At 59.0% G+C, this 57,434-nt stretch carries 55 protein-coding genes and 2 pseudogenes (2 of these 57 cut by a window edge); 25 read left to right on the top strand and 32 right to left on the bottom strand.

Features of this window, described 5'->3' with window-relative positions; all coding sequences use genetic code 11:
• The 7 genes from rlmN to FYJ43_RS10685 all read right to left on the bottom strand — a co-directional run.
• Positions 1–409, bottom strand: the beginning of a protein-coding gene (gene rlmN, locus FYJ43_RS10655) for a 23S rRNA (adenine(2503)-C(2))-methyltransferase RlmN (RefSeq protein ID WP_326833590.1). 812 nt of this gene lie to the left of the window's left edge; only the first 409 of its 1,221 coding nucleotides appear in the window; its start codon is at positions 407–409; the stop codon falls past the left edge of the window.
• A 210-nt stretch (positions 410–619) separates the two neighbouring features.
• Positions 620–1,483: a phosphatidate cytidylyltransferase gene (locus FYJ43_RS10660; RefSeq protein WP_326833591.1), complete on the bottom strand. Its 864-nt coding sequence runs from the start codon at positions 1,481–1,483 to the stop codon at positions 620–622.
• Positions 1,484–1,494: 11 nt separating this feature from the next.
• On the bottom strand, positions 1,495–2,049 hold the full coding sequence (gene frr, locus FYJ43_RS10665) for a ribosome recycling factor (RefSeq protein ID WP_326833592.1): 555 nt from the start codon (positions 2,047–2,049) through the stop codon (positions 1,495–1,497).
• A 32-nt stretch (positions 2,050–2,081) separates the two neighbouring features.
• Positions 2,082–2,798 (bottom strand): UMP kinase, encoded by a 717-nt coding sequence (gene pyrH / locus FYJ43_RS10670; RefSeq protein ID WP_154564700.1) that lies wholly within the window; start codon positions 2,796–2,798, stop codon positions 2,082–2,084.
• 174 nt (positions 2,799–2,972) lie between these two features.
• Positions 2,973–3,785, bottom strand: a complete 813-nt coding sequence (tsf, locus tag FYJ43_RS10675) for a translation elongation factor Ts (RefSeq protein WP_154564702.1) — start codon at positions 3,783–3,785, stop codon at positions 2,973–2,975.
• 34 nt (positions 3,786–3,819) lie between these two features.
• Positions 3,820–4,683: a 30S ribosomal protein S2 gene (gene rpsB, locus FYJ43_RS10680; protein ID WP_154564704.1), complete on the bottom strand. Its 864-nt coding sequence runs from the start codon at positions 4,681–4,683 to the stop codon at positions 3,820–3,822.
• 303 nt (positions 4,684–4,986) lie between these two features.
• The gene (locus tag FYJ43_RS10685; RefSeq protein ID WP_154564706.1) at positions 4,987–8,271 is read right to left on the bottom strand and encodes an endo-beta-N-acetylglucosaminidase; all 3,285 of its coding nucleotides are present in this window, start codon (positions 8,269–8,271) and stop codon (positions 4,987–4,989) included.
• Between the two features lie 262 nt (positions 8,272–8,533).
• Here FYJ43_RS10685 and FYJ43_RS10690 point away from each other — a divergent pair, with 262 nt between their 5' ends.
• The gene (locus FYJ43_RS10690; protein WP_154564708.1) at positions 8,534–9,484 is read left to right on the top strand and encodes a tyrosine recombinase XerC; all 951 of its coding nucleotides are present in this window, start codon (positions 8,534–8,536) and stop codon (positions 9,482–9,484) included.
• Here the strand turns inward: FYJ43_RS10690 and FYJ43_RS10695 are convergent.
• Positions 9,404–10,153 carry a peptidoglycan DD-metalloendopeptidase family protein gene (locus FYJ43_RS10695; RefSeq protein WP_154564710.1) on the bottom strand — a complete coding sequence of 250 codons (750 nt, stop codon included), beginning with the start codon at positions 10,151–10,153 and terminating at the stop codon, positions 9,404–9,406. The genes FYJ43_RS10690 and FYJ43_RS10695 overlap by 81 nt on opposite strands.
• A gap of 150 nt (positions 10,154–10,303) precedes the next feature.
• On the opposite strand from FYJ43_RS10695, the gene FYJ43_RS10700 reads away from it, so the two are divergent.
• Positions 10,304–11,380 carry a lactonase family protein gene (locus FYJ43_RS10700; RefSeq protein WP_154564712.1) on the top strand — a complete coding sequence of 359 codons (1,077 nt, stop codon included), beginning with the start codon at positions 10,304–10,306 and terminating at the stop codon, positions 11,378–11,380.
• A gap of 67 nt (positions 11,381–11,447) precedes the next feature.
• Positions 11,448–12,050, top strand: a complete 603-nt coding sequence (def, locus tag FYJ43_RS10705; protein ID WP_154564714.1) for a peptide deformylase — start codon at positions 11,448–11,450, stop codon at positions 12,048–12,050.
• Here def and FYJ43_RS10710 read toward each other — a convergent pair.
• Positions 12,008–12,862 (bottom strand): TrmH family RNA methyltransferase, encoded by an 855-nt coding sequence (locus FYJ43_RS10710; RefSeq protein WP_326833593.1) that lies wholly within the window; start codon positions 12,860–12,862, stop codon positions 12,008–12,010. The two genes, def and FYJ43_RS10710, sit on opposite strands and share 43 nt — an antisense overlap.
• Before the next feature lie 32 nt (positions 12,863–12,894).
• Here FYJ43_RS10710 and FYJ43_RS10715 point away from each other — a divergent pair, with 32 nt between their 5' ends.
• Entirely contained in the window at positions 12,895–13,881 is a 987-nt protein-coding gene (locus FYJ43_RS10715; protein ID WP_154564716.1) for a bile acid:sodium symporter family protein, read from the top strand.
• 193 nt (positions 13,882–14,074) lie between these two features.
• On the opposite strand, the gene FYJ43_RS10720 is transcribed toward FYJ43_RS10715, so the two are convergent.
• The 3 genes from FYJ43_RS10720 to FYJ43_RS10730 form a co-directional block, all read right to left on the bottom strand.
• The gene (locus tag FYJ43_RS10720; protein WP_229771739.1) at positions 14,075–15,334 is read right to left on the bottom strand and encodes an SPFH domain-containing protein; all 1,260 of its coding nucleotides are present in this window, start codon (positions 15,332–15,334) and stop codon (positions 14,075–14,077) included.
• 79 nt (positions 15,335–15,413) lie between these two features.
• On the bottom strand, positions 15,414–15,878 hold the full coding sequence (locus FYJ43_RS10725) for an NfeD family protein (RefSeq protein ID WP_154564718.1): 465 nt from the start codon (positions 15,876–15,878) through the stop codon (positions 15,414–15,416).
• Between the two features lie 28 nt (positions 15,879–15,906).
• A complete protein-coding gene (locus tag FYJ43_RS10730) occupies positions 15,907–16,692 on the bottom strand; it encodes an ABC transporter ATP-binding protein (RefSeq protein ID WP_195839979.1) in 786 nt (261 codons plus the stop codon).
• Positions 16,693–16,795: 103 nt separating this feature from the next.
• On the opposite strand from FYJ43_RS10730, the gene FYJ43_RS10735 reads away from it, so the two are divergent.
• A complete protein-coding gene (locus FYJ43_RS10735) occupies positions 16,796–17,533 on the top strand; it encodes a hypothetical protein (RefSeq protein WP_326833594.1) in 738 nt (245 codons plus the stop codon).
• Between the two features lie 9 nt (positions 17,534–17,542).
• On the opposite strand, the gene fabI is transcribed toward FYJ43_RS10735, so the two are convergent.
• Both fabI and fabG read right to left on the bottom strand, forming a co-directional pair.
• Positions 17,543–18,316: an enoyl-ACP reductase FabI gene (gene fabI, locus FYJ43_RS10740; RefSeq protein ID WP_326833595.1), complete on the bottom strand. Its 774-nt coding sequence runs from the start codon at positions 18,314–18,316 to the stop codon at positions 17,543–17,545.
• A gap of 55 nt (positions 18,317–18,371) precedes the next feature.
• Positions 18,372–19,091, bottom strand: coding sequence for a 3-oxoacyl-ACP reductase FabG (gene fabG, locus FYJ43_RS10745; RefSeq protein ID WP_154564722.1), 720 nt, complete (start codon positions 19,089–19,091; stop codon positions 18,372–18,374).
• A 136-nt stretch (positions 19,092–19,227) separates the two neighbouring features.
• Between fabG and FYJ43_RS10750 the strand changes: the two genes are divergently transcribed.
• From FYJ43_RS10750 to FYJ43_RS10760, 3 genes are all read left to right on the top strand, one after another.
• Positions 19,228–19,509: a DUF3099 domain-containing protein gene (locus tag FYJ43_RS10750; protein WP_326833611.1), complete on the top strand. Its 282-nt coding sequence runs from the start codon at positions 19,228–19,230 to the stop codon at positions 19,507–19,509.
• A 69-nt stretch (positions 19,510–19,578) separates the two neighbouring features.
• On the top strand, positions 19,579–20,400 hold the full coding sequence (locus tag FYJ43_RS10755) for an SURF1 family cytochrome oxidase biogenesis protein (protein WP_326833596.1): 822 nt from the start codon (positions 19,579–19,581) through the stop codon (positions 20,398–20,400).
• The gene (locus FYJ43_RS10760) at positions 20,397–21,218 is read left to right on the top strand and encodes a putative RNA methyltransferase (protein WP_326833597.1); all 822 of its coding nucleotides are present in this window, start codon (positions 20,397–20,399) and stop codon (positions 21,216–21,218) included. Before FYJ43_RS10755 ends, FYJ43_RS10760 begins: the two co-directional genes overlap by 4 nt.
• A 27-nt stretch (positions 21,219–21,245) precedes the next feature.
• Here the strand turns inward: FYJ43_RS10760 and FYJ43_RS10765 are convergent, their stop codons facing one another.
• From FYJ43_RS10765 to FYJ43_RS10775, 3 genes are all read right to left on the bottom strand, one after another.
• Positions 21,246–21,812 carry a helix-turn-helix domain-containing protein gene (locus FYJ43_RS10765; RefSeq protein WP_154564724.1) on the bottom strand — a complete coding sequence of 189 codons (567 nt, stop codon included), beginning with the start codon at positions 21,810–21,812 and terminating at the stop codon, positions 21,246–21,248.
• Positions 21,813–21,880: 68 nt separating this feature from the next.
• Positions 21,881–23,479, bottom strand: a complete 1,599-nt coding sequence (locus FYJ43_RS10770; protein ID WP_326833598.1) for an ABC-F family ATP-binding cassette domain-containing protein — start codon at positions 23,477–23,479, stop codon at positions 21,881–21,883.
• A 49-nt stretch (positions 23,480–23,528) separates the two neighbouring features.
• Positions 23,529–24,038, bottom strand: a complete 510-nt coding sequence (locus FYJ43_RS10775; RefSeq protein WP_154564728.1) for a GNAT family N-acetyltransferase — start codon at positions 24,036–24,038, stop codon at positions 23,529–23,531.
• Between the two features lie 18 nt (positions 24,039–24,056).
• On the opposite strand from FYJ43_RS10775, the gene FYJ43_RS10780 reads away from it, so the two are divergent.
• Positions 24,057–24,416, top strand: coding sequence for a hypothetical protein (locus FYJ43_RS10780; RefSeq protein WP_154564730.1), 360 nt, complete (start codon positions 24,057–24,059; stop codon positions 24,414–24,416).
• A gap of 45 nt (positions 24,417–24,461) precedes the next feature.
• Here the strand turns inward: FYJ43_RS10780 and FYJ43_RS10785 are convergent, their stop codons facing one another.
• From FYJ43_RS10785 to FYJ43_RS10825, 10 genes and pseudogenes are all read right to left on the bottom strand, one after another.
• The gene (locus FYJ43_RS10785; RefSeq protein ID WP_154564732.1) at positions 24,462–24,818 is read right to left on the bottom strand and encodes a metal-sulfur cluster assembly factor; all 357 of its coding nucleotides are present in this window, start codon (positions 24,816–24,818) and stop codon (positions 24,462–24,464) included.
• Positions 24,815–25,315: a Fe-S cluster assembly sulfur transfer protein SufU gene (gene sufU / locus FYJ43_RS10790; RefSeq protein ID WP_154564734.1), complete on the bottom strand. Its 501-nt coding sequence runs from the start codon at positions 25,313–25,315 to the stop codon at positions 24,815–24,817. The genes FYJ43_RS10785 and sufU overlap by 4 nt, the downstream gene beginning before the upstream one ends.
• Positions 25,312–26,553 (bottom strand): aminotransferase class V-fold PLP-dependent enzyme, encoded by a 1,242-nt coding sequence (locus FYJ43_RS10795; RefSeq protein ID WP_154564736.1) that lies wholly within the window; start codon positions 26,551–26,553, stop codon positions 25,312–25,314. Before FYJ43_RS10795 ends, sufU begins: the two co-directional genes overlap by 4 nt.
• Positions 26,554–26,555: 2 nt before the next feature.
• Entirely contained in the window at positions 26,556–27,317 is a 762-nt protein-coding gene (gene sufC, locus FYJ43_RS10800) for a Fe-S cluster assembly ATPase SufC (protein ID WP_154564738.1), read from the bottom strand.
• A 6-nt stretch (positions 27,318–27,323) separates the two neighbouring features.
• On the bottom strand, positions 27,324–27,647 hold the full coding sequence (locus FYJ43_RS10805; RefSeq protein WP_154564740.1) for a non-heme iron oxygenase ferredoxin subunit: 324 nt from the start codon (positions 27,645–27,647) through the stop codon (positions 27,324–27,326).
• The gene (sufD, locus tag FYJ43_RS10810) at positions 27,647–28,747 is read right to left on the bottom strand and encodes a Fe-S cluster assembly protein SufD (RefSeq protein WP_154564904.1); all 1,101 of its coding nucleotides are present in this window, start codon (positions 28,745–28,747) and stop codon (positions 27,647–27,649) included. The genes FYJ43_RS10805 and sufD overlap by 1 nt, the downstream gene beginning before the upstream one ends.
• A gap of 160 nt (positions 28,748–28,907) precedes the next feature.
• Positions 28,908–30,356: a Fe-S cluster assembly protein SufB gene (sufB, locus tag FYJ43_RS10815; protein WP_154564742.1), complete on the bottom strand. Its 1,449-nt coding sequence runs from the start codon at positions 30,354–30,356 to the stop codon at positions 28,908–28,910.
• Positions 30,353–31,117 (bottom strand): helix-turn-helix transcriptional regulator, encoded by a 765-nt coding sequence (locus FYJ43_RS10820; protein ID WP_326833599.1) that lies wholly within the window; start codon positions 31,115–31,117, stop codon positions 30,353–30,355. Before FYJ43_RS10820 ends, sufB begins: the two co-directional genes overlap by 4 nt.
• A 1,753-nt stretch (positions 31,118–32,870) precedes the next feature.
• Positions 32,871–33,035: pseudogene (locus tag FYJ43_RS12350) on the bottom strand (transcriptional regulator); the annotation flags it as partial.
• Entirely contained in the window at positions 33,032–33,472 is a 441-nt protein-coding gene (locus FYJ43_RS10825; RefSeq protein WP_154564744.1) for a hypothetical protein, read from the bottom strand. The gene FYJ43_RS10825 and the pseudogene FYJ43_RS12350, both read right to left, overlap by 4 nt.
• Before the next feature lie 181 nt (positions 33,473–33,653).
• Here FYJ43_RS10825 and FYJ43_RS10830 point away from each other — a divergent pair, with 181 nt between their 5' ends.
• Complete coding sequence (locus tag FYJ43_RS10830) at positions 33,654–33,845, top strand: hypothetical protein (RefSeq protein ID WP_154564746.1); 192 nt, start codon at positions 33,654–33,656, stop codon at positions 33,843–33,845.
• 184 nt (positions 33,846–34,029) lie between these two features.
• Here FYJ43_RS10830 and FYJ43_RS10835 read toward each other — a convergent pair whose 3' ends face one another.
• Positions 34,030–34,743 carry a hypothetical protein gene (locus FYJ43_RS10835; protein WP_154564748.1) on the bottom strand — a complete coding sequence of 238 codons (714 nt, stop codon included), beginning with the start codon at positions 34,741–34,743 and terminating at the stop codon, positions 34,030–34,032.
• A 319-nt stretch (positions 34,744–35,062) separates the two neighbouring features.
• Positions 35,063–35,370, bottom strand: a pseudogene (locus FYJ43_RS12500) (hypothetical protein); the annotation flags it as partial.
• Between FYJ43_RS12500 and FYJ43_RS10840 the strand changes: the two are divergent.
• The 8 genes from FYJ43_RS10840 (at position 35,354) to FYJ43_RS10875 (ending at position 45,229) form a co-directional block, all read left to right on the top strand.
• The gene (locus FYJ43_RS10840) at positions 35,354–36,460 is read left to right on the top strand and encodes a sugar ABC transporter substrate-binding protein (RefSeq protein WP_326833600.1); all 1,107 of its coding nucleotides are present in this window, start codon (positions 35,354–35,356) and stop codon (positions 36,458–36,460) included. The pseudogene FYJ43_RS12500 and the gene FYJ43_RS10840 sit on opposite strands and share 17 nt — an antisense overlap.
• A gap of 99 nt (positions 36,461–36,559) precedes the next feature.
• Complete coding sequence (locus FYJ43_RS10845; RefSeq protein ID WP_154564752.1) at positions 36,560–38,164, top strand: ABC transporter permease subunit; 1,605 nt, start codon at positions 36,560–36,562, stop codon at positions 38,162–38,164.
• Positions 38,164–39,069 (top strand): sugar ABC transporter permease, encoded by a 906-nt coding sequence (locus FYJ43_RS10850; protein WP_154564754.1) that lies wholly within the window; start codon positions 38,164–38,166, stop codon positions 39,067–39,069. Before FYJ43_RS10845 ends, FYJ43_RS10850 begins: the two co-directional genes overlap by 1 nt.
• 27 nt (positions 39,070–39,096) lie before the next feature.
• Positions 39,097–40,116, top strand: a complete 1,020-nt coding sequence (locus tag FYJ43_RS10855; protein ID WP_154564755.1) for a LacI family DNA-binding transcriptional regulator — start codon at positions 39,097–39,099, stop codon at positions 40,114–40,116.
• Between the two features lie 207 nt (positions 40,117–40,323).
• Positions 40,324–42,807 carry a sodium-translocating pyrophosphatase gene (locus FYJ43_RS10860; RefSeq protein WP_154564906.1) on the top strand — a complete coding sequence of 828 codons (2,484 nt, stop codon included), beginning with the start codon at positions 40,324–40,326 and terminating at the stop codon, positions 42,805–42,807.
• A 43-nt stretch (positions 42,808–42,850) separates the two neighbouring features.
• The gene (locus tag FYJ43_RS10865) at positions 42,851–43,585 is read left to right on the top strand and encodes an ABC transporter ATP-binding protein (RefSeq protein ID WP_154564908.1); all 735 of its coding nucleotides are present in this window, start codon (positions 42,851–42,853) and stop codon (positions 43,583–43,585) included.
• Positions 43,560–44,351, top strand: a complete 792-nt coding sequence (locus tag FYJ43_RS10870) for an ABC transporter permease (protein ID WP_326833601.1) — start codon at positions 43,560–43,562, stop codon at positions 44,349–44,351. Before FYJ43_RS10865 ends, FYJ43_RS10870 begins: the two co-directional genes overlap by 26 nt.
• On the top strand, positions 44,348–45,229 hold the full coding sequence (locus FYJ43_RS10875; RefSeq protein ID WP_154564910.1) for a COX15/CtaA family protein: 882 nt from the start codon (positions 44,348–44,350) through the stop codon (positions 45,227–45,229). The genes FYJ43_RS10870 and FYJ43_RS10875 overlap by 4 nt, the downstream gene beginning before the upstream one ends.
• Before the next feature lie 61 nt (positions 45,230–45,290).
• Here FYJ43_RS10875 and FYJ43_RS10880 read toward each other — a convergent pair whose 3' ends face one another.
• On the bottom strand, positions 45,291–46,586 hold the full coding sequence (locus FYJ43_RS10880) for a cytochrome P450 (RefSeq protein WP_154564759.1): 1,296 nt from the start codon (positions 46,584–46,586) through the stop codon (positions 45,291–45,293).
• A gap of 98 nt (positions 46,587–46,684) precedes the next feature.
• Positions 46,685–47,704: a heme o synthase gene (locus FYJ43_RS10885; RefSeq protein WP_229771752.1), complete on the bottom strand. Its 1,020-nt coding sequence runs from the start codon at positions 47,702–47,704 to the stop codon at positions 46,685–46,687.
• Positions 47,705–47,741: 37 nt separating this feature from the next.
• On the opposite strand from FYJ43_RS10885, the gene FYJ43_RS10890 reads away from it, so the two are divergent.
• The 7 genes from FYJ43_RS10890 (at position 47,742) to valS (ending at position 55,451) form a co-directional block, all read left to right on the top strand.
• A complete protein-coding gene (locus FYJ43_RS10890) occupies positions 47,742–47,951 on the top strand; it encodes a hypothetical protein (RefSeq protein ID WP_154564763.1) in 210 nt (69 codons plus the stop codon).
• The gene (gene zwf, locus FYJ43_RS10895) at positions 47,912–49,486 is read left to right on the top strand and encodes a glucose-6-phosphate dehydrogenase (protein WP_326833602.1); all 1,575 of its coding nucleotides are present in this window, start codon (positions 47,912–47,914) and stop codon (positions 49,484–49,486) included. The genes FYJ43_RS10890 and zwf overlap by 40 nt, the downstream gene beginning before the upstream one ends.
• Before the next feature lie 9 nt (positions 49,487–49,495).
• Complete coding sequence (locus tag FYJ43_RS10900) at positions 49,496–50,422, top strand: glucose-6-phosphate dehydrogenase assembly protein OpcA (RefSeq protein WP_154564765.1); 927 nt, start codon at positions 49,496–49,498, stop codon at positions 50,420–50,422.
• On the top strand, positions 50,419–51,153 hold the full coding sequence (pgl, locus tag FYJ43_RS10905; RefSeq protein WP_154564767.1) for a 6-phosphogluconolactonase: 735 nt from the start codon (positions 50,419–50,421) through the stop codon (positions 51,151–51,153). The genes FYJ43_RS10900 and pgl overlap by 4 nt, the downstream gene beginning before the upstream one ends.
• Before the next feature lie 165 nt (positions 51,154–51,318).
• Positions 51,319–51,822 carry a DoxX family protein gene (locus FYJ43_RS10910; RefSeq protein WP_154564769.1) on the top strand — a complete coding sequence of 168 codons (504 nt, stop codon included), beginning with the start codon at positions 51,319–51,321 and terminating at the stop codon, positions 51,820–51,822.
• Between the two features lie 85 nt (positions 51,823–51,907).
• Positions 51,908–52,705 (top strand): DsbA family protein, encoded by a 798-nt coding sequence (locus FYJ43_RS10915; protein WP_154564771.1) that lies wholly within the window; start codon positions 51,908–51,910, stop codon positions 52,703–52,705.
• 133 nt (positions 52,706–52,838) lie between these two features.
• Positions 52,839–55,451: a valine--tRNA ligase gene (gene valS, locus FYJ43_RS10920; RefSeq protein ID WP_154564773.1), complete on the top strand. Its 2,613-nt coding sequence runs from the start codon at positions 52,839–52,841 to the stop codon at positions 55,449–55,451.
• 113 nt (positions 55,452–55,564) lie between these two features.
• Here valS and FYJ43_RS10925 read toward each other — a convergent pair whose 3' ends face one another.
• Positions 55,565–57,434, bottom strand: partial view of a S41 family peptidase gene (locus FYJ43_RS10925; protein ID WP_154564775.1) — the 3' portion only. 1,397 nt of this gene lie beyond the right edge of the window; 1,870 of the gene's 3,267 nt are visible here — the last part of the coding sequence; the start codon falls outside the window, past its right edge — the gene reads right to left on this strand; the stop codon is at positions 55,565–55,567.

Below are 57,434 nucleotides of genomic sequence, written 5' to 3' on the forward strand. Positions count from 1 at the left end.
AGTACATGAGCACTGACTCCACTAATGCACCACCATGCAACCGCCAGAGAGTCTTGACCGTCGTGCCGTTATCACACGACTGCCGAGAGACCTCAGTTAACAAAACCGGAAACCAGGCGTCGGCGATGTCCTGCCGGGCGGCTTTGGGTAAGTCAGTCCACTGAGTCGGGTCGACTTCCCACCGCTCAAAGACGTGCGCGGAGATCTGCCGCGCCCGGAAGGCTGGCAGGCCGAGATCTTTAACGGCCTGCTCCCTTTCCTCGACGCTCAAGTCGATCCAGTGACGGGGAGGCTTCGCACGGCTGGGGGTATTGACGACGACTGGCATCTGCCTGCCCGGCTCGGCGAGCGGTGTGGCGGGCAAGACGAGGCCTGACGGGCTGACGGAACTTCCGGTCGATGACTTCACACTCCCATTATTGCCGAATGTCGCCGCCACGAACTGACCACGCGAACCGACCCGCGTAGCGGTTTCGTCGCGACGATCAGTCCTGCAGTATCAGGCCGGATCACCAGGCAGGAGAACGCGGGATCCCTCACCCAAGACGATCCGAGATTCGCCACCGCGGTGAGCGCAAACACGGCGGATACAGCATGGCCCCTGACGTCGGCACGACGGTCACAGCACAACGGACATGACCAGCCACGCAAAAGGTGCCGAGAATAGCACGGAATCGAGCCGATCCATCACCCCACCGTGGCCAGGCAGGAAATTCGACATGTCCTTAATACCGGCGTCGCGCTTAATCATCGACTCGACAAGGTCCCCCGCCGTGCCGGTAAACGCTAAAACAACACCAAGGACAATCCCGGCCCACCATGATGCCGACAGCAATCCCGCCAGACAGGCACATCCTATGAGAGCTGCAGTCACAACCGACCCAGCGAAACCCTCCCAGCTTTTCTTAGGGCTAATCCGCGGGGCCATTTTGTGTTTGCCGAAAAGAACCCCTACGGCGTATCCGCCAGTATCGGATGCGACGACACACAATATCCAGGTGGCAATGCGGCGACTCCCACCATCATCGCCCATCATGAGGGACACAAAACAGCCTAGTAGGGGCAAATATGCGATCGTGAAAAGGCTGGCAGCGACATCCTTGACGAAACCATCCGAACCGCGCGGTAATCGCCACGCTATCGCAGCGACTGTCGTCGCCCCTAGTGACGCCACGAGAAAGGTGTTGGGCAGGATGCGAAGGTTCAGAGTCGAAGCCGCATACGCCCCAATCACCATCACTGCGGTGCCAACGCAAATCGGCACAATAGCGGAGCTCATTCCTAGCCGGCCCATCGCCCGGTGAAGCTCGATCGCCCCGGCTAGGAGGGCCAAGGTCATCAATAACACGAAGCCCCAATGCCACCACCCAACGGTGCCAATAACTGCGCCACAAAGGATGACGCCCGTCGTGATGGCAGCAGGAAGATCACGGCCTGCACGCGGGGTCCGTGCGGCCGTGCTCTTCTTCTGGGACTCATCCACCTCGAATCTGCTCAGATCTCGAGGAGTTCGCTCTCCTTGGCTTTCAGCAGCTCGTCAATCTGCTCAACATACTTGCGAGTGACCTGATCGAGTTCCTTCTCTAGACGAGTCATGTCGTCCTCGGAGATCTCCTTGTCCTTCTCCTGCTTCTTGACGACGTCGTTGCTAGCCCGACGGACGTTCCGTACCGCGATACGCCCCTCCTCAGCCTTCGTCTTAGCCATCTTGATGTACTCTTTGCGGCGCTCCTCGGTCAAGGCCGGGAGGACGCAACGCACAACGTTGCCGTCATTAGACGGGTTAACTCCGAGGTCGGAATCCCGAATGGCTTTCTCGACGTCGTTGACGCAGCTCTTATCAAATGGCGCAATGAGAACGGTACGAGCCTCCGGAACCTGGAAGCTGGCGAGCTGCTGCAACGGGGTTGGGGTGCCGTAGTACTCAACCATGAGCTTGTTAAACATGGCAGGGTTAGCGCGCCCGGTGCGAATAGCTGCAAACTCCTCGCGGGCATGGTCGACCGCTGACCCCATCTTCTTCTCGGCGTCCTTGATGATGTCGCTCACTATGTTGTCCTTCCTGGGTATGTCTCGATGGTTCAGCGATGGACGGTGGTGCCGATATCCTCACCATTGACGACGCGGCCAATATTGCCTGGCACCTCGAGGTTGAAGAAGACCATCGTCAGGTCATTATCCCTGGCCATGGCCACGGCAGTGGCATCGGCGACCTTGAGATCACGCGACAAGAACTCATCGTAGGTCAGTTCATCAAACTTATGGGCATGGGCGTTCGTCTTGGGGTCGCAGTCGTAGACGCCGTCAACACCTTGCTTACCCATGAGGAGTGCCTCAGCGCCAATTTCCAGGGCTCGCTGGGCAGCAACAGTGTCCGTGGAGAAGTACGGCATTCCGGACCCAGCACCGAATATGACGACTCGCCCTTTCTCCATGTGCCGCTCGGCTTTGCGAGGGATATAGGGCTCGGCCACCTGCCCCATCGTGATGGCAGTCTGAACACGAGTATCGACGCCAGCCTTCTCACAGAAATCCTGCAAGGCAAGGCAGTTCATGACAGTGCCGAGCATGCCCATATAGTCGGCGCGATCACGCTGCATGCCGCGCTGCTGGAGTTCGGCCCCTCGAAAGAAGTTCCCTCCGCCGACAACAACGGCCACCTGAACTCCGCTATTGGCTATCTCAGCGATCTCACGGGCCTTGGCGGACACGACATCGGCGTCGACCCCGATTCCTCCCCCTCCGAAAACCTCACCGGACAGCTTGAGAAGGACACGGTTGTAGCGCTCTGGCATCATCTCTCCTGGTCGCCGATCATTGACGCGGGATGCGTCACCCCAGCTTAGCCTGACGACGACTACCATCGCAGTTCGCCATGGCCGTCACTGGCCTTCATCTCAGAAATACACGAGCGGCCCCACCATAGTTGGCGGGGCCGCTCGTGATCACAACGTCGTCATCTCGCGACGAGATCACTCTCCAGCAGAAAAGCGAACGAAACGTTTGATCGTCACACCAGAAGCTTCAAGGGTCTGGGCGACGGTTTTCTTGTCATCGGAAACGGCAGGTTGATCCAGCAGACAATTCTCCTTGAAGAAACCACCCAGACGACCCTCGACGATGCGGTCGATGATCTTCTCAGGCTTGCCCTCCTCGCGGGCGATGTCAGCAGCAACGGTGCGCTCATGCTCAACGATGTCAGCGGGGACCTCGTCACGGGACAGCCAGCGCGGGCTCATAGCCGCGATCTGCAAGCAGACTCCGTGGACAGCCTCAGCGTTGTCACCCTCATACTCGACCATGACGCCGACCTGCGGGGGCAGATCCTGGGACCGACGGTGCAAGTAGACGTGCGCGTGACCGTCAAAGTGAGCGGCGTTGGCGAGCTCAATTTTCTCACCAATCTTGGCAGCGAGGCTACCGAGTTTGTCACTAACGGTCGTGCCGTCAGCCAAGGGGGCGGCGTTAGCAGCCTCTTTGGAGTCAGCCCCAGCCTTCTCGACGGCCTCGGCAATCTCTTGAGCGGCAGCAATGAACTCGTCATTCTTGGCGACGAAGTCGGTCTCGGAGCCGATGTGTACCAGGGAAGATCCAGCGGAAGCAACCAGGCCGTTGCTGGCCTCGCGATCAGATCGCTTAGCAGCCTTAGCAGCGCCGGACACACGCAGGATGTCAACAGCCTTGTCGAAATCGCCATCGGCCTCGGTAAGGGCCTTCTTGGCGTCCATCATGCCGGCGCCGGTGGCGTCGCGCAGCTTCTTGACCTCAGCAGCAGTGATAGCCATAGATATCTCAGTCCTGTCTAGACGTGGGCGAACTTCAGTTGGACTTCTCGGCCTCGGAGGCCTCGTCAGCCTTCTTGGCCTCAGCCTTCGGCTTCTCAGCCTTGGCCTCAATCTTGTCGTCAGCCTTGGCGTCACCGCTCTCAAGGAGCTCGCGCTCCCAATCAGGCATCGGCTCAGCCTCGGCGGTCTGCTCACCGGACTTACCAGCCGAGCGAGCCATAAGCCCTTCGGCGGCGGCGTCAGCGACGATACGGGTTAGCAGAGACACCGAACGAATAGCGTCATCGTTGCCCGGGATAGCGTAGTCGACCTCGTCGGGATCACAGTTAGTGTCAAGGATGGCGACGACCGGAATCTTGAGCTTGCGAGCCTCGTCGATAGCGAGGTGCTCCTTCTTCGTGTCGACGACCCACACAGCCTGTGGAACCTTCGGCATGTCGCGGATACCGCCGAGGTCCTTCTCCAGCTTGTCCTTCTCACGGGAAAGCATGAGCAGCTCTTTCTTCGTGAGACCGGAGCCAGAAACCTTGTCGAAGTCCATAGCCTCGAGCTCCTTGAGCCGGGCAATACGCTTCGAGATGGTCTGGAAATTGGTGAGCATCCCACCAAGCCAACGCTGGTTGACATAAGGCATACCAACACGGGTGGCCTGCTCAACAATGGACTCTTGGGCCTGCTTTTTGGTGCCGACGAAAAGAATCTGGCCGCCCTTGGCGACGGTCTCCTTGACGAAGGTGTACGCCTTGTCGATGTAGGTCAGCGACTGATGCAAGTCGATAATGTAGATACCGTTGCGCTCGGTGAAGATGAAGCGCTTCATCTTCGGGTTCCAGCGACGGGTCTGGTGTCCGAAATGGACGCCGCTCTCGAGGAGCTGGCGAGTGGTGACGACGGCCATGCCGTGTCCTTCCCTCTCTGGGCACATCACACAGATGTGCCAAACGGTTGAGCGGTGACGCGGGATTGCGTCACCTCCTGATGCACCACCGTTCGCCCACCTGCGATAGCAGGACCGTGGACGCCCGGTCATCCATGACGTCGATGCATGCGAAGTCAGTCCGAAAAGACTGCATGGCCAGTTTATGACGTCGACTAAGGATTGGGCTAATTCGCGGCGACGCACTCCGTGAAACCAATGATGCTGGGTGATCGATACCGCCCCCAGCATCACCGCCGCGTTGCGGGCACCAAGCACCCGCCGTCAACAGCCTGTGTTGGGCATCGTGCGAGGGCGCTTCTTCACCGCAGTGTCACGCCACTGCGAACCTGTCGCCGACGGCGAACCCCCCGTAGCTGCTGTGTCGGCAGTCAAGATAGGAGTACGTGACGTCTCAGCAGACGTGCCCGTCGGCGTAGGTACTCCAGACGCAGGAGGGGCGACAACGGACTCCACGATAACCTCTTGACTAGCGGTGTTTCCGTACAAATCAGTTGCCTCGACGACGATCCTCTGTGTCCCAGAAGCGGTTGGACTACCCGATAACGTCCCGCTGAGAGGAGTCAGCCCATCACCAGACATGTCGCTACGCCACATCAGTCCCCTAGGTAGGGAGCCACGAATACGCCACGACAATGGCGCCGCCCCACGTGCCGTGATAGTCACCGGGTCAATGGCGTGCCCTGTAGTGACTCTCTGGGTGGCCTTTCCCCTCACTGTGAACGACGGCTTAGTAGTTGGCAACACCAGATCGTTACCCTTGATAGCGAACTTCTGAACTGTCGTGTTCCCGGCATAGTCGACGACAGTCGTCACGAGAGTTCCGTCGGCTGCAGGAAAACGATGAAAAGCCGTCGGATCGTCGGTGGTAGGACTGGCTCCCCAGCCACCGCGCACTGAACCTCCACGACGAATCTTGCTGATCTGGGACGATTTACCGTCCGCCCCCTGCCACGCCAAATCAAGTTGATACCAGTCGGGTGACGTGAGATTGCGCATATGAAACCCTGAACGGTCTTTTTGAATAACGATATCGTCGAGAGTCACCGGAGCAGCCCATGAATCGTGAGTCCGGCCTCTATACGACAGCCCTTGGCCGTCACCCGACCTGATCGTCAGGTCGTAGGGATACCCCTCGCGCACAGGAACCGGCACCGTAGCTGATCCCTTGGAGCAGGGAACTTGCAGGCTATATGGCTGGTTATCAATATCCCGAGGTGATATATCAACAAGGTTAACGTGAATGCGACATACTCCGGTAAGTCCCTTCGTGTCCCACGACACATTAAGATTGCCCGGATCAGCCGCTTCGGTGAGCAGTTTCGAGGCCGATGCAGATTCAGCCACCTTGACATGACGCGGCTGAGCCGAATAGTCAAAGACGACTCTCGTAGGCTTCGACACTTGGCCATCGTGACCGACAGCACGCACTGCAAAGGTGACCTTTCCGCTAGTGTCAGGGACATTCTTGACGTAGGCCAGATCGGTATATCCCGATGTCAGGTGGACGGTCTTGCCATCGGAACCAGTAGCGTCCACAACATACTCAGACACCTCCCCGAAGGGTTTGATCCGCCATGACACAACGGCCTGCCCGTCGTCATACACCTTGTCTAGTGTGACCTGACTAGGAGCTTCTGGCGCCTTGAGACCGTCACGTACTGACATCGAACCGATGTTCATCTGATAGCGAGATGCGGGGTCAAACTGAAGACCGATGGTGGTGATAGTGCGCCCTGCAAACCGCCTTAAATCAAGGGTGGACGTGTGCCAGCCTCCACGGGTAGCGCTCTGTGGCACTGTGACGGTGACGACCTGTCCGGGGTGATCCGCGAAGACGAGAGCAATCCTCATCGCCCCTCCACTCGTCGAACTTTTGCGGAAGGTAATTGGCATCGTAGTGTCGCCGCGCACCGCGAGGCGAGTTTTGAACAGCCTCAGTGTTGTTTGCCGATTTATGTCACCGTAAACGACGAGGGATGAGCCTCCTCTCCATCCCCCAACTTGTTGGTAGGGGGTCTTCATCGAGATACCGTTGACGCTTTTACGCTGTTCGGTTGGGCCGTAATCGAAATCAACAGATGGCCGGGAACCCTTAGTATCAATCCACCACTGCCAACTCGGCAGGATTGACTGGGCATCCATGTTGGTCCATGAGCGCGGGTTAGAGACCTCGCCATCTTGATACCACTGCATGCCGTGACCGGTATTGAAATCCGTGTGAAATCGTGACCCTGAAATGACCGATCTGGCCGGAGTAAAATCGGCAACTCCAACCCATGAGGAGGAGTCCTTGACACCAACCTCAGGCCGAGAATTCCCTGGGTGTGACCCGGTGTCCTGCGGATTAGACGTAACTCCCGAGAAGTACATCCGCTCACGCTCGGAAACCATCCATTGATAAGGGTCCCGCTGGAATAGAGGAATTGAATTATTGATATTCTTAGGTCTGATGTCATCCGCCAGTCCGCGCTGGTACATATCACTCGGGGTAAAGAGGGCAACCGACGCCTTTGGACTGTGATCCTTGACAGATTTATAGAGGCTTGGGAGCTGAGATGCTGACGGATGTTCCCCATCAAACCGAGCTTGATTAGCTTCAATTCCGAAAAAGAGCGATTTATGCGGATCATATCCACTAGCTTTAGCGGTGGCGACCGACTGATTCTGAGAACCTGGCCATGTATAATTCAGGAAAACTGAGTCCATGATCTTACCATGATCGAGGAGATTCGATTTCTCCACCGAGAAGTTACCCGAAGAGTTCGTGTACCACTGTGTGTATAGACCCTTGGAAGTAAGGTAACTCATGAAAGGTTTGAATCGAGGATCTCGAAGGTTCCCTTCTTCCTCATTAAGAAAGTACCCATCGAAGCCAAAGTAACGCGCCATTTCTACTAATTTCTCTGCAATAATATAACCTTCCGAATTCTTACCTTTATCAAAGGCTTCAGTAAAGGTAAGACCCGGACGGAAAGCCGGGTCGAAATAGATCGTCCCAATGGACTTCACACCGTTACGATGGGCAGCATTAGTGTATGCAGCATTCGGAATATCGACGATTCCAAACTCGAAATTACGGGTGCGCCAATCACTCCTGGCAGGATCATATAATACCTCCGGAGTCCGGGCAGTCGCAGAGCCATGCCAGGGGCTCCAGTAGTCCGTATACTGCCAGAAGTTAAGGACATTGTTAGCGAATCCCTCGTTGGCACGAAAATTCCCGAAAAAGGAGTTGCCATAATCACCCTGCATAAGCATAACCTCAGCCTTTCCGTCAAGGTTACGGCGAATTTGAGTGTCAGGATCATGGGCAATGCGCGGCTGCAGCGGAACCTGAGCTCGCAGGTAGGACGCGTATGGGTCAGTCTGTGGACTCCAGGTGCGGATGTCTTGCAGACGGTGGTCGGCATTTCGGGGCTGGGCAGACGCTAACGCTCGATCCCCCACCGGGGCGATGCTGTCGTCGGCTTGCGCGGTCGACCCGAAGCCAATAATCCCTCCGAATCCAACGATGATGGCCAGCCCAGCAGTGAATAGTCGCTTCATGACGGTCCTTTCAGCGGTGAAAGTAACACTAAACTAAATCGTATTAGTATGCTGCGTCAAGGATCTGCCAAGACCCGAGTAGCATGTCGGCGAACGGACTTCGTCGCCTCATGCAGTGGCGCGGCTAAATCACGTCCGATCCACGTCACGCGAACCAAGCCGTCTGCTTCCTCTACCTACTCGTCCGCTGATCGCCGTCGATCTACTCATGCCTCCGCGTGTCCACCTACCATGACCGCAATCACACGCCACAGTGGGTGTGATGACGAGAGACTCCTCCCCACCGCGACGTGGCAACGCGCGTCTACCCGCGTCACTGATCGTGCCCGTTGAGGACTTCTGCGATCACCTCTCGGCGATCCGGCGCTCACCCAACACGATCCGCGGGTATCGAGCCGATCTCATAGACCTCATGGAGCACGCCCACTCCCACGGCAACGATGCCCTCAGCAAGATCGGTACATCTCAGGTGCGAGGTTGGTTGGCCGACACCCGGCTTGCTGGCGCCTCACCCGCTACCATGCAGCGCCACTGGTCAGCTGCGCGAGTGTTTTTTCGCTGGGCAGCCAATGAGGGGCTCATTCGCTCTGATCCGACAGCGGGCCTGGCTTCGGCAAAAACACCCAAACGCCTGCCCGCGACACTCGGCGTCGATCAGGCTCGTCATATCCTCGATGAGGCGGTCGCCCAGGCTCGCAGCGATGAATCCCCCCAAGGCGCTCGCGACGCCGCCATCCTCGAAGTGCTCTACGGTGGCGGGCTGCGGGTAGGCGAGCTGTGTAGTCTCGACCTGGACGACGTCGACCGGTCTCGTCAAACTGTGACAGTTACGGGAAAGGGAGATAAGCAACGCACCGTACCCTTGGGGGCACCTGCGCTGCGTGCCATCGACATGTGGCTGCCTCGCCGTGAGGAATGGGTGGGACCAGGCTCCGGGCGGGCACTATTTTTGGGAGCGCGGGGCGGTCGAATCGACCAGCGCGTCGTTCGACGCGTCGTCCACGCCCACTTGCGTGCTGAGCCAGACTCCCCTGATCTTGGCCCTCATGGGTTACGCCACGCCATGGCAACTCATCTCTTGGAGGGCGGGGCAGACCTGCGCACCGTCCAGGACATATTAGGCCATGAGTCCTTAGCCACTACGCAGATTTACACCCACGTCTCCACAGAACGGCTGCGTACCGCTTTTCGTCAAGCCCATCCCCGCGCTTGAGCCATCTGAAATGACGTCGGCAATCACGTCGTCAACGGCTGCCGCGAACTCCTTTCCAGCTCCACGCCATGGAGGCATCACAGAGCCTGGTCTCTTCCCGCTGCTTCCCGGCAAGGTTACCGGCCGCATGAGTGGCCTTCGCCCCGACGTTGAGTGTGGCCGATCCTTCAAAGGCAACAGCCTCACCTGACGTTGCAGCAACGTCATGGGATTCTGATACTCATCGCCCTTCTTCAGCCCCCAGTGCAAGCAAATACGGGTGCATGGTGGCCCCATCCCGACAACCCCGATCACCTGACCAGGCACCACTACCTGGCCGACGGCAACGCTGGGCACAACAGGCATATGTGTTGTGCGACGACCGTCGGGAAGCATGACGCTCACCACCCCGGCTCCAGCAACTTGGCCAGCGAACACGACTACTCCAGCCGTCACAGTTGTCACTGGTTCTCCCACGGTTGCCGCGAACTCGATTCCCCTGCTACCAGGCAGCCATCTTTCGACGGGTGGAGCAAACCCCTTAATGACAGGGCCTGGAACCGGCGGGGTTGGACGATTCGTCACACTTCGCGCCGGAGGGGCGGCAACACTACGACTGGGCGCGGGCAAGACGAGCAAGCAGGTTCCCACCACGATAATTAATAGGCTGATGCAGGCAGATCTCCTCATACCTTCAGTTGTCGTCAGAAGTCATGATTTCCGCCAACAAATTCTCTCCCTGTGGATAACACAACTCATGAGGTGTTCTTCCCTGTGGACAACTATCCAACCTTCACCATTCCGCGTTGTGGACCACCGATCCTGGCTAGGCTTCTGGCCATGGCCATCACCCCAGTTCTCGCGTGTCACCGCACCACCGACACCGCAACCGGCGGCATTACAGCGTGGCAACTGACGACAGACCCCGATGGGACTCGTACCGACGTCATAGGCAGTTCCTCCTTGGGTGATGCGTCCTGGGTCACGCCGCTGCATAACGTCGTCGTTGTGCTGTGCGAGCGCGATGGCACCCTGTACGTAGTCCACCCAGCTGGCGGATTCCAGGTCGTCGGAACCGTGCAGCTCAAGGGTGAATGGCCTTGCCACAGCGCCGTCGACCCCACTGGGCATCTCATGGCCGTCGCCGATTACGCCTCAGGCCAAGTGGAATTCGTGGATCTAGCCGACCCCACCCAACCGATAGTCCGAAACATCCTCGACCTTGGCCAGGGCTGCGTATTTCCCGGACCAGTGGCAGACCGCCAAGAAGGCCCCCATGCCCACCAGGTGACGTGGCTGGATCGCGCCCATCTTGCCGTCACAGATCTAGGATCCGACCGCATCTACTTCTTACGCTGGAGCGAAGCCGGCCCCGAGATCATTGGCTCTCTCGAAACTCCTGCAGGGTGTGGCCCACGCCATCTCACCCTCACTGAAGACGGTCACAAGCAGATCTTGACGGTCAGCGGAGAGTTGTCAGGCACTGTGAGTACCTGGTCACGTCCGACTGGCCACGACATGTGGGCTCGCGAGTGGCGTTTCGTTCAGGAGACGGCATCATCGCGCTGGTCACGTACCGACACGCCTCACTCAACTCAAGCACCAAATGCGCCGTCAGCAATCGTCACGACTCCGAGTGGTCGCCATTTCGTCGCCAATAGGTTTGTCGGCAGTATTGGGGTATTAGAAGGACGATTTGGACGCCTCAATCTGGTGGACGAATTCGACACCACCGGAGCGAATCCGCGCGATATCACCGTCACCACTCAAAACGGCACGCGAGTGTGGGTAGCGCTACCCGAGGAAGGCCACATCGCCGTTCATGTACGCGACGAGGACACCGGCGACTGGCAGGTAGAGACAACCATCGATCAGCCCGGCGTCATGCGCGTCATCGTCGGCCCGACAATCGGATGATCCCAACTCGTCGGCCGTGCGTGACACAATCAGCTACAGATAGATTACCGACCCCAGGAGATCAGCCATGCGCAAGCACACCCCCAATGACAACCCCCGCTGGGAGGATCTGTTCACAGGTGGGGCTCTGCGTCGGGTGACTCGTTGGGGCGAACCCATCCTCCACGCCCAGACCCGTCCTGTCACAGATTTTGACGACGACCTGACTATCCTCATCCGTGACATGTTTGCGACGATGGACGCCGCCGATGGTGTCGGCCTAGCCGCCACCCAGGTCGGAGTCGACCTGTCTTTATTTGTCTACGTGTGCCCTGACGCCGACAACGTCGTCCACCACGGCGCCTTCTGCAATCCGGTGGTCACCCTGCCTCAGGGGCGAGACCGTCACTTAGAGGCAGCCGACGAGGGCTGTTTGTCCTGGCCAGGCGGATTCCAGTCCCTAGCTCGCCCGGATCTGGCTACATGTACCGGCCAGGATCCTTGGGGCGAGGACATCACCGTCACCGGGACCGGGTTTTTCGCCCGTTGCTTGCAACACGAGACCGACCACTGCAATGGCGTTGTCTTCGGCGACCGTCTATCTAAGCGCGGCCGTCGCAAGCTCGACGAACAGCACGACGCTGTGGCTCACTTGTACCCCGATGATTGGCCCCTCACTCCGAAAGGCTGATCCGCCTCCCGTAACTCATAGCAGGCGACCGCAGCCGCCGCCGCAACGTTGAGCGAGTCGACGCCGCCGGCCATCGGGATGCGAACTACGACGTCTGCCTGGCTGATCCAGTGGGCCGATAGACCTGTCCCCTCAGTACCCATGAGTAAGGCGACCTTCCGAGGGTTGTGCCTCAGGTCGGCAGCGAACTCGTCGAGGCTGACTGAATCGTCGCTCAATGCCATCGCCGCCACCGTGAAGCCGTAGTCGCGCAGTTCATGAAGGCCCCCTGCCCAATCGTCAAGACGAGCCCAGGGCAGCTGAAAAACGGTCCCCATAGAGGTCTTGATGGCGCGACGATAAAGCGGATCAGCCGCGCGTGGAGCCAACAAGACACCGTCCCATCCGATTCCGGCCGCGCAACGAATGATGGCCCCCACGTTGGTGTGATCGACGATGTCTTCACAGACCACCAGGCGCCGAGCCTCCATGAGATCAGCGGCGCTCCACCGAATCTGGCGGCACATTGAGGCCAACGCACCACGGTGAACATGAAAGCCGGTCACCTGCTCGGCGAGAGCCTCGGAGACGACAAAGACCTCGACGTCAAGGCCGTCAAACAGATCCCGCAAACCGTCGATCCAACGAGGAGCCAAGAGGAAAGAACGGGGCGGGTAGCCCGCCTCGCACGCACGCCGAATAACCTTTGCACCTTCCGCGATGAACAATCCATGCTCAGCCTCCAGAGATTTGCGCAGGTTGACGTCGCGCAGACTCACGTAGTCGGCCAGCCGTGGATCAGCTGGATCGCCGATATCGATGAACGTTGCCACCCTTCCAACCTACCGGTGGCTATCGTGGACAGATGAGCTCAGCCAAGCCACACCGCAAGCTACCTATCGACGGGTTCGTTATCGCCATCGTTGTGACGGCGGTGATCGGATCGGTTCTGCCTGCTAGTGGTCCGGCAATCCCCGTTGTCACGCATGGTGTAACCGTCCTCATCTTCATCCTTTTCTTCCTATACGGCGTCCGGCTGGAGCCTCGTGAAACCCTCGACGGACTCAAGAACTGGAAATTGCAAGGTGCGATTCTGGCATCCACTTTCGTCGTTTTCCCACTCATCGGATTGGCGATGCGCGGCCTCGTTCCGTGGGCAATACCCAGCACTCTGTACGTCGGCATGTTGTGGATTTGTCTGGTGCCATCCACGGTGCAGTCGTCAATTAATTTCACCTCGATCGCCCACGGCAACGTCGCTGGAGCCATCGTCGCAGCTACCACATCAAATCTCTTAGGGACGTTCCTCACGCCGCTCTTGGCCCTCTTCTTGATGTCGACGAGCGGCGGGCTCAAGATTCAACCATCGAGCTTTCTCGACGTCATTATCCAGTTGCTGTTGCCCTTCGTACTCGGCCAGCTGTCACGACGCTGGACGGCCGACTTCGTACACAAGCATCACAAGCAGCTGAAGTACGTCGACCAAGGATCGATCATTCTCGTCGTCTATTCGGCATTCTCAGAAGGTATGCATGAGCATATGTGGTCCCTCGTGTCACCGTCCTCGATGGCCGTCCTGACCCTCATATGCCTGGCACTATTGTTCTTCATGCTATGGCTGACGTGGGCAGGGGCCGGGTGGCTCAGTTTTGGCCGTGACGACCGCATCGCCATCCAGTTTTGCGGCACCAAAAAATCATTGGCAACCGGTCTACCGATGGCGACCGTTCTCTTTGCTGGCCAACCAGTCGGGCTCATCGTGCTACCCCTCATGATTTTCCATCTGGCCCAGCTCATCGCCTGCGGGGTGTTGGCAGGACGCTATGCCCGCCAGTGGGAAGCCATGCCATGACGCCACCATGTCGGCGTTGAGATGATGCTCAACGCCACGAGCCACGATGCAGTCTCGGCAACGCAACCAAGCATCACCTGCTGTGAAAGCACGAAAATCCCGTTCTCACAGATACGATACGCCACAGCCGAGTGGGCAGATCATCTCCCGATAGTCAAGGGCCGAGACCATCACGGTCCCGGCCCCGATTACTTCACTGACCTTGTGAAGGCCACTGCTGTCCAAAGTGCTGACCGGCGATGGGTTGATCAGCCTGACCGTCAGGTGCTGTCAGTTGCCCCTGATCAGCAGCGATCGACTCGGGCTGATCCTCAATCTGGGCACGCGCGGCAGGTTGAGCGCCAGGGACCTCGTCGCGCTCCTTATGGTGCTTGCCGGACAATCCGGGATTCTCCAACTTGGCGGCCTCTTGGATTGCCTGCTGGACGGTCGCCTCAGAGGCCTCTTTCTCCTGCACCTTCTGAGCCTCGATCTCGGCAAAAACATCAACCTTTTCGGGTGCGACAAACTGCGACGGATCAGCTGCCGCAAAACCGCCATTACTCGGCTCAGGCTCGCCCTTACCCGTCAGGGAACCAAGACCTTTCAGAGCATCGTTCAGCTCAGACGGCACCACCCACACCTTGTTAGAGTCGCCACGGGCGAGGGTAGGCAGCATCTGCATGTACTGGTAAGCCAGCAGGCCCTGATCAGGCTGACCAGCATGAATAGCATTGAACACCGTCGTAATGGCCTGAGCCTCGCCCTCTGCACGCAGCATCTGAGCCTGACGATCAGCTTGGGCACGCAGCACCGCGGCCTCACGGTCACCTTGGGCACGCAGAATCGCCGACTCACGATCGCCACCAGCCGACAGAATCTGGGACTGACGCTGACCTTCCGCCAACAAGATCGCGGCCCGCTTGTCGCGCTCTGCCCGTGCCCCCTTTTCCATCGCATCACGAATGGTAGGCGGAGGCTCAATGGCCCGCAGCTCGACGCGATTGACCTTGATACCCCACTTGCCGGTTGCCTCATCGAGGACTGATCGAAGCTTCTGGTTAATCTCCTCACGGCTGGTCAGAGCCGCCTCCATATCCATTCCACCGATGATGTTTCGCAAAGTCGTCATCGTCAGCTGCTCGATGGCAGTCTTGTAGGATTGCGCCTCATAGGCGGCACGTTCCGGATCAACGATCTGAAAGTAAATCACCGAGTCGATGTTGACCATGAGGTTGTCCTCGGTGATAACCCCTTGCGGCGGGAACGGAACAACCTGCTCACGCATGTCGAGGTTATACTGCACCCGATCAATGATCGGAATAAGCAAATGTGGACCAGGGTTGAGACGCCGGTTGAACTTTCCGAGTCGTTCAACGAGACCAATCTTCTGCTGATGAATGATCTTGATGCTCGACGTCAACACGACGACAACCACAGCGATAATCACCAGGCTGACAATTAACTGGGACATGACTACTCCTGCGGTATTCGAGGTGCCGGTCAGGCTCCGGCACGTCCCTATCATCCCAGATCAGGGACACATGTCTATGTCAGGGACCAAGACTTCTAAAAACTGGGTAGACCACGAGGGTTGCACCGTCAACCTCGTAAACCTCTATTTTCTCCCCGGTGGCGATTGTTAATCCTGGTTCCAGCGTGCGCGCCGACCACTCCTCACCGTCGATCTTGACTTGGCCATGACCGTCGGTGATTTCACTGGTGGCAACGCCGTCAGAACCAACGAGCTTGTCAAAGGACGACCGGTATCCCGGAGCATCACGGACCCGGCGCAGCAACGTCGGGCGCAGCACTGCAAGCAATATCGCTGCCACGGCAACAGCGACGAGGACCTGCACCAACCACATACCGGGAACGATCGCCGCTGTAATCGCTCCCGCCCCTGCACCGGCAGCGAGCATAAGCAGGGTGAAATCTCCACTGAGCATCTCCGTGCACGCCATGACGGCTGACACGACGGCCCACAACAACCAGCGATGTTCTTGGAAGGGTTCCATCTTGGTGCTCTCCGTCGTCGGTAAGGTGTCAATGAGCAGCGCGAGCGTTCCAACGCCCGTCAGCGTGGTTAACCGTCAGGGGCATATCGAAGGCACCAGAAAGGACCTCCGACGTCAGCGTCGTCTCCACTGGGCCAGCAGCCACAATGCGACCGCCCTTCATGACAAGGGCATGAGTAACTCCGGCCGGAATCTCCTCGAGGTGGTGGGTGACAAGGACCGAGGCTGGAGCGTCGGGATCGGAAAAAATAGCCGACAGCACCTCGACCAATTGCTCACGGCCAGCTAAGTCGAGACCAGCGGCGGGCTCATCCAGCAGCAACAATTCCGGATCAGTCATGAGAGCGCGGGCAATTTCGACCCGTTTACGTTCCCCTTCGCTCAGGGTTCCCCAGGTGCGATCGACCATCCCGACGAGTCCCATCTGCTCTAATAAGACGCCGGCACGGGCGAGGTCTTGATCGTCGTAAGCCTCACGCCAACGGCCCACGACGGCCCATGCTGCCGACACCACGATATTGCCGATGTGTTCCGATTCCGGAATGCGATGGGCGAGCGCAGAGGAGGCCATTCCGATCCTCGGGCGCAATTCGAACACGTCGACCGCACCGAGGATCTCGTCAAGGATCTCCACTAACCCTACAGTGGGATGAAGCTGGGCCCCCAGGACCTGCAAAAGGGTCGTCTTACCCGCCCCATTAGGCCCAACCAGCACCCAACGCTGACCGTCCACGACGTCGAGATCGACATTGTCGAGGATCCAACGATTCCCGCGACGAACTCCTACGCCTGCCAACTGCGCCACTGCACTCATGGGTAAAAATTTACCGTGTATCAACGACATCTATCAGCGGTCACGCAGAGGACGACTCGGCAACTTAGGGATCACCAACGAGTAGACGTCTAACCTTGGGCAAGTGCTCGAGATTTGCTGCCGTCTCACCTGCCTCCTAAACGACCTGTGTGCCAGTCGCACCACTGCTCCCCATGCCGAGGCGGAGTTACTCACGATGGCAGCGGCTCACCACGTCCGTGACCCCGACGAGGTACTCGGTCTATCTGAGCATGATCCTTTGTCGTCTGTCCCGATCCGGATGGCGCTAGCCCGAATCTCCCACAACCCGCATGAGGCGCCCGTACTGTGGGGCCTATTGCTGCCTGTCCCTGGACACCTTGCCGGTCTGCGCGGTCCAGCCCAGGTTAACCGTGCTGCTCTCGACGCCGGTGCCGTCATCGTCTGTCATCAAGGCTCTGCCGCCATACCTGCCGGCACCGCGTGGATTCCCCATCCAGTGGGATCAGCGATGCAGTGGACCGTCGTTCGTGGAGCTGCCCCGTTACCGCCTCCGACGCCTGCCGACGTTACTCCGCTCCTGAGGTCAGCTATCTCCACAACGGCTGCCCAGCTCGCTGACCCGGGTATGGTCTCCGGGGATCGTCCTGACATCGTGGTGCCGCACCTCACCGGTCACCGTCCAGCCGATCAGCGTCTCCTCGACTCGGCATGGACTGTCATGGTGGCCTGCGATACCGGGCGACAGCCAACCATGATTACCGCTCACGGGGCACAGAAAAGGGAAACGGCGTTACGCACATTGCGCAACGCCGCGTCCCACGCCATTACCGCAGCGACCTCATGGCCGCTTGTCTCATAACCCGGGTGGTCAGGCCCCCGTCGAGCCCATGCCGCCGTCAACGTGGATCATTTCACCGGTGGTGGCAGGGAACCAGTCAGACAAGAGAGCGACGATTCCCTTCGCCGCTGGTGTGGTGTCCTTGGTATCCCAGCCAAGCGGAGCACGCTCGCCCCACAAATCGTTAAAAGCATCAGCACCGGGAATGGCCGTCTTTGCCATAGTGTCCAGCGGTCCAGCAGCCACGAGGTTACAGCGCACGCCCTTGGGCCCCAAGTAGCGAGCCAGATAACGGTTGGCTGATTCTAATCCCGCCTTGGCCACTCCCATCCAGTCGTAGAACGGCCACGAGACAGTCGCGTCAAAGGTCAAACCGACAACCGCAGCACGCTCGGCAAGCAAGCCGTCTAAGGCAGTAATCAACGACACATAGGAGTACGTGGAGGTATGGACAGCGACCGAGACATCGTCCCATTGTGTCTCAAGGAACTTGCCGCCCAAGGCCGTCTTGGGGTTAGCAAACGCGATGGCATGGACGACTCCGTCAAGCTTTTCGACACCGAGGTCGCGCAACTGCTGAGGCAATGCGGCGAGTTGGTCAGCGTCAGTGACATCGAGTTCGAGCACTTCTGGCACAGGATCGAGCTTACGAACAGCTCGACGGGTGACGCCGACTGCGCGCGGCAGGTTCGAAACAATGACGCGGGCGCCCTCATCCTGAGCGATCTGGGCCGTCTTAAAAGCGATTGAGGTATGCATCGTCACACCTGTGACGAGGACTGTACGTCCTTCAAGAAGTCCCACGGTGATGTCCTTCCGGTCGATGTGGGTGGGTGTAAGAGAATGGGTGTAAGAGGGGTCAGTGACCCATTCCGAGTCCGCCGTCGACGGGGATCACAGCCCCAGAGACGTAACCAGCGGAGTCAGAAACGAGGAAGCGGACGGTCGCAACGACGTCGTCGACCGATCCCAACCGCTTGGCAGGAATGCGCTCAAGATAACCCTCGACAACTTTCTGCGGCAATGCGTCGGTCATATCTGTAGATATGAAACCGGGAGCGACAAGGTTGCACGTAATGCCACGGGACCCTAGTTCGCGCGTGATAGAGCGAGCCATGCCAAGCATCCCTGCCTTCGACGCTGCATAGTTGACCTGCCCAGGAGAACCCAGCAGACCGACGACCGACGAGGTTAAGACGATGCGACCAAAACGAGCCCGCGTCATTGCCCTGGCAGCTCGACGAATGACGCGGTAAGCGCCGGTGAGATTCGTGTCGAGGACCTCAGTAAAATCCTCTTCCTTCATACGGGCTAGAAGCCCGTCCCGAGTAATACCAGCATTAGCAACCAGCACCTCGACCGGGCCAAGCTCCTGCTCAACCTGGCAGAACGCGGCATCAACGGAGTCGGCATCGGTGACGTCGCAGGACACCGGCAGCACCCCATCGGGTGCGGTGCCCGAGCGACTCGTTGCAGCCACACGGTATCCATGTGCGTGCAGATCTGCGGCGATCGCGGCACCGATACCGCGCGATCCGCCGGTGACGAGGGCGACGCGCCCTGGGGTGTCTGGACTCATATAATGAACCTATCGCACATCACCACCAGGAATCGGGGAAGGTTAGGCCTCATTGACGCGACGGACCTAGGCTAGTCCGGTGAGCGACGCAGCACGGGTTCGGCAGAGTCGGAGGCATCATGACGCCCGGCATTCGATCACGTCTGCCAAGAGATCAGCAAGCGAAGATTTGGAGATGCGCCAACGGCGCTACCTTTGGTCGATGCTCGTGCGGACGGTGTGCTTCATCGGGCTCGTCATCACCCCAAGCCCGTGGCGGTGGAGTTTTCTAGTGGGTGCCGCCGTCATTCCCGCCATCGCCGTCGTGCTCGGCAATGCCGCCGACCGTCGCACTACTGACACCCTGCCGTCCCGTGATGAGTCCCACAGCGCAATAGGCCCCGCTATGACGATTCATGGTGACGTCGACGAAGACTGATCCCGCACAGGACAACTGCTAGGCCGAGAATGGGGCACCACCGTGAGCCGACCAACTAGGCTCGGCAGGGTGAAGAAGCTGTGGGTGAGATGGGTGACGATGACCCTCCTCGTCATCGTGCTAGGTCTGGTCATGATCCGGCTTGGCCAGTGGCAGCTGCACCGGTTATCAGGTCGTCGCGAAGCCAACGACATCATCCGCACTAACCACGCCAAACCGCCGGTCGAGTGGTCGACTCTCATGGGCGACCGTCACGCGACCGCGACATACCAGTGGCGACCGGTCACCATTACGGGCACGTTTGATACCGCCCACGAACTCCAAGTGCGTTACCGCAGCAATGGCGACGACGACGGGTCGGAAGTCGTCACCCCTATCGTCACGAAGGACGGCCACCACGTCCTCGTTGACCGTGGTTTCCTCAAACGCTCCTCACAGCAGGGCGACATGCAAGCCTTGCCTCCTGCCCCCGCTGGAACCGTGACGGTGACTGGCTTTGTCAGAGGCAACGAGAATGGAAAACCTACCGCTACCGATCCCGTCGCGGGAAAGGTCCGCCTTATTAACTCTGACGCTATTGGTAGGGCACACAAGATTGACTACGCCAGCGGATATATCTCAGCAACGTCGATGACACCAGCGCAACATGGCTTGGTCCCCAAAGACCTTCCGCACCTCGATGATGGCCCCCACCTGTCCTACGCCATCCAATGGTTTTGTTTCACCGCCATCGCGGTCGTTGGGTTATTCGTCCTCATTCGTGGAGATGTTAAAGATCGACGCAAACGCCGAGCCAAGCGCGGTATTGCACAGCAGTCTGCCTCAAATCATGCGGCCAGACCCGACGTGCCATCTGGCGATGGCCCTAAGACACCAGAGGATCATGCATGACATCGGCGCTATCCATGGTGCTGCCGTGGCTCATCTGCCCCACCTGCCAGCGGCGCGACCGCGAAAGCCCTCTCACCCTTGACGGCAGGTCCCTTCAGTGCCCGGAACACCACTGTCTTGACATCGCGAAGCAGGGCTACGTCACCATGACTAGTGCCGCGCCTGGGGCCAACGCTGATACCGCTGAGATGCTCACCGCCCGCCAGAATGTGTTAGACGCCGGGCTATTTTGTGACCTCGACGCCCTCTTAGCTGAGATTTTCACTAACCGTCACCGCATCGTGGAAGTCGGTGCCGGGACAGGTCACCACCTAGCCAAGGTTCTCTACGCTCATCGTGGATCACAGGGTCTGGCATCTGACGTTTCGAAGGCGGCAATCCGGCGAGCAGCACGAGCTCATCCTCGGATGGCCGCCGTGGTTGCCGATACCTGGGCTGGGCTGCCTATCCGCACCAGTTATGTGGATGCAGTGTTGTGTGTCTTTGCACCTCGCAACCGCGACGAATTCGCGCGCATCATAAGACCCGACGGGATCCTTGTCGTCGTCACCCCACTACCTGATCATTTACATCAGCTACGTGAGCGCACCGGAATGATCGGCATTCAGCCCCATAAGCACGATGAGCTTGTCGCTTCATTGACGTCACGGTTCAGTGTTGTCAGCCACGAGGAAGTGCGAGCCACTATTTCTCTCGGTGCAGCGACGGCTTCTGACGCCGTGGCAATGGGACCAAGCGCCCATCACGTCAGCTCGACCCGCGTCGAGGCTATGCCTGTCACATCAGCAGTCGAGGTGACGGTTCTTTCACCCCGCTGAGCAGGTCCTACCTCGGACAACCAGCCCTTAGAATTGAGGGTTATCTGCGCCGTGCTCGGCTTTATCAAGCTGACGGCGTGCTTTACGCACTTTGCGCTCAGCCTTTTCAGCCTTCGCGCGACGTTTGTTGAGCGTCGCCTTGGCTTTCTTGCGACGAGATTTCCCTGCCCCTGTGCGTCTCAGCTTGCGCAATGCCTTCTCCGCCTTGCGTGCCTTACGATCGGCTTTCTCGGCTCGAACAACTGCGGCCTCAACCGCCAATTTCAAGGCATCAACGTCGGAGGGTTCGGGGGATGAGGACGGACCATCACCCTCATCGAGATCAACTGGGTCTTTTTGACGGGCCTCCTGGGATGCAGCAGGCGTCTCAACCATGTCGCGCTCAGCCTTCGTTTCTGGGGACGCCGGGTCAGCACCGCCGCGAGGACGAAACTCGACGCCGACTTCCTGCAGCAGCTTTTGCACCAGGCCGTAAGATCGTCCCGACTCGCGCGCCAGAGACCGGATGGACGCACCATCGTTGTAGCGACTTGCCAATTCCTCGGCCATCGCTCGTCTGGCCTCACCGACCAGTCTGGGCGCGCGCACGACCATCACCCCTCCTCGACGCCGTTCTTCGCGTCCTCATGCTACGGCATGGCGAGGCTCGGTGCGTCGCGTTATCACGCCAAACTAATCAGTTCGGCGTAGTCAGCACTCCACATGTCCTCGGTGCCATCGGGTAGGACGAGCACACGATCGGGGTTCAGAGCGTGTACCGCTCCCTCATCGTGGGTAACGAGGACAATAGCTCCGCCGAAGTTTCCAATCGCGTCGAGGACCTGTGCTCGGCTAGCCGGATCGAGGTTATTCGTTGGCTCGTCAAGGAGCAGAACATTAGCCGAGGAAACGACGAGAGTCGCCAACGCCAGACGGGTTTTTTCGCCACCTGAAAGCACACCGGCAGGTTTATGCACGTCGTCACCGGTAAAAAGGAAAGACCCGAGTATCTTGCGCATCTCGGTCTCGTTAAGGTCAACCGCAGAACTGGCCATATTTTCCAGCACTGTGCGGTCCATGTCGAGCAGATCGTGCTCCTGGGCGAAATATCCAAGCTTGAGGCCATGCCCGGCAATGACCTCTCCGGTGTCGGGGGTTTCCTTGCCTGCCAAAATACGTAGCAGGGTCGTCTTTCCAGCACCGTTAAGTCCCAGGACAACGACCTGGGAGCCACGGTCGATATTGAGGTCAACCCCGGTGAACACTTCCAGTGACCCGTACGTCTTGGTGAGGTTTCGTGCGGTAAGTGGGGTTTTGCCGCACGGGGCCGGATCAGGGAATCGGATGGCGGCTACCTTGTCGACGGCCCTCTCCCCCTCGACTCCTGCAAGAAGTTTCTCGGCACGTCGAGCCATTTGCTGTGCCGCGACGGCCTTGGTCGCCTTCGCATGCAATTTGTCGGCCTGGGCTTGCAGAGCAGCTGCCTTACGCTCAGCGTTAATTCTTTCCTTGTGGCGACGCTTCTCGTCAGCAGCTCGCTGCGTGAGATAAAGCTTCCAACCCATGGAATAGATGTCGAGAGTGGCACGATTAGCGTCAAGGTGAAAAACCTTATTAACGGTGGCCTCGACGAGCTCGGTGTCGTGGGAAATCATGAGGATTCCACCCGAGTAGGACTGTAGGAAGTTGCGTAGCCACACAATGGAGTCTGCATCCAGGTGGTTAGTGGGCTCGTCAAGGAGCAGGGTGTCAGCTCCAGAAAAGAGGATGCGCGCCAGCTCGACGCGACGGCGCTGACCGCCCGAAAGGTTCTTTAAGGGTTGCGAAAGAACGCGATCGTCAAGCCCCAGGTTCGACGCGATGCGGGCTGCCTCGGCAGAGGCGCCATAGCCACCGGCCGCAATGAGGCGGTCCTCAGCCTTCGCGTATTTGTCCATCGCGACAGCGCGGTCTTCCTCAGAACCGTTCGCCATCTGGTCTTCCAATGCGCGCATCCGCTCTAGCATGTGATCTAGGCCGCGCGCTGACAAAACCCGTGCCCTCGCGATCGTCTCCATATCAGGATCGCGAGGATCCTGCGGCAAATAGCCGAGCTCGCCGGTGCGACGCACTGAACCCGCTGCGGGGAGAGCCTCACCAGCCAGAATACGCGTCAGAGTCGTTTTACCGGCACCGTTACGGCCCACCAAACCGATCTTGTCCCCGGTAGCTACCTGAAAACTCACCGGGTTGAGCAGGAGCCGGGCTCCGACTCGCACCTCCACATCCTTGACCTGCAGCACCGGGCCATCTTCCCCCGTTCCGGCCGCCAGGGACAAATAACCACCAGTTTCACGACTCTGAGCGACGCAACATCATCGGGACGTGGTCGATTCCGGCCTCCTCGAAATGCGGGCCGATGACGACAAATCCGAAATCGCGGTACCAGTTCTCTAAATACGACTGGGCGTGCAGAGTAATGTCTCGGCCGTCGGCATGAGCAATCTCAAGGGCGAGGTTCACCATCCGGCGGCCAATGTGTAGACCTCGATAAGCAGTATCGACGGCCACCCGGCCGATGACGATGCTCTCTGCGTTGGAGAGAATGCGGAGAGTGCCGACGCAGCGGCCATCTACTGACGCCCACACCAGAATCGTGGTGGGTTCAAGTTCGCGGCCATCGAGGTCCGGCTCAGTGCACTGCTGCTCCTCATTGAACACGACACTGCGCAACCATAAACACGCGTAGAGCGTGGTCGCGTCCATGTCGATGGTGTGCGCGTAATGAAGGTCAACATCGCCGTGCTGAAGGTCTGCACCACTCGTGTCGCCACCATTTCGCCGCGTCGAAGAAGACATCATGGCCTATATCTTGACAGAATGTCTGACATGAGTACGCCACGGCGAGCAGCACCAGAAGACGACACCGATCTGGCGGATATCACCCGTTCGTGGCGTCGGTACCTTGTCCTTGTCATATGTGGCGTCATCGTCGCAGTCCTCGGGCTAGGCATTTTCGGGTATCTAGCGTGGTGGTCGCTGTGCGATCAAGCTGCCGGAGTCTGCCAGCGTGGTGAACCCGTCATGTACTGGTGTTCGGTGGTCGCCCTGGCCATTCTCGGACTCATCATCGGGGTCTTGGCCCAGATCTGGCTAGAGAAGCGCTGGTGGCACATACTCGCCATCGTCATCCCGGTTGTTTTCATCGCTGCGGGTGTCGTTTTCTGGCTGGCCGTCTAAAAAGAGCCCGGGTGATCTTCCTGACCACCCGGGCTATGCGTCAGTTCAGACGTTAAAACCAATCGCCTGAAGCTGCGCCCGACCATCGTCGGTAATGCGTTCTAGACCCCACGGCGGCAACCATACCCAGTTGATCGTCACGGACTTCACAATCCCTTCCAACACGGTCTGGGTGTCGTATTCCAGTCGATCAGTCAGCGGGCAGGTGGGGCTCGTCAACGTCATATCAATCGTGACATTGCCCTCGTCATCGATATTGACTCCGTAGACGAGACCGAGGTCAACGACGTTAACCATGAGTTCAGGGTCGATGACATCCTTCATCGCCTCGATGACGTCATCGACGGTAGGCATCGCCGTCAGCGTCACCTCTTGGGCGGGAAGTGCGTTCTCCTCGCTCATCGGCTCTCCTCCTTCGTCTCTGTGCTGCCAGTTCCTGCGCCAGAACCAACCTTGGCTGGGGAGCCCTCGGTCGCCTTGAGCAGACTGTCCTCCAAGGCGGACCAGCCGAGCATGGCGCATTTCACCCGGGCCATAAGTTTGGCGACTCCTTCAAAGGCGATGGCGTCCTCGTAGGTGTCCTCGTCGAGTTCAACAGTCCCGCGCGAGCGCATCATCTCTTGGAACCCTCTGTAGAGGTCCTGAGCTTCGTCGATGGTTTTGCCAATGACAAGGTCGGTCATGACTGAGGTCGATGCCTGAGAAATTGAGCAACCGACGGCGTCGTAGGACACGTCTGTGATGACATCTCCATCTAAGTGCACGCGTAGCAGCAACTCGTCTCCACACGACGGGTTGACTTGACTTACCTCGGCGTCATAATCCTCACGCAGCCCGCTGTGATGTTTTTCCCGGTAGTGGTCCAGGATGATTTGCTGGTACATCTCTTCGACGTTCATGACACACCTCCGGCGAAGAAACTTCGAGCGTACTCGACGGATTCGACGAGGCGATCCACCTCGTCAGCCGTGGAGTACAAGTATGACGACGCACGAAGAGAGGATTGTATTCCCAGCCTCTCGTGCAAGGGCCTGGCGCAATGGTGCCCACCTCGCACCGCCACACCGTGGCCATCCATGATGCTCATGGCGTCGTGCGGATGTACCCCCTTGATGGTGAAGGACACCGTTCCAGTACGGGCGGTGGCGTCAATCGGTCCCAGGATCCGCACCCCCTTGACGGTCTGGAGTCCCTCAAGCATCCGAGCAGCCAGGTCATGCTCGTGCTCGGCAATGGCTTCTCTCCCGATGCCGTCTATGTAGTCGGCAGCTACCCCGAGCGCGGCGAGCTGTGCAATTGGCGGGGTGCCGGCCTCGAAACGGTGCGGGGGCTCAGCGTACGTCGAGCCTTCCATGCGCACGACCTCAATCATTTCGCCACCGCCAAGAAATGGCGGCAACTCAGCGAGCAGATCGTAGCGTCCCCACAGGATGCCAATGCCGGTGGGACCACACATCTTGTGACCGGTGAAAGCCACCAAGTCAGCGCCCAAGGTCGTCACGTCGACGGGCATTTGGGGCACGGCCTGGGATGCATCGACGACCATGACGGCACCCACCGAATGGGCCCACGTAGCGATCTTCTCTATGGGGTTAATCGTGCCCAACACGTTGGAGGCTAATGTCAGCGAAACAACCTTGGTGTGCTCGTTAATGAGCCCCTCAGCGTCGGCCTTTTCGAGATCGAGAAAACCGTCTTCAGTGATGTCGAACCATCTCAGAGTGGCACCCGTGTGCTGACAGACGATCTGCCAAGGAACCAGGTTGGAATGGTGCTCCATCACCGAAATGACGACCTCATCTCCTGGCCCGAGACGCTCACCGAGCGTGTGGGCACACAAGTTGAGGGCCTCCGAAGCGTTCGACAGGGCCACGACTTCCTCCGGACGCGCCGCCCCGATAAAACGCGCTATGCGTTCCCGTCCGCCCTCATACGCTTGGGTGGACTCCAACCCAAGCCGGTGCATGGCTCGGGCGACATTGGCGTTGTGACGCGCATAGTGCTCGCTCAAAGCGTCAATGACGACTTGAGGTTTCTGAGAGGTATTAGCCGAGTCGAGGTACGTCAATGGGTATTCCCCCACCCTCGTTGACAAGATGGGGAAATCTTTTCTGATTTTCTCGACGTCGTAATGCATAATCAGGCGTTGACCTTGGACACGTACTTCTCGTAGCCCTCGGCCTCGAGTTCCTCACCCAACTCCGGACCACCCGTTGCGGCAACGCGGCCATCCACATAGACGTGAACCTGAGTGGGCTTCACATAACGCAGGATTCGGGTGTAGTGGGTGATGAGCATCAGACCATGCTCGGGGTCGGTCATGTAGCGGTTGACCGTATTAGCAACGACCTTGAGGGCGTCAATATCCAAACCAGAGTCGGTCTCGTCAAGGATGGCGAACTTCGGGTGCAGCAGCTCCAACTGAGCCATCTCCGAGCGCTTCTTCTCGCCACCGGAGAATCCTTCGTTGACGGACCGCTCAGCAAAGTCGGGATCAAGTTCCTGACGGGTCAAGGCCTCGTTGACCTCCTTAACCCAGGTGCGCAATTTCGGGGCCTGGCCCTCGATAGCAGTGCGGGCGGTGCGCAGAAAGTTAGCGACGGAGACGCCGGGTACCTCAACGGGGTACTGCATCGACAAGAACAGGCCGGCACGAGCACGCTCGTCGACGGTCATCGCCAGGAGATCTTCACCATCGAGAGTGACGGAACCACCTGTGACGGTGTACTTAGGGTGACCGGCCAGGGTGTATGCCAGGGTCGACTTACCCGAACCATTCGGGCCCATGATGGCGTGGACTTCCCCGGAATTGATGGTGAGGTCAACTCCCTTAAGGATCTGTTTGGGACCGGCCTCGGTTTCAACGTCAACGTGGAGGTCATTGATCTGCAGGGTTGCCATAGTGATTCAGGACTCCTTGGTGATGGGGTTAGCAACGTCGACGAGGATGTCGTCGCCGTCAATAGTCACGGGATAGACAGGAAGTGGTTCAGTGGCGGGGAGGCTCCGTGGTTCCCCTGTGCGCAAGTCAAAAAAGGAGCCATGCATATAGCACTCCAGGCCACAATCAACGACATCTCCGTCGACCATCGGCACCTCTGCATGGGTACACGTAGCTCCGACGGCGAATACCTCACCGGCGGTGCGCACCAAGACGATGTCGGTGCCGTCAACCTCGAACTCTTGGGGAGAATCCTCCTCGAGGGCTGACAGAGTAGTAACGACGGACATCAGCCCTCCTCTACAGCAGTCGAGGAGCCGAGGTTCTCGACGAGTTCGGCCTCGATGCGAGCCACAAGCTCTTCCGAAATTTCGGGCACGCCGATCTTGCGGACAATGTCGGTAAAGAAACCGTGGACAACGAGGCGGCGCGCCTCAGCCTCCTCAATACCGCGCGCCTGCAGGTAGAACAGCTGTTCGGCGTCGAAACGTCCGGTGGATGCGGAGTGTCCAGCTCCACGAATATTGCCAGTCTGGATCTCCAGATTTGGTACCGCGTCGGCACGACAGCCCTCGGTGAGGACGAGATTCTTGTTGGACTCGTAGGTGTCGATGTCTTGCGCCACGGGACGAATAAGTACGTCACCGATCCACACAGAATGTGCGTCCTTGCCCTGCAAGCAGCCGCGGAAGTCCACGTGGGATTCGGTACTGGGAGCGTTGTGATCGACGAACAGACGGTGCTCAATGTGCTGGCCGGCATCAGCGAAGTACGCGCCGAGCTGAGTCAGGTTACCACCGGGGCCAGTGTAGGAAGCTGTCTGACTAATGCGTACCGCCTTGCCACCGAAGCTGGCCTGGGCGGTGCGGACGGTGGCGTCGCGACCGATCTCAAAAGAGATCTGAGCACCATGGATAGCAGCGTCATCCCATTCCTGGACGAACAGCACAGTGACCTGCGCACCGTCACCAATACGGAACGTCCAGTTCTCACCCAGGTGAGCCACGCCACGGTGACGCACAATGAGTGTGGATTCAGCGTGGTTGCCAATTTCGACGACGACATTATGGTGACAGGAAACTTCGTCGTTACGGCCTGTGACGGTGACCTCGACTGGAGCCTTGAAGGTAGCTTCGGCTGGTATGACGACGCGGCGATTCACCGCGTGCGGATCTGCCGCGGCCAGGGCCGATAGACGATCCTGCGGGGTTTCTGCCAGTTCTTGTAGCTCGCCTGCTGCAAGGTCGGTGACGGTAACGCCGTCTGCCCCCTTGATGTCAACGTCGATGACGCTGGCCTGCTGGCTCGACTCAGGCGCAACCTCGGACAAAACCGGCTTGAACGTCTTAATTGGGGTGAACCGCCATATCTCTTCGCGCCCAGTGGGCATGGGGTGGTCGGCGATCTCCCACGATGGGGACGGGTGAAGATGGGATTCGACGTCGTTTTCGATGGCGACGTTGTGGCCCTTGTGGGGCGTGGCGACTGGTGCGCTCAACGCGGTGTCTCTCTTTCTCGAAAAAGTAGGGGTCGTGGAGGCTCGGGCCGGATCAGCCGACCGCACCCTCCATCTGCAGTTCGATGAGTCGGTTGAGCTCCAGGGCATATTCCATCGGTAGCTCCTTGGCGATGGGCTCGATGAATCCGCGCACAATCATGGCCATTGCCTCTTCCTCAGTGAGACCACGCTGCATGAGGTAAAACAGCTGATCCTCACTGACTTTCGAGACTGTGGCCTCATGAGCCATTGACACCTCATCAGTACGAATGTCGTTGTAGGGGTAGGTGTCCGACCTTGAGATGTCATCGACAAGGAGGGCGTCACAGCGCACCGCCGACGAGGAGTGATGGGCGTCCTTACCCACGGAAATCAGGCCGCGGTAGGCCGAGCGTCCCCCGCCCTGGGAGATCGACTTGGAGACGATTGTCGATGAGGTATACGGGGCGTTGTGGATCATCTTGGCGCCGGTGTCCTGATGCTGTCCTTCGGCAGCAAAAGCGACTGACAGTGCCTCGCCCTTGGCATGAGCGCCCATGAGGTAGCAGGCTGGGTACTTCATGTTCGACTTGGAGCCGATGTTGCCGTCGATCCACTCCATCGTGCCCCCTTCCTCAACGTAGGCACGCTGAGTGACGAGGTTGTACACGTTGTTCGACCAGTTCTGGATAGTTGTGTATCGGCACCGCGCATTTTTCTTGACGACGATCTCGACGACTGCGGCATGCAAGGAATCCGACTTGTAAATCGGGGCGGTGCAGCCCTCGACATAGTGAACGTATGCGCCTTCATCGACGATAATCAAGGTCCGCTCAAACTGTCCGAGATTCTCGGTATTCATACGGAAGTAAGCCTGCAGCGGAATGGTGCAGTGAACTCCCTTTGGCACATAGATGAAGGAGCCGCCCGACCACACCGCCGAGTTGAGGGCCGAGAACTTGTTGTCACCTAGCGGCACAACACTGGCGAAGTGCTCACGGAAAAGCTCAGGCTCCTCCTTGAGTGCAGTGTCGGTGTCGAGGAAGACGACACCTTGCTTGCCGAGCTCTTCGTTGATCTTGTGATAGACCACCTCAGACTCGTACTGTGCCGCAACTCCGGCGACCAGACGGTCTTTTTCGGCCTCCGGGATGCCCAAACGGTCGTAGGTGTTCTTAATGTCAGATGGCAGGTCCTCCCACGACGCCGCCTGACGCTCTTGGGCACGCACGAAGTATTTGATCTGGTCAAAGTCGATCGTGCTGAGGTCGACGCCCCAGGTTGGCATCGGTTTGCGTTGGAAGAGCCTGAGAGCTTTGAGACGCATATCAAGCATCCATTGCGGCTCGTGCTTCATCGCCGAGATACCGCGCACGACATCCTCGGATAGTCCGCGCTGGGATGCAGCAGCGTAAGCGTCGGAATCATGCCAGCCATATTTGTAACCGCTCAAAGCAGCCAGGTGTTCATCTTGGCTAGCGCCGGCGCCCGGGACGCTCGTAGGGGTGTCAACCTGGGTCATGAATGGTCCTTTCGGATGGATGGACGCTGGGACGGCTCGGAAAGTGCCCGGCGGGTGATTTCGACGTCGACGGGAACATGGGTGGTGCATACCCCATCGCCGTGTGCGATCGTCGCCAACCGCTGGACGTGGGACCCGAGGAGTTCAGAAAACAGCTGAGTCTCAACCTCGCATAGCTGCGGGAAGACCTTAGCCACTTCGGCGACGGGGCAATTGTGTTGGCAAATCTGCTGCCCGGCACCGGCAGGTTGGATAGTGGCGACGTATCCGTCAGCCGACAGGGCCTCAGCGAGCAACTGGGCTGGGACGTCGTCGGGGTGCATCTGACGCAGCGCGCGGTAACGCAACTCGATGTCGTCGACTCGCGCCTTAGCTACTGCGTCAAGGGCGGACGGGCCCGCCGCGTCAGCAAGCTGCCGGAGGGCCGATATCGCAAGATCGTCGTAGGCGGTGTAATAGTCAGCCCGCCCGTGATCGGTCAAGAAAAACACCCGGGACGGGCGACCCCTTCCGCGAGCACCAAAGACTTTCTTTTCACGGGAATCCACCAGGCCCTGACTCACCAGGGTACTGAGATGACGACGTACTGCTGCTGCTGTCAAGCCGAGACGATCAGCTAGTTCACCGGCCGTCGACGGGCCATTGTGCAGGATGGACGACATCACACGATCCCTCGTGGACCTGTCCGTAGCTTCCTGCTTGTGCTCGCCGACGACGTCGAGACCTGTAGCGGCCACCTCGGTGTCGGTCGAATTTTTCACAACACCATTGTTACCTAAACCGACTCCGATGCAAATTAGGTCATCCTATGTCGGTGGCAGCCCACCGATGGGCACCCCGAGCAACACAACGAGGCCGAGACCATGCGTGGCTCGGCCTCACTGATGCAAAGCCGGACCACCTGCACAGCCTCATGCCCTTTGACCGAATCAACATTCGAGGTGGTGAGTTTCTCCGCCCGCGACATGACGCTGGTGTCCTGACATGCGGAGCAGACGAGGTCACCTTGATACGACGAGGTCACCTTGATACTCGGAGAAGGAGAGACCTCGCCCCGAGAGTCGCCACATCCAAACAGGCCGACGAGACTAACCATCAGAACTGGCAGCACAGCAAGTCTTCTCACCACGTCACCGACTTCTTCCACGCGCGAAGGCCACTCAACTGGGTCACGTAATAAGTACACCGATATTGCGTGCCTGCCTTTTTCTCCCATGACCTGTGACGACGCCAGCATAAATCATCTTGCCAGATCCATTGTTGCAATACACTGACCCTCCAGAATCACCACCCCTGAAGCCATTACATCCATGCGTATTGATACGATCTTCATTCTTCGCAAGTTTTGTGACATGACCAGTCCTTACATTATTTCCCATACGTCGCCTGGACCACAAAACAACAGATCTGTGCGGCCGTCCTTCTGGACGCACACAACTGGCGGTCACCTGTCAAGGACCCACAATTCGCCCCTGCACCGCGATGCCGAGACGAGGATGACTATCCGGAATTGTAGACGTCAGCAGAATAAGATTTTTCTGACAGCATCTTCCAATCACCTTAAATAGCTGCGTTTCCTGGATGCGACGTGGTGTATTTGTTACCAACAGCTTCACCCTGCGGCGTATAGTGTGTTCCGCCTGAACAGGCCCCGCAGTGAGCATGACATAGTGGCCGTTGTAACGGGCTCGCGGCCCCAACGAGCACATGAATCCCTTGGCCCTGATATCTGCACCGGAAGTGATTTGAGTCGACTTCAAGTCCAACGACGAAAGCTCCACCTCAACGACATAGATGGGAGGGATGCTTCCGTTGGACCGCCCCAGCCAATCACACACTCGAAGGGCCTTGATGTAAATCCTCAAGCCCGATTAATCACGATAAAACTCGCCCCCACCCCATACGTCGCGATGCCGATCAAAAACGCTCGTCAATTTATCACTGGCATCATTGGCTTGTCTGAAAGGAGAGCCATCAAAAGAATACAGACCGAGGACTCTCACAGATCGCACGGACCGGCTCCCCCTCTTCCGGTGCCGCTTGGGACGCCCCTGCCTGAAATACAACAGCAGAGAATCCCCACAAGACCCAAAGACGACCATGAATTGTTGTTCATAGCCATCACCATTCTCTGAACGAGGTAACAGCACTAGCAGACGTAGGTGTCATCGATGACAAAAGGGCGTCGTTATCCTTTTCCCGAAATTAAATGCCGCAACACCAGAACACCCACTCGGTCAAGCCTGCGACAACACTCACATAAAGTCCCCGCGTGGCAAGAATCCGTACCTCACACATTTTCCCCGAGAAGTGAGTGTCGGCCACGATGGGGTGTGACCGCCAAGGACATGTCAATGGCTGCCCGATGAAGGCCCGTCTGCGACAGGTCCCAGGTCGCGCCAGCGCCACGGTCGCGGTCATCGACCGACGTCACACCAAGGCCTACACGATGCCCGCAAGGTCCTCCAGCAGGTGTGGGCAGTCTCGGGGGGATTGTGTGGCACATATCCGGCCGGCCGCGGTAAGACCGAGAAGATCAGCCAAGTCGCTTGCCGTCGACGGGCCGTTGTGCAGGATGGACGACCTCACGCGATCCCTCGTGTAGCTGTCACCACTGGCCTGCTGGTGTCCGCCGACGACATCGCGATCCGCGACTGTCAGGTGGCTCTCGGTCGTCAGCTCAAGTTCTCTCCGCACTCCACGATCCGATGCCACCACACCTGTCCATCGTCAGTCAGTATGTACACCTTGCCTGGCGCGACGTGGCAGTCCGCTTCAGTGGGAACGGGTGTGTCGCCCAGGATTCCGGACTTGCGGATCTCACGCATATCGGCGTCACTGTAAGGGCCTTGTGGCACGACTTCCTCCGCTTGACCTGACGGTTTTACCCAGCACACCCAGGCCTTGTGTCCCTTGATGTGGGCAAGATTGGATGTGGTCAGTTCTTGAGCGCGGTCAAGCTGATCTCGGTCTCGGCACATAGCCAGTGCCGCTGATGATGTCGTCGCGACGGGTGGTGAGGCCTGGTCGTCGGGCTTCGGGGTCGAGGTGCACGCTGTAACCATCAGTACCATCGCGACGATGGCACCCCACCATGCCGAGCTTCTCCTTACCATCCGACTGAGCTTTTCCACGCGCGAACTCCACTCAATTGCGTGGCGTAGTAGGTGCATCGTTTTGTGTCCCCGGCTTCCACCACGAGTAACCTCTAACCAAGCCGACATAGACCATCTTTCCGGATCCATTGTTATAATACATTGGGCCGCCCGAATCTCCCCCTCTAGTACCATTACAACCATGGGAATTCCATCTACCCTCTTGCTTGGCAAGCTTTATTTGATGACCAGCCGTAACACCATCAAGCTTGCTGCGACCAAAATTGCCTTGCACGATATATCCGCAGATCTGCCCCGTAGTTCTACCCGAGCTGCACAGCTGACGGCCAACAGCGAGACCACCAAAAAAGAGCCCAGCGCCAGGATGGCGTGATGACGAGGAATTCCCTGCGTTATACACGTTTGGCGAGTACGATTTTCCCGCAATCAACTTCCAGTCACCATAGACGTTCGCATTCCCCGGATACGCGGTAGTGTATTCCAACTGGCCTTTTTGTCGGGGTGTAGTGAGTGCCACCAGAGCAATGACCTGCCGTGAGCATCATATACTTATCCCCCTAGACGAGCACGGGGCCAAGTGAACACATCAGCCCTTCTGCCCGAATATCCGCACCAGCAGAAAATGGCGGCGCATCATTTCCACGTGTCGCAGCATTCCTCCCTTCGATGCCGGTACGAATATATACAATAGAAACTTCGACCGGACCATTGACCTTCCGAGCCACGCGAGGAACCGAGGACATGACCCGTACCGAGGCTTGCTTACCCAATCGACTCGACGTCACCCCCGACGACTCAACGACCACTCGACCGTTTTCAGGATCCGAGTTAGCCGACATGACCGGAGATGGATCGCGATCAAGCGCAGCCTGCTCCGCGGCCTCAAATTCAAGGGACGAGAACCGGGATTTATAGACATGAATTCCCACTTTGGGATAATGAGCCGATACATCTCCGATAGCCTTCTTGGACGCATCATCCTGATAGGCGATGTAGACTGCAAGACCACTGTAATCGCGACAGAAATGCACCCCAGCCCAACTGTCACGATGCTCAGAGAAATAGTTCGACAGTTCTTCACTGGCCGCCAATGCATCACGGCCAGGAGAGCCGATGAACTCATAGGATCCCGGTTCAGTCTGGGCGCTTTCGCAGGCAGGCTTCGAATCCTCGGAAGGAGGTTCAGCTGATGCACTCGGCCCTGTCCCCGCTATCGCACCCACAACGAGAGCAGATGCCAGACACACTCCCATAGTTCTTCGCAGTTTCATGATGCTTCTCCCATCAGTCGCTGATATCCAGTCACCGATGACTGGATGATGTCGTGTAGCATCACCGTGGTGGAACATCACACGACGCCGTAGGCCGACGATCTTTACGGCAAGTAAAACATACCTGCAAACGCGACACAAGACCCCCTCCGGTGTCCGCGATGCCGCTGCCCGCAGCGCCCAACCGAGCAACGGAACGCCCAGCCCCATGCAGACCATCGCAAACTTTTGCGTGACATCACCCGAAACGGCAGCGGACGTCAATGAACCACCGCCCAGCCCACACCGCCAAGCGCAAAATGTGGGCAAACTCACACTGTAGACCCTGGACAGCGATGCAAAAACTTGCAAGGATTGCAGCAGCTTGCAAAAGAGTGACACCGACATGTCCTCCTGATGCAGAACCACGTGCTCGACAATGATCGTCGAGCTGCCTTGAAAGGTGTGACCCATGTCCGATATCACCCGTCGCTCGATGCTCCTTGGAAGCCTCGGCGTCGCTGCCGTCGGCGTCCTGTCCGCATGCGGCGGCAATGACTCCCCCTCGTCATCCACGTCGTCAGCATCCGGTGCGGCATCCTCGGCCGCCGGAGCTGCCGGCTCAATCCTGGTGTGGACTGACTCCAACCGTGAACCCGTCCTGCGCAAGGTCGCCGAACAGTTCAAGTCCGACACCGGCGTTACCGTCAAGCTGGCTGTCAAGGACTTCGCCAAGATCCCCGACGATTTCATCACCCAAGTCCCGACTGGTAAGGGTCCTGACGCCGCCATCACTGCCCACGACAACACCGGCCGTATGGTTCAAAATGGCGTCGTCGCCCCGCTAGAACTTGGTGACACCTCTGCCTACCAGGACGTCGCCATCCAGGCCTTTACCGTCAACGGCAGAATCTACGGCGTCCCCTACGCCACCGAGAACATTGCCCTGGTTCGCAACACCAAGTTCGTCAAGGACGCCCCAAAGACCTTCGATGAGATGATCGAGATGGGCAAGAAGTCCGGCGCGAAGTACCCCTTCCTCGTCGGCCTTGACCCCAAGCAGTCCGATCCGTACCACCTGTACCCGTTCCAAGCCTCGTTCGGTGCCCCGGTCTTCGAGCTCAAGGACAACGGCTTCGACGCCAGCAAGGTCACCATGGGCGGCGCTAACGGCGAAAAATTCGCAACCTGGCTGGCTGAGCAGGGCAAGACCAAGAACCTCAACCTCAACATCTCTCAAGACATCTCCAAAGATCTATTCGGCAAGGGACAGGCTGCCTTCATCCTCACCGGACCGTGGAGCCTCGATGGCTTCAAGAAGGCTGGCATCACGTACGAGATCAGCGAGGTTCCCTCCGCCGGTGGCCAGCCTGCCACCCCGTTCGTCGGTGTCCAGGGATTCTGGATGAGCGCCAAGACTAAGAACGCCGTCGCCACCCAGAAATTCCTCGTCGAGTACGTCGGTAACCCGGACGTTCAGGCCGAGCTGTTCAAGGTCGGCAACCGCCCGCCGGCCAACAAGCAGGCCTTCGAGAAGGCCAAGGCAGACAAGGATGTCGCTGCATTCGGGGCCGTCGGCCAGAAGGCCGTCCCGATGCCGAACATCCCCGCCATGGGCTCGGTGTGGGCTGACTGGGGCGTCGCCGAGGCCCAGATCATCAGTGGCAAGGCCTCTGACCCCAAGGCCACCTGGGACAAGGCCGTGACGTCCATCAACGACAAGATCACGAAGGGCTGAGCTCAACCTGGGGGCGCACGAGATCGTGTGCCCCCACCTCCCACAACGCCCATGACGGCGTTATCTCACCTGGCTCGTTGAACCGGAGAACCCCACATCATGTCATCATCGCCAACCATTGATCACGAGGCTCGGGAAAGGCGTATCGCCGCAGCCAGCGGCAAGTACTCCGGGTCGCTGTGGGCCTGGATCATCAAGATCGCACTTCTTGGCGTCCTTGATGCGATCGCCGTCTACGGCGTCATGACCGCCATCGCCCATGGATCCACTGTGATGGCCATCGGTATCGGTGCCGTCGCCGTCATCATTACTGTCATCTATCTGCCGCCCAACCGGATATTGCCGGCCAAATACCTGGCGCCCGGCATCGTCTTCATGCTCATCTTCTCGGTGGGCGTTATGGCCTACACGATCTACGTGGGCTTCACGAATTACGGCGATGGCCACAACGGCAGTCGCGACGACGCCGTCGCAGCCATCCAGCGCAACAATCAGGAACGAGTACCGAACGCCCCGGTGTACGACTCCACCGTTGCCCAGAAGGACGGCAAGCTCGCCCTCATCGTCATTGATCCGCAAACCAAGAAGGTGCAGGCCGGCACCTCCGATGAAGCCTTGGAACCGGTCGAGGGAGCTGAACTCAATTCACTGGGCAAGATCAAGGCCGTTCCCGGCTACCGCATCCTCCCCTTTTCCGAGGTCTCCCAGCGCAGCGATGAGATCTCCACGCTCCAGGTCCCCGTGTCCAAGGATTCGTCGGCAGGCTTCATTCGTACCACCACCGGCTCCCAAGCCTTCGATTTCATCTCGACGATGACCTATGACGAGAAGACCGGAACGATGACCGACAAGAAAGGCACCGTCTACAAGGACAACGGCCGTGGCAATTTCGTCTCAGCGTCCGGAAAGGTATTGGAGCCCGGGTGGAAGGTCACCGTCGGATTCGAGAACTTCAAGAAGGCTCTCACTGATCACGACGTCCGTGGGCCGTTCCTTCGAGTGACGGCGTGGACCTTCGCCTTCGCCGTGCTGTCGGTGCTCACCACCTTCGCCCTCGGGCTAGCCCTGGCCCTGTTGTTCAACGACACGTCCATGAAGGGCCACAAGTTCTATCGCATCCTCATGCTCCTGCCCTATGCCTTCCCAGGGTTCCTGTCAGCCCTGGTGTGGTCGGGCATGTTCAACCAGGAGTTCGGATTCATCAACCAAGTCCTGTTGGGTGGGGCATCCATCCCCTGGCTGACGGATCCCTGGATCGCCAAGGCAGCCGTCCTCATCGTCAACCTGTGGCTGGGCTTCCCTTATATGTTCATCGTCTCGACGGGTGCTCTGCAATCCATTCCTGGCGACATCCTCGAGGCCTCTCGGATTGACGGGGCGAGCACCTGGCGGACGTTCACGAAGATCAAGCTGCCGCTGCTCATGGTGCCGCTGGCGCCGCTGCTCATCAGCTCCTTCGCCTTCAACTTCAACAACTTCGTCCTCATCTACATGCTGACTCTCGGTGGCCCCCGGTTTACCGACACCAGCCTCGACGTCGGTGCCACCGACATCCTCATCTCGATGGTTTACAAAATCGCCTTCTCTGGCGCCGATCGGGATTACGGCCTGGCGAGCGCCTTCTCGGTCATCATCTTCATCATCGTCGGCGTGATCTCCTGGCTCGGATTCCGCCAGACCAAGGCCCTTGAGGAGGTCAACTGATGAGCACCGCAACGGTATCCTCTGCTATCACAGAAGCGAACCGCCGCACCCCGTTTTCCAAGCGGCTCAAGTCGCAGTGGTGGCGTCACGTGCTCGGCATCATCGCTGTCGTCTTCGCGGCCTTCCCGCTGGTCTACGTCCTGTCCGCGTCCCTGTCGCCGGGTGGCACCCTTACCGGATCCAATCAGCTGTTTTCGAAGATCGACTTGTCGAACTACACCAAGCTCATGAGCGATCCGGTGCGCCCATACGGCCAGTGGTACCTCAACACCATCGTCATCGCCGCAATCACCGCACTGTTCACCGTCTTCCTAGGGGCCTTGGCCGCCTACAGCTTCTCCCGGATGCGCTTCAAGGGGCGTCGCGGTGGTCTGTTGGCTCTCATGTTGGTGCAGATGTTCCCCCAACTGCTGACGGTGGTCGCCATCTTCCTGCTTCTCACCTGGCTCGGTGACGTCTACCCAGTGCTGGGCATCGGGTCCCGGTTGGCACTCATCATGGTGTACCTGGGCGGAGCCCTAGGAGCGAACACCTACCTCATGTACGGCTTCTTCAACACCGTGCCGCAGTCCCTCGATGAGGCTGCCAGGGTGGACGGTGCCGGCCACGCCCGTATCTTCTTCACCCTCATCCTGCCGCTGGTGGCCCCGATCCTGGCGGTGGTCGGTCTGCTAAGCTTCATCGGCTCCTTCACCGAGTACGTGGTGGCCTCGGTTATCCTCGGCGCCGATCCGCACACGTCGACCCTGGCCATCGGTCTGTACCAGTACGTCTCCACGGAAACCAGCTCCAACTGGGGAGTTTTCGCAGCCGGCGCAGTGCTCGCCGCTCTCCCTCCGATGGTGCTGTTCCTCTGGCTTCAGAAGTACATCGTCTCCGGTCTGACCGGCGGCGCAGTGAAGTGACGTGACACGCTGCCAGGAGAAGAAGAGATGAACGGACCAACCCTTGCCGAGATCGCCGACCAGGCAGGCGTCAGTCAAGCTACCGTCTCCCGAGTTCTCAATGACAAACCGGGGGTCTCAGACTCCACCCGGCAGTGTGTCCTCACGGCCCTTGACGTTCTGGGATACCAGCGCCCCACCCACCTCAAGCCTGTCACGACGGGGCTCGTGGGGCTCATCGTCCCTGAGCTCACCAACCCCGTCTTCGCCAGTCACGCCCAAGACATCGAAACCCTGCTATCCAAGGAAGGCTATGCCACCGCGGTGTGCACCCAGGCTCCCGGCGGTATGCGCGAGGACGACTACATCGAGGTACTGAGGTCGCGTCAGGTGTCGGGGATCATCGTCATCTCCGGATCTCACGCCGACACCACGGCAGACATGTCGACCTACCGGGAGCTGGTCGATATCGGGCTACCCCTGGTGCTCGTCAATGGGTACGCCCCTGGCGTCGCTACCCCGCAGATCAGCGACGACGACGTGTCGGCCATGGATCAGGCAGTCGCCCATCTCGTCGGCCTTGGGCACGAGCGCATCGGCCTCGCGGTGGGTCCGCGTCGATACGTCCCGGTGCAGCGCAAGGAACAGGGCCTGCACGCAGCCATGGATCGTCGTCTCGACGGGCGCGGCAGCGTCACCGTCAGTCATACTGTTTTCTCTGTTGACGGCGGGGCCCGTGCCACCGTTGATCTGCTCAATAATGGGGTCAGCGCCATCATCTGCGGGTCTGATCTCATGGCCCTGGGAGCTATCCGGGCTGTCCGAGCGCAAGGATTGTCAGTTCCCCACGATGTATCAATCATCGGGTGTGACGACTCCGCCCTTATGAGGTATACCGATCCACCGCTAACGAGTCTTCACCAAAACGTTGGGCTTATTTCCGCAATGGCAGTCCAATCTCTGATGGGACTCATTCGAGGAGAAACCGTCGCGCTCGGTGAGCGTCTCGTGAGACCGGAACTGGTCATCCGGGCCACTACGGCTCGAGCGGCGACGGCGAATCTCTAGGCGAGGGGCTGCGTATACCGAGCCGCGCTGTACCTATGAGCGATATCTGCCTTGTCAGGTGATATTCGGCACATCCTGGCACCGAGTGCTGACAACGGAACGACCACGTCATACGGTTAGAGGCAAGGCTTGCACGAAGGCAGGCACACGAGAGGTTCTCAGGGAAGAGACAGCATCGTGAACACGACTGACAAGGGGGTTTCCCCCATGAAACGTCTACTAGGCAGTGTACTGCCCGTACTTCTCACCACGCTCGCTTTGGCTGGATGCGGCTCCGGCGGGGAAGCCAAAGGAGGTGGTGGCGGTGAGGCCAATCTGAAACTGCCCCCTCTCAATGAACACGTTGGAAATGTCTCCGGGACCACCCTCCTGTGGATCGGATTAGTGATCTGCCTATTCGGTCTGGGATTCGGTCTGGTGACGTATTCCAAGCTGCAAAAATTGCCCGTCCACGAAGCAATGCATGAGGTTTCTGAGCTCATTTACGAGACCTGTAAGACCTACCTCAAGCAGCAAGCGAAATTCCTCATGCTCTTGTGGGCGTTCATCGCCGCCGTTATCGTCGTGTATTTCCTATTCCTGGAGCATATGGGTGCCAAGGTGCTCATTATCTTGCTTTTTAGCCTCATCGGCATGGCAGGGTCATTTGGAGTCGCCTGGTACGGCATTCGCGTCAACACTTTCGCGAACTCCCGCACCGCCCACGCCTCACTGCGCGGCTCCCCATGGGAAACCTTCGACATCCCCATGCGTTCTGGCATGAGCATTGGCATGGTCCTCATCAGCGTCGAGCTGACCCTTATGCTTTTCATTATGCTGGTGTTGCCCGGTGATCTCGCTGGCCCGTGTTTCATCGGCTTCGCCATCGGCGAATCCCTCGGAGCGGCCTGCTTGCGTATCGCTGGGGGTATCTTCACCAAGATCGCTGACGTCGGCGCTGACCTCATGAAGATCGCCTTCCACATCAAGGAAGACGACGCCCGTAACCCCGGTGTCATCGCTGACTGCACCGGCGACAATGCTGGCGATTCCGTCGGACCATCTGCTGATGGATTCGAAACCTACGGCGTCACAGGCGTGGCCCTCATTACCTTCGTGTTGGGAGCTGTGCCAGATCAGACGGAACAGGTCCAACTATTGGTGTGGATTTTCGTAGTCCGCGTCGTCATGCTCATTGCGTCATTCGTGTCCTACCTCATCAATAACGCCGTCGCCAAAGCCCGCTACGGCGCAGTGGCGGAGATGGACTTTGAAAAGCCACTGAGTTCACTGGTGTGGATTACCTCGGTGATATCCATTCTGCTGACCGTCCTGACCACCTGGTGGATGCTCAGCTCCATGGGAGATGGAACGATGTGGTGGAAGCTGTCCATCATCATCTCCTGTGGCACCCTAGCTGGCGCTCTCATCCCGGAACTTGTCAAGGCCTTCACGTCAACAAATTCCCGTCACGTTCGTGAGGTTGTGACGAGTGCCCGCGAGGGAGGCGCATCCCTGGACATCCTGTCTGGTCTGGTCGCCGGTAACTTCTCAGGCTTCTGGCTAGGAATCATCATCGTCGCCCTCATGGGCGCGTCCTTCCTCGTATCGGGAACCGGATCAGGCCTGGGCGATATGGGATCGATGAGTGAGGTCAAGTGGGCAGTCTTCGCCTTCGGCCTCGTCGCTTTTGGCTTCCTCGGCATGGGTGCAGTGACGATCGCTGTCGACTCCTATGGTCCGGTGACCGATAACGCTCAGAGCGTCTACGAGTTGTCGACGATCGAGGAGATCCCCAATGTCTCCGACGACATCGAGAAGCACTACGGATTCGCGCCGCGTTGGGACGTCGCCAAGCACATTTTGGAAGCTCAGGATGGCGCTGGCAACACCTTCAAGGCCACTGCCAAGCCCGTCCTCATCGGTACTGCCGTCGTCGGCGCGACAACGATGATCTTCTCGATCATCATGATGCTCACCGAGGGCTTATCGAATGCCGCTGAAGTCAACAAGCTTGGCCTGACCCACGCCCCATTCCTGCTTGGCCTTATCGCCGGTGGTGCCGTCATCTATTGGTTCTCTGGAGCCTCAATGCAGGCCGTCACAACTGGCGCCTACCGCGCTGTTGAGTTCATCAAGAACAATATGCAGCTCGACGAGAACGCCACGAAGGCATCAACCGACGACTCTAAGAAAGTCGTCCAGATCTGTACCGAGTATGCCCAAAAGGGAATGCTCAACATCTTCCTTGGTGTGTTCTTCGCGGCTCTGGGATTTGCCTTCGTCGATCCCTACTTCTTCATTGGGTATCTCATCTCGATCGCCATCTTCGGCCTTTACCAAGCCATCTTCATGGCCAACGCTGGTGGCGCGTGGGACAACGCGAAGAAAATCGTTGAGGTCGACCTCGACGCCAAGGGTACCGAATTGCATGACGCCTCAGTGGTTGGCGATACCGTCGGCGACCCATTCAAGGACACGTCGTCGGTAGCCCTCAATCCTGTCATTAAATTCACGACTCTCTTCGGTCTGCTGGCTGTGGAGTTGGCGGTGTCGATTGGCGCCGGTCTGCTGACCTACATTCTTGCCGCGATGTTCGTCCTCATCGCCTGCTACTTCGTGTATCGCTCGTTCTACGGCATGCGAATCGACTCGACGAAGGGGCCCGACGAGTTCGACACCGTCGCGAAGGAGGCCGGCACCGGATTGTGATGAGCTGAGGAGTTCTACACTGGCCGTCGTGCCGGAAACCCCTTTGACTCTGGACCCTCACGTTCCTCACGAAGCCCTGCTTCTCGAGGACGTGAGGGTCACCTTTGGTCACGTCACCGCCCTCGATGGGCTCAGTCTCACTGCCGCCTCTGGCGCTATCACCGCTGTGCTAGGCCCCAATGGTGCCGGTAAGACGACGATGATGCGCTGCTGCACGTCTCTGGTCTCCCCCGACTCTGGACACATCAGCGTGCTTGGTCAGGCTCCCGGCAGCCCTGAAGCCGTCGCCGCTACCGGTCTTATGCCGCAAAGTGCCGGGGCCTGGAGCGGCATCCGAGCCGGCGAGCTCTTGCATTACATGGCGGGCCTGCACGCCAATCCCATCGACCCAGACCTTCTCATCGACGCGCTTGCAATTACCCCCTTTGCGCGCACCACGTATCGACGCCTCTCCGGCGGCCAGCAACAGGCCGTCAACCTCGCCGCCGCCTTGGTAGGCCGTCCCCGATTGGTCTTCCTCGACGAACCAACCTCGGGGATGGACCCTCACGCGCGCCACCACACCTGGGACATTGTCGAGCACATGCGCCACGACGGAGTCTCTGTCGTCCTCACCACCCATAACATGGACGAGGCTCAACAGTTAGCCGATCATGTCTGGATCGTCGATCGCGGCAGGGTCGCGACCCACGGCACTGTGCCGGAACTGACAGCTGAGTCGAGCCTGGAAGATGTGTTCCTCACCCACACCAGTGACCGCGCAGCAGGGAGGAATTGACATGACGGCACTCGATCTTCGCCCCGCCCCGCAGGCCGCACCGGCTGCTGCACGCGTACTCAACCACGCCGCAACAGAGATACGTCTCGTCATGCGCAACGGGGAGCAACTGCTACTAGCCCTCGTCATTCCCATCGGTATCCTCGTTGCCGGGCGCTTCCTTGGCGACCGGGTCGGACTCACGATGGACGCGTTAGCACCCTCGATCTTGGCACTCGCCATCTGGTCGACGTGCTTCACCTCTCAGGCGATCATGACCGGTTTTGAGCGCCGTTACGGCGTGCTTGAGCGACTATCCGCCACCCCATTGGGCCGGTCGGGTCTGCTGGCTGGCAAAGCGATCACCTACGCCGCTATCAGCCTCGCCCAGGTGATATTGCTTGTCATGGTGGCATTGGCACTGGGCTGGCATCCTCGCGCCTCCCCCCTGGCCTGGCTACCGGCCCTGCTGAGCGTCGCGCTCGCCATGCTGGCGTTCGGACTCGGTGCCCTCGCCATGGCTGGCTCCCTTAAAGCCGAAGTCACGCTCGGATTGGCAAACTTGGTATACATCGTCGGTGTGGTTGTTGGCGCCGTGGTGTGGCCGCTGGCGGATTATCCAAGGGCTATTCGCCCCGTCATCGCCGCCCTACCCACCACCGCTCTTGGAGAATCGCTCCGTGCCTGGGGACTCGGACAGCCGCTGTGGTGGCCGCTACTGAGCCTGGCGATCTGGGCGGTTGCGCTCGGACTGTTGGCACGAAAGGTATTCACGTGGATCTCATGACTGCCCGCGATCGTCGTCTATGGGGCTGGTGCATCGCAGCTCTCGTAGCCAATATGAGCATCATCGTCACCGGCGCGGTAGTGCGTCTGACCGGATCAGGGCTGGGATGCGATACCTGGCCCCACTGCACCGCCGGATCGTTCACGCCACGCGCGGCGACGGGAATCCATTCCTACGTTGAGTTCGGTAACCGACTGCTCACTTTCGTGCTTGTGGCGGTGGCTATCGGAGCTCTCGCCCGCTGTTACCGGGTCAAAGCGAGAGCCCAGATCATGGCGCTGGCCTGGATCAACCTGGTCTCCATTGCCATGCAGGCCGTCATTGGCGGTATCTCGGTGCTCGTAGGCCTCAATCCCTTCATGGTCGCCCTGCACCTGCTGCTATCGGTGGCAATCATCCTTGTCAACGTCAAGATGGTGTGGCTGGCTGGCCCACATTCCAGCGAAGCCGTTGACGGACTCACGATGGGCTTGGTACGAGCGACAGTGGCAATGATGTGCGTCGTCATGTGGCTGGGAACTGTGGTGACGGGGTCGGGACCCAATGCTGGTGACGCCGGGTCGGCGCGTACTGGGTTCGCTATTGAAACCGTCGCCCGGCTGCACGGCATCTCTGTGTGGATCACGGTGGCTCTGACGATCGCGTGCCTCGTCATTGCCACGACCCGTCATCTAGCTATGATGCGCCGCTGGAGTATCTTCGTGCTGGCCGTCGAGATGTACCAGGCCGTCATCGGATATTCACAGTACTTCGCCCACCTCAATCCCTGGCTCGTCATCTGGCATATGGTGGGTGTGTCGTTGGCTGCAGCGTCCGTCGGGGCATTGTGGTGCAGTGTGCGCCCTACTCCGTCCCCCGTTGTGACGCGGCAATCCTGAATTTTCATGACGGTAGAGCACCGCGGGTTGAGGTCATGCCCCAACCCGCCCGATGCGCCAGTCAGCTGCGGTGGACGCGACCACCACTGCGCGGTCGCGTCGGCATCACCGTTGGATCATAATCGAGGTCACCCGCGTCAATGGTGATTCCGGGCTGGCTCAGTGCCGAGACAGTAGCGGCTAATTCTGTGACAGCCACCTTCTCTCCCGGACAGCGGTGGCCGGTAGCGACATCACCACCACCCTGCGGGATGAATGCCTTAATCGTCTCGGTGTCCTCAACTCCCAAGAAACGCTCCGGCTTGAAACGCAGCGGCTCTTCCCACTCGCTGGGATCGGTGTTGGTGCCCATGACGTCAATGATGACACGCTGACCTTTTTGGATCTGGTGCCCATCCCATTCGAAATCGTCGCGGGCGAACGCTGGAAGCATGGGCACGAAGGGGCTTATACGGCGAACCTCCTGAGCGAAAGCAATAGCGTGCTCATTATCGACCAAACTCCCAGAGGACTCTACCTCGGCGGCGATGTCGCGACGGTATTGCGGGTACAACACCAGGTATCGCGCTGCGAAAGCCGCAAACCGGCTCACCGCGATAGCCGGGCGGGTGGAATTCTGCAGCTCGATGCCGGCCAGTTTGGCGTCAAGGAGCTTGCCGTCAATACCACGGAAGCGCGCCCACTCGTACAACGCGGTGCCTTCAGGTGCGCTGATGGCACCGCTGCGCTGTTTTTCGATGAGGCCTGCAGCCCACTTGTCGCAGCGGGCACGATTTACCCAAGCCAGGGTATGCCCAGCAGGCATGTGCCCGAATCCCTCGACGATCTGGCCGAGACGCTCAGCCCAGGGATCAAGGTCGGCATCGTCACCAGGGATCCCGGCCCACTTAAGCACTGCTCGACCGTATGCCACCACGGTGTCGTCGTAGACATTGCCGGTGCGATGGCCCCACGTTTGAACCATCTTGCGCAGCTCGTCCTCGATGATCGGCTTAAAGCGCTCGACCTGAGCGTCGTCGTAAACCACCCTGACGAAGGTGGCCTTGCGTGCTAAATGGACGTCATCATCAGTGCCGTGAATAGCGCCGGCGCCGAAAAGCGGACCGCGCACCGGAAGCGGCATCGCCTGCTCACGTTTTACCCGCTTGGTGTCGTAGAACAAATCGATTCCCTTGCTGCCACGAACCAAAGTGGCAGGCTTACCCATGAAGGTGAAATCGAGGGGGCATCCGTCACTAGCTTTACGTCCCCTTGACGCCCTCAGCCTCTCTTGAAACAAGTAGCCGTCGACCAACAGCTTGGCCGCCTGGTCGACTTTTGTACCCAGGGCCGATCGAATGGTTGACATGGTGGTCATAAATGCTCCTCGGATCGTGACGCCATAGCAGCGCCGCTGATTCCGACGTTACCTGACATCGTGGCACGGCGGCGCCAAACGGTGCCATCAAGTAACAATCACAATGCAATGAGGGGATCAACCGCGATAGCCAAAAAGAGCAACGACAGGTATGTATTTGACCAATGAAATAGACGCATTGGTTTGAGTAGAGCATCACGCAAGCCGGCATAAGCGCGATGCAACAATTGAATTGCCTCGAAGATAAAGATGGCGCCAGAGAATATCGTCACGACACCATAGACCCATCCCATACCGGCCACCGGCCACAACACCAGGGATGTCGCTACCGTGGCACAGGTATAGATGAGGATCTGCACGGCGACTTCGGGGGCTCCCTTCACCACTGGAAGCATGGGTACGCCAGCGGCCTCGTAGTCCTCGCGATACCGAAAGGAAAGCGCCCAGGTATGCGGTGGAGTCCACCAGAACACGATAAGAAAGAGCACCAACGGCTCCCATCCCACCCGTCCGGTGACGGCGGTCCAACCGATAAGCGGCGGGAAACATCCCGCAATGCCACCCCAAATAGTATTTTGCCAGGTACGACGCTTCAGCAGCATCGAGTACACAAAAACGTAAAACAGATTAGCAAACAGCGCTAGGACAGCTGATAACCAGTTTGCACCGAATCCCAAAATGATAGTGGCAATAATCCCCAGCACGATTCCGTAGATCAGGGCACTGCGGCGTGGCACTTGGTGACGAGGAAGGGGACGGCGACGGGTCCGACGCATCTTCTCATCAATATCGACGTCAATGACGCAATTAAATACGTTCGCGCTAGCAGCGGCGAAAAGCCCCCCAACCATCGTCGCAATCGCCAAACCGAGTTTCGGCACACTGTGGGATGCCAGGAACATGACCGGTAGAGTCGTCACCAAAAGCAACTCGATGATCCGCGGCTTCGTCAGGGCAACATAAGCACCGACCACGTCGCGAGTCGACAGTTGACATTCCTCCTGCTCGACCTTGGTCTCGACGGGGTCGGGACGTTGAGAGGCTGGCGCCGTCGCCACGTGCGTCGTCTGATTGCTCACGGTGTCCTTCGAAATCGAGAAAGGTAGTGCGACCACCATAAGGCACGACACATCCACAAAGTGAGGAGTGCCACACATGGCCGTCCTCACGATTTTAGGCTTTCTGACGGCTGATGTCCTCATCACTGGCCATCCAACGAGTGTTCTCGCTGTCAGCCCGTCGCTGAACACGATCGATAGTGGTTCGACGGGCTACCGTTGGGCAGGTGGAATAACGGTTCCGCACGACAAGGAAGGACCGGTGAGGTGGCAGGTCGAGACGCTTCAGGAAACACCACCAGAGTGACTAACAGGCTGCGTGGCGACCGCGTTAACCCGTTACGCGACCCCTCAGATCGCAGATTGCCACGCGTCGCCGGCCCCTGCGTTCTGGTCATGTTTGGAGTCACCGGTGACCTTTCGCGTAAGAAACTCATGCCGGCTGTCTACGATCTGGCGAACCGCGGTCTACTGCCACCAGGCTTTGGTCTAGTGGGTTTTGCTCGTCGAGATTGGGCAGACGAAGATTTCGCCAAGGTCGTTCACGACGCCGTGGCCGAACATGCCCGCACCCCTTTCCGCGAAGAGGTCTGGGAACAACTGCTTGAAGGAATTCGGTTTGTCCGGGGCGAATTTGACGACAACGACGCCTTCGAGAGATTGGCCAACACCATTCGCGAACTTGACGAAGAACGAGGCACGGGTGGCAACCACGCCTTCTACCTGTCAATCCCGCCACGATCATTTGAGGCGGTCGTCAGCCAGCTCAAGCGTCACGGCATGACCGGCCACGACGCCTCCCACTGGAGCAGAGTTGTCATTGAAAAACCCTTCGGACACGATCTGGACAGCGCCCGCGACCTCGACGAAATCATCAGTAGCGCATTTACCCCGGAATCGGTCTTCCGCATTGACCACTATCTGGGTAAGGAGACTGTCCAGAACATCATGGCATTCCGGTTCGCCAATCAAATTTTCGAACCGATTTGGAATAACCACTATGTGTCACACGTCCAGATCACCATGGCCGAAGACATCGGAATTGCTGGTCGTGCGGGTTATTACGACGGTATCGGAGCTGCCCGTGATGTCGTCCAGAACCACTTGTTGCAGCTCATGGCACTGACGGCTATGGAGGAGCCTACGAGTTTTGGTGCCGAGCAGTTGCGTGCAGAGAAAACCAAGGTTTTGGCCGCTATTCAACCCCCCGAGGACATGTCCACGCAGACGTGCCGCGGTCAATATGTGGCTGGCCGTCAGGGTGGCGAAAGGGTGCGCGGCTACCTTGAGGAAGACGGCGTGGATCCTCACTCCCGCACCGAAACTTATGCCGCGGTGCGGCTCACCATCGACAATCGACGCTGGGCTGGAGTGCCGTTCTACTTGCGCACGGCGAAACGGATGCCTCGACGAGTCACCGAGGTCGCCCTGAACCTGCAGCGCGCCCCTCACCTACCTTTCTCAGACACCGCCGCCCTGGGCACCAATGCCCTCGTATTGCGCATCCAGCCTGACGAGGGAGTCACTCTGAGGTTCGGCGCCAAAGTGCCAAGTACCCAAATGGAGCTTCGAGACGTCACGATGGACTTCGCCTATGGATCTTCCTTCACTGAGGCCAGCCCAGAGGCCTACGAGAGGCTCATTCTCGACGTTCTGTTAGGCGATCCGCCGCTATTCCCGCAGCATGAAGAGGTCGAATTGGCCTGGAAGATCCTTGATCCAGTGCTGGACTTCTGGGCTGATTCAGATACTCCCCCGTGCGAATATCCGGCCGGCAGCTGGGGACCACCAGAGGCTGACGAGATGATTGCCCGCGACGGGTTTGTCTGGCGCAGGCCCTGAGGAGGAATCATGATAATCACGCTCAACGACACATCCGCATCGAAGATCGGTGCGGCCATTGTCGAGGCTCGTCGCACCGTCGGCTCCGGGTCTGGGCTGGTCCATACTCTCATTTGTATTTGCGATTCCTCCCACTTCGATGCCGCCTTTGACGCCGCCAGGGATGCCGCCCGGCAGCATCCGTCACGCCTTCTCATGGTGGTGATGACGCGTTCCCGCAAGGACAAGCTCGACGCCGAGGTGCACGCCGGTGAAGGCACCCCTGGGGATGTCATCGTGCTGCGGTTTTCCGGAGCGATGGCGAATCACCCCGCATCGGTCATCCTCCCCTTACTTCTGCCTGACTCCCCCGTCATCGCGTGGTGGCCATATTCCGGGCCTGCCGACCTCGCCACTGATCCCATTGGGGCCCTGGCAGACCGTCGCATCACGGATTCGGCAGCAGACAACGACCCCTGCAAAGCTCTCGTACGCCGGGCGACCCACCTCACCGAGGGCGACTCTGACCTGTGTTGGGCCCGGACGACTGGCTGGAGGGCGCTAGCGGCAGCCGCTTTGGACCAGCACCCAGCAACCGTCAAGTCCGCGAGGGTGGAGTCGGCCGCCAATAATGCACCGGCAATGCTGCTGACGGCGTGGCTGAGATTGTGTCTTCGCGTTCCGGTTGACCGGGTAACAACCGATGCACCCGGAATCTCTGCGATCGTCATGTCAACCCCAGGTGGCGACATCGAGATTCGCCGGCGCAGTGGCAGATATGCCGTCTACCGGATTCCGGGAGAACCAGCGCGCGGAGTGGCCCTGGATCGCCGCAACGTACAGATGCTGATCGGTGAAGAGCTTCGTCGGCTCGACTCTGACAAAATCTTCACCGCTGTCATGGCTGAAATCCATGATGAGGGCATCGCAACGACACGTGATGAGGATCAGTCATGACCAACCGACGTCTCATGCGGTACCAATCCGTCCAGGGTCTGGCCGAAGGGGTCGCTCACCGCTTGGTCCAGATGATCGTCAGAATCCAGGCTGCACAAGAGCGTATTGACCTGTGTCTGACCGGCGGGAGAATCGCCAATATTGTATATGCCGCGATGGGTGACGTTCCTGAATGCAGCAATATTCGTCCTAACCAGCTACATGTTTGGTGGGGTGACGACCGATTCGTCCCCACCGGTCATCCTGACCGCAATTCCCTGCAAGCCTTGCCACTGTTGTCAGCAGCCCTCCGACTGGATCCCTCCACAACCCACGTCATGCCCGCCGCCGACGGCAAGGCCGACCCCGACGAGGCCGCATATTCCTATGCCCAGGAGCTTGGCGACGTCGTCTTCGACATTTGCTTGCTCGGGATGGGGGCCGACGGCCACGTCGCATCACTTTTCCCAGGCCATCCGTCTTTTAACCCAACAACTGCCGCACTGGCCGTTGGAGTTACCGATGCCCCCAAGCCTCCGCCAGATCGCCTTTCAGTGACGATGCCCGTCATCAACCGCTCGAAGCGAGTCTGGTTCCTTGTCAGCGGTTCCGAAAAAGCTGAGGCCGTCCAGAAAGTGTTCGCTGGAGACGAATCCCTGCCAGCGACCTGGGCCAGCGGCACTATCGAAACGAGTTGGATGGTCGACCAGGACGCTTCGATCGGTCTGCCACGGTACAACTGCTCGTTGTGAAACGGCGCGGGCATGGCGGCGCCGAACACTTATGGTTGTCCGCTGTGCGGCACGCGATTTCACAGGCTGGGCAGACGACCAGGCAGCAGTCCACGTCAGCAGATCGCGCATCCGCCACCGACAATGTATATGACGTATCAATTATCGTAACGAGGACTAGCTACTATGGCTGCTATGGACTCTCAACCATCGCCGCGCTCCACGACAGTGCGCGACTGGGTCGGTTTGGCGGCCCGGATCATCCTCGGCGGCACCCTGCTCGTTGCAGGGATCATCAAAGCCACCGACATAGACTCCGCCATTTGGTCGGTACGGACGTATCAGATCATTCCATGGAACCTCGCCCCCATCGTCGGTTGGACGATGCCGATTCTCGAGATCATCGTCGGGCTACTACTCATCTTTGGCATCGCGACGCGATGGTCCGGTCTTCTCGGCACCCTCGCTATGGTCGTCTTTATCGCCGCAATCGCATCAGCGTGGGCACGCCATATCTCGCTGGACTGCGGCTGCTTTGGCGACGGTGGCCCGGTAGATCAGGCGTGGCCAGAGACCGTGCGTAGCTACATTCTCGACATGCTGCGTGATCTTGGTCTTGCCTTATGCGGAATATGGCTTGTGATCCGACCCCGCTCGGCGCTTTCCGTAGACCGCTGGATAGTCAGATAAGGCATAGAGACTCGGTCGGACCACGCGCCCGACCGGCTACCATCATGTGTGACACATCATCTATAACACAAGGAAACATGAACTGATGGCTGACAAAAAAACAACTGCAACCACGTCTAAACGGGCTGCTCTGCGCGCCCAACAAGAGGCTCAGGAATTAGCTAAGAAGCGCCGTCGAATCATCGGCGTCGTCGCAGGCGTCGTTGTCATCGCACTGGTGGTCGTCGCCGTCATCGTCGGGCTAAACCACAAATCCGACGACACACCCACCAGCGGCCAGATCACACCACCGTCAGCCACGAAAGACGGCGTGTACACCATCAATCCCGACAAGGTGAAGGACGGGGCCATCACCGTCACAGTATTCCAAGATTACCAGTGCCCCATATGCAAAGATGCTGAAAATGCGTTGGGTAAACAGCTCAACCAGTTATCAACTGATGGCAAAATCAAGTTGGAGTACCACACACTGACGTTCTTGGATAACAACTTGCGTAATGACGCTTCCACTCGCGCCGCGATGGCCGCTGCTGCCGCCGATTCTGTGGGTAAGCTCGAGGCTTACCACGACGTCATTTACCGCCACCAGCCTCAGAGAGAGGGCGAGGGCTACACCGACGATCAGCTGCGCAAGGACTTCGCTTCCGAAGCTGGAATCACGGGCTCAGACCTGACCAAGTTCCAGCGCATCTACGACAACAAACAGACCGAACAGTTCGTCAAGAACAGCAACGACAAGGGGCTGCAGGAATTGCAGAAATTCGGTAGTGCCGGCACCCCAACCTTTTTGATTAACGGAAAACCGTGGAATAGCTGGAACGCCTTCGTCCAGTCTCCCCCTTCCGCCGACCAACTGCTCCAGGCCATCAAGGCCGTCAACTGACAGCGGGGCGTCGACGACCCATAGCGGCGAGGAGCCCTGGCATACTGCGGCCCCCTCGCCGCTATGATCCCAGACGACTGGCGAACGCCGTTCGTCTGGTGACCTGTCCGAGTCGAACACTAGAGTTTGGAATATGACCTCACAGACCTCTGTCCCCTCATCCGCCACGCCTCCGACGCGCGGTGTCGTACCCGATAAGCCGGCCCTGGAGGGCCTGGAGGAAAAGTGGGGCACAGTGTGGGAGGACGAGCAGCTCTACGCGTTCGACGCCACATCGGTTGATTCGCGCGAGCAGGTGTTTTCTATCGACACCCCGCCGCCCACTGTCTCCGGCCACCTGCACCCTGGACACGTCTTCTCTTACACCCATACCGACACCGTCGCGCGGTATCAGCGGATGCGCGGCAAGAAGGTTTTTTATCCGATGGGCTGGGATGACAACGGCCTACCAACTGAGCGGCGCGTCCAGAATTACTACGGCGTACGCTGTGATCCTTCGTTGCCCTACGATCCCGACTTCACCCCGCCGAGTAAACCCGATCCCAAACGTCAGGTGCCGATTAGCCGCCGCAACTTCGTTGAGCTGTGCGTCGAGCTGACCACCGTCGACGAGAAAGCATTCCAAGACCTATGGCGTTCTGTTGGGCTGTCTGTGGACTGGAACCAGCTCTACACGACGATCTCGCCGGAGTCGCAGCGCATTGCCCAGTTGGCCTTTCTTCGTAACTATGCCCGCGGCGAGGCATACCTGTCTGACGCGCCCACCCTGTGGGACGTCACCTTCTCTACTGCGGTAGCCCAGGCAGAGCTTGAGGCCCGCGACTACCCTGGCGCCTACCACCGCCTCGGTTTCCATCGCCCCGACGGCCAGGACGTCTTCATCGAGACCACCCGCCCGGAGCTGCTGGCCGCCTGCTGTGCCCTCATCGCGCACCCCGACGACGAGCGCTACCAGCACCTGTTCGGCACCACCGTCATCACTCCGCTATACGGCGTCGAGGTGCCAGTGCTAGCTCACCCGGCTGCCGAGATGGACAAGGGCGCTGGTATCGCTATGTGCTGTACTTTCGGCGACCTCACCGACGTCGCATGGTGGCGTGAATTGCAGCTGCCCACCCGGACCATTATCGGTCGCGACGGACGGATCCTCTCTGATACCCCACAGTGGATTGTGGATGCCGGATCCGCCGAAAAATACGAAGAGATCGCAGGTAAGACCACCTTCACCGCCCGCAAACTCGTCGTTGAGGCCCTCATAGCCTCCGGCGAGATGGACGGCGATCCCAAGCCCACCGAGCGCAAGGCTAACTTCTATGAGAAGGGCGATAAGCCGCTAGAGATTATTGGAACGCGGCAGTGGTATATCCGCAATGGTGGTCGTGACGCAGAGTTGCGCAGTGCGCTGCTCAAGCGCGGCCAGGAACTCGAGTGGGTTCCTGAGCATATGCGGCATCGCTACGAAAACTGGGTTGAGGGGCTCAACGGCGACTGGCTCATCAGTCGTCAGCGCTTCTTCGGCGTCCCCTTCCCGGTGTGGTATCCGCTCGACGCCGATGGAGAACCGGACTATGACCACCCGCTGCTACCCGACGAATCCGCTCTCCCGGTGGATCCGGCATCCCAGACGCCTCCTGGATACCAGGAGTCCCAGCGCGGAATCTCCGGCGGATTTATTGGAGACCCTGACGTCATGGACACCTGGGCCACGTCCTCTCTGACTCCCCAGATTGTCACCGGCTGGGAGCGCGACGCGGACTTGTTCGCCAAGACCTTCCCCATGGACTTTGCACCCGAGGCTCACGACATCATCCGTACCTGGGTGTTTTCCCGCGTGGTGCGGGCACATCTGGAAAACGGCGTGCTGCCGTGGAAGCGAGCCGCAATTTCCGGGTTCGTCACCGACCCTGACCGCAAAAAGATGTCAAAGTCGAAGGGCAACACAGTTGTCCCGACCGAAATCATTGATCAGTTCGGTGCCGACGCGGTGCGTTGGCGTGCCGCTATGGCCCGTCCGGGTATGGACTCCCCCTTTGACAAGGCTCAGATGAAGGTTGGCCGCCGCCTGGCTATGAAGATCCTCAACGCTTCGAAGTTCGTGCTTGGCTTTGGTGAAGGCGGTCAGCTCGCTGACATCATTAACCCGGCAGATTTGTCGATGCTCGCTGGGCTGCGTCAACTCATCATTGAGGCAACCAAGGCATTCGATAAGTTCAACTACACCGCTGCTCTGGAGGTCTGTGAGCAGTTCTTTTGGACCTTCTGTGACGATTACCTTGAGCTGGTCAAGGAGCGCGCGTACAACTCCGAGGGGGCTGACGATGCCGGCGCGCTAAGTGCCAGGACGGCATTACGTCTCGCCCTCGACGTCATGCTTCGACTGTTTGCGCCTTTCCTGCCCTTCGTCACCGAGGAGGTGTGGAGTTGGTGGAAGGATGGCTCTGTTCACACGTCGTGCTGGCCGATCGCAGACGAGGTTCCCGCCACCGGCGACGTCGATCTCATGACTGATGTCTCGGCTGCCTTGGTTGAGTTGCGTGGCGTGAAATCGACCCATAAGGTTCCGATGCGCACCCCGATTTTGGTGGCCCACATCAGCGCACCGACACCAGTTATCACGAATCTCAAAGCCGTCGAGTCCGACTTAGCCAAGGTGTCAAAGACTGAACAGTTTGTGTGGTCTGAGGATGGGCAAACCTTGACTCTTGAGGCGACGTTGGGAGAGCCCCCAGCTAAAAAGAAGCGCTAAGGGTTCTCGGGGTCAGCAGTATCAGCCGTGCTCCTACCCGCGAGCACGTCGTTGCTGTCGTCGGCACGCATGAGGGCGGTTTTCACGGCCTCATGCGTGCACACGACCCCGGCTCAGTCCTGCTTCGGCACGAACATCGGCCCCGGCAGCTCCGGCGGTGTGGCTGCCGGCGTGTGGTCGAGTTGACGCAGGCACTCAGCAATCGCAGCATCAAGCTGAACGTCGCGGTCAGACTCCCAATCCTCCGGAGACACGGTCACGACGATGTCAGGATCGACACCGTGATTCTCCACCCCCCAGCCGTAGCTGCCATACCAACCGGCGTAGCGCGGCTGGGTCACTGACGTGCCATCGACAAGGTCAAACCTGCCGTCGATGCCGATGACGCCGCCCCACGACCGTTCACCAATGACCTTGGCGTATCCCATTGCTTGGGTAGCAGCTGCGACGATGTCACCGTCAGAGCCTGCCCACTGGTTGGTGACCATGACGATCGGTCCGCGCACCGCATTCTGCGGATATGTGTCCGCTGTGGCATACCACCGGCTGTAGTCCCATCCGACGACTTTGCGGGCGAGCCTTTCGACGACGAGCTGCGAGGTGTGGCCACCATGGTTAAACCTCACGTCGGCAATGACGCCTTCGTGAGTCGTCGCCTGACCGATTTGACGGTGCAGCTCGGCCCAGCCATCGGAGACCATATCGGGTACGTGTAGGTAACCGAGTCGCCCGCCAGAATGCTCCTCGACGTAGCGGCGACGCGACGCCACCCAGTCGTGATACCGCAGCGGGGCCTCATCAGCCATAGGCACGACAGCTACTCGACGCTCATCGTCGCCTCGACGCACCGTTAGCTCGACGACTCGTCCCGCTGATCCTTCCAAGAGTTCCCCAAGGCTGCCGTCGGCACCAACTCTTCGTCCATCCACTGCGACGATGACATCCCCATGAGTCACTGCAACCCCAGCAGCACGAAGCGGGGACCACGCACGCGGATCCGACGACTCGCCGGGAATGACTCGGACGACCTTGGCCCCGTCAGCTTCGCTGCTGATATCGGCACCTAGCAGGCCTGCGCGCATATCCGCGTCTCCGCTGGCTTCGGGTGCCGACACGTAGGAATGGGAGGTATTGAGCTCGGCAACAGTCTCCCAGAGAATGTCGCGCAGATCGTCAACGGTGTGGCACAGATCGACCAGAGGGCGGTATCGATTGAGGACGCCGTCCCAGTCGACACCATTCATGTCCTCGCGCCAATAGTGACTCGCCATCAAGCGCCCGTTTTCATCGAACATCTGACGCCACTCAGCGCGCGGATTGATCGTGCGGCGCAGTCGCGTCAGATCGACGTGAATGCATGCCGGATCATCGTCATCGACCTTGTGGGATGACGGAATGACGATGACGTCGTCGCGATGCCGCACGACGAGACGCTCACCGTCACCTGAAACGGAGAAGGTGTCAACGCGTTCACACAATTTGTCGAGGTGACGTGCGGACAGGTTGTAGTGCCACAAGACGTCACTGGGCGCGTCACCCGTGACTCCAGCACGGGTAGCACCGAGTTCGCCACCGCGATCGGCCACCTCGATCCACACCACACCATCCTTGACGGCTGCCAGATTCCGGTAGGAGCCCGACGGCACTGGGAATGGCACCATCCGCTCCTCGAACCCGTCGGCAGCAAGCTGGCAGACGACGTCAGAGGTGTCGTCGGCGTTGTCACTTCCGGCCTCTGTGGTGGCCTTAGCCTTAGCGTCTTGCACCTCGCTGACGCGCCATCCCTGGGAGGACGGGCCAAACGGGGATGATTCGGTTGCGCTGAGTGGGACCAGCCATGGACGCTGTGTGTGTCCGAAGGATAAATCAAACGTCTGACCGTCATAGTTTGGGTCAAAGGTGCGTGCTGACAGCATCACCAGATACTTGCCATCGGCGGTAAAGACCGGCGACGAATCGTCGAAGGCACCACGGGTGAGGGCA

This window comes from Cutibacterium porci (assembly GCF_009696315.1).
In the GTDB taxonomy this organism is placed as follows: Bacteria; Actinomycetota; Actinomycetes; order Propionibacteriales; family Propionibacteriaceae; genus Cutibacterium; species Cutibacterium porci.

Excerpts from the sequence above, each read along its gene's own strand:
- FYJ43_RS10830 (WP_154564746.1), top strand. The coding sequence starts at position 33,654 with ATGGGAATTCCATCTACCCTCTTGCTTGGCAAGCTTTATTTGATGACC.
- sufD (WP_154564904.1), bottom strand. The coding sequence starts at position 28,747 with ATGCCCACTGGGCGCGAAGAGATATGGCGGTTCACCCCAATTAAGACG.
- fabG (WP_154564722.1), bottom strand. The coding sequence starts at position 19,091 with ATGAGTCCAGACACCCCAGGGCGCGTCGCCCTCGTCACCGGCGGATCG.
- FYJ43_RS10890 (WP_154564763.1), top strand. The coding sequence starts at position 47,742 with ATGGCCGTCCTCACGATTTTAGGCTTTCTGACGGCTGATGTCCTCATC.
- FYJ43_RS10725 (WP_154564718.1), bottom strand. The coding sequence starts at position 15,878 with ATGGAACCCTTCCAAGAACATCGCTGGTTGTTGTGGGCCGTCGTGTCA.
- FYJ43_RS10795 (WP_154564736.1), bottom strand. The coding sequence starts at position 26,553 with ATGCATTACGACGTCGAGAAAATCAGAAAAGATTTCCCCATCTTGTCA.
- FYJ43_RS10915 (WP_154564771.1), top strand. The coding sequence starts at position 51,908 with ATGGCTGACAAAAAAACAACTGCAACCACGTCTAAACGGGCTGCTCTG.
- FYJ43_RS10720 (WP_229771739.1), bottom strand. The coding sequence starts at position 15,334 with ATGTCCCAGTTAATTGTCAGCCTGGTGATTATCGCTGTGGTTGTCGTC.
- FYJ43_RS10910 (WP_154564769.1), top strand. The coding sequence starts at position 51,319 with ATGGCTGCTATGGACTCTCAACCATCGCCGCGCTCCACGACAGTGCGC.
- FYJ43_RS10855 (WP_154564755.1), top strand. The coding sequence starts at position 39,097 with ATGAACGGACCAACCCTTGCCGAGATCGCCGACCAGGCAGGCGTCAGT.
- pgl (WP_154564767.1), top strand. The coding sequence starts at position 50,419 with ATGACCAACCGACGTCTCATGCGGTACCAATCCGTCCAGGGTCTGGCC.
- FYJ43_RS10690 (WP_154564708.1), top strand. The coding sequence starts at position 8,534 with ATGACGAGAGACTCCTCCCCACCGCGACGTGGCAACGCGCGTCTACCC.
- sufB (WP_154564742.1), bottom strand. The coding sequence starts at position 30,356 with ATGACCCAGGTTGACACCCCTACGAGCGTCCCGGGCGCCGGCGCTAGC.
- FYJ43_RS10875 (WP_154564910.1), top strand. The coding sequence starts at position 44,348 with ATGACTGCCCGCGATCGTCGTCTATGGGGCTGGTGCATCGCAGCTCTC.
- FYJ43_RS10880 (WP_154564759.1), bottom strand. The coding sequence starts at position 46,586 with ATGACCACCATGTCAACCATTCGATCGGCCCTGGGTACAAAAGTCGAC.
- tsf (WP_154564702.1), bottom strand. The coding sequence starts at position 3,785 with ATGGCTATCACTGCTGCTGAGGTCAAGAAGCTGCGCGACGCCACCGGC.
- FYJ43_RS10700 (WP_154564712.1), top strand. The coding sequence starts at position 10,304 with ATGGCCATCACCCCAGTTCTCGCGTGTCACCGCACCACCGACACCGCA.
- sufU (WP_154564734.1), bottom strand. The coding sequence starts at position 25,315 with ATGAACGTCGAAGAGATGTACCAGCAAATCATCCTGGACCACTACCGG.
- FYJ43_RS10775 (WP_154564728.1), bottom strand. The coding sequence starts at position 24,038 with ATGATGTCTTCTTCGACGCGGCGAAATGGTGGCGACACGAGTGGTGCA.
- FYJ43_RS10760 (WP_326833597.1), top strand. The coding sequence starts at position 20,397 with ATGACATCGGCGCTATCCATGGTGCTGCCGTGGCTCATCTGCCCCACC.
- pyrH (WP_154564700.1), bottom strand. The coding sequence starts at position 2,798 with ATGATGCCAGAGCGCTACAACCGTGTCCTTCTCAAGCTGTCCGGTGAG.
- FYJ43_RS10785 (WP_154564732.1), bottom strand. The coding sequence starts at position 24,818 with ATGAGCGAGGAGAACGCACTTCCCGCCCAAGAGGTGACGCTGACGGCG.
- FYJ43_RS10860 (WP_154564906.1), top strand. The coding sequence starts at position 40,324 with ATGAAACGTCTACTAGGCAGTGTACTGCCCGTACTTCTCACCACGCTC.
- sufC (WP_154564738.1), bottom strand. The coding sequence starts at position 27,317 with ATGGCAACCCTGCAGATCAATGACCTCCACGTTGACGTTGAAACCGAG.
- FYJ43_RS10715 (WP_154564716.1), top strand. The coding sequence starts at position 12,895 with ATGAGCTCAGCCAAGCCACACCGCAAGCTACCTATCGACGGGTTCGTT.
- def (WP_154564714.1), top strand. The coding sequence starts at position 11,448 with ATGCGCAAGCACACCCCCAATGACAACCCCCGCTGGGAGGATCTGTTC.
- rpsB (WP_154564704.1), bottom strand. The coding sequence starts at position 4,683 with ATGGCCGTCGTCACCACTCGCCAGCTCCTCGAGAGCGGCGTCCATTTC.
- FYJ43_RS10780 (WP_154564730.1), top strand. The coding sequence starts at position 24,057 with ATGTCTGACATGAGTACGCCACGGCGAGCAGCACCAGAAGACGACACC.
- FYJ43_RS10765 (WP_154564724.1), bottom strand. The coding sequence starts at position 21,812 with ATGGTCGTGCGCGCGCCCAGACTGGTCGGTGAGGCCAGACGAGCGATG.
- FYJ43_RS10835 (WP_154564748.1), bottom strand. The coding sequence starts at position 34,743 with ATGAAACTGCGAAGAACTATGGGAGTGTGTCTGGCATCTGCTCTCGTT.
- FYJ43_RS10885 (WP_229771752.1), bottom strand. The coding sequence starts at position 47,704 with ATGGTGGTCGCACTACCTTTCTCGATTTCGAAGGACACCGTGAGCAAT.
- FYJ43_RS10850 (WP_154564754.1), top strand. The coding sequence starts at position 38,164 with ATGAGCACCGCAACGGTATCCTCTGCTATCACAGAAGCGAACCGCCGC.
- FYJ43_RS10685 (WP_154564706.1), bottom strand. The coding sequence starts at position 8,271 with ATGAAGCGACTATTCACTGCTGGGCTGGCCATCATCGTTGGATTCGGA.
- FYJ43_RS10805 (WP_154564740.1), bottom strand. The coding sequence starts at position 27,647 with ATGTCCGTCGTTACTACTCTGTCAGCCCTCGAGGAGGATTCTCCCCAA.
- FYJ43_RS10845 (WP_154564752.1), top strand. The coding sequence starts at position 36,560 with ATGTCATCATCGCCAACCATTGATCACGAGGCTCGGGAAAGGCGTATC.
- FYJ43_RS10825 (WP_154564744.1), bottom strand. The coding sequence starts at position 33,472 with ATGGTAAGGAGAAGCTCGGCATGGTGGGGTGCCATCGTCGCGATGGTA.
- FYJ43_RS10730 (WP_195839979.1), bottom strand. The coding sequence starts at position 16,692 with ATGAGTGCAGTGGCGCAGTTGGCAGGCGTAGGAGTTCGTCGCGGGAAT.
- valS (WP_154564773.1), top strand. The coding sequence starts at position 52,839 with ATGACCTCACAGACCTCTGTCCCCTCATCCGCCACGCCTCCGACGCGC.
- FYJ43_RS10900 (WP_154564765.1), top strand. The coding sequence starts at position 49,496 with ATGATAATCACGCTCAACGACACATCCGCATCGAAGATCGGTGCGGCC.
- FYJ43_RS10695 (WP_154564710.1), bottom strand. The coding sequence starts at position 10,153 with ATGAGGAGATCTGCCTGCATCAGCCTATTAATTATCGTGGTGGGAACC.